The sequence below is a fragment of the Paenibacillus sp. FSL H7-0716 genome, from assembly GCF_038002705.1.
Taxonomy (GTDB): Bacteria; Bacillota; Bacilli; order Paenibacillales; family Paenibacillaceae; genus Paenibacillus_AQ; species Paenibacillus_AQ odorifer.
On sequence record NZ_JBBODA010000009.1, the window covers coordinates 1 to 57,671 of the forward strand.

The following is a 57,671-nucleotide window of genomic DNA, read 5'->3' on the forward strand; positions in this document are numbered from 1 at the left end:
CCTCTATGAGGGAGCTTCGCAGACTCATGGAGGCTTGGTCAGCTTGGCGGCAGCGCATCGAACGCTATGCCGCCGAGCGTGATGCCTGCCGCACGGAGCTGGAGACGCTGGCAGGCCAAGAGAAGCTGCTCGCTGAAGAAATGTACCGGGCGGAGGCGGCATTCACGGAAACTGCAGAGCAATATGAAGAATGGCTTCGCCAACGCAGGCTGCCAGAAGGATTATCTCCTGAAGGGCTGCCGGATATTTTTGCTATGGTTGAACAAGGGAATGAGCTGCTGCGCCAAGAGAATAAACTTTCCTTACGATTGAAGGAGCTGGAAGCAGAATGTAACGTGTTTGAGGAGGAGCTGCTTGCTCTTATTTATGAGTCCGGTGCTGATCTTAGCGACGAGTCTGGTGTAGCAGCAGCTGGCTTTGAAATAGATCCGCAAGAGGGGAAACGAGTATCTGCATTAACCCTACTAAGCTGGCTGGAACTGCGAAAAAGAGCATGGGATGATCTGAAAAAGGACTTGATTCGCCGGGAAACTATGCAGTCAAGATTGCAGGATGTGGATGAAGAACTTAAGGAGAGCCACAGGATATTAGGTGAGCTGAGAGAACAGCGTGAGCTTCTGATACAGGAAGGCGGGGCGAGTGGTGGAGAGGATTTCTTACGCAGGTCAGCAGCTGTGCAGCGGCGCAGTGATCTGAATAAATCGATTCGCCAGTGGGAGCTTGCTATGTTCGGTGGTTGGGAGGAGATGCGGGTTGCTGCTCTGCTGGAACTATTAAATCATCATGATGCAGAAGCATTGCAGCTGGAGCGGTCATTGGCTGAAGAGTTGATGGAACAGCAGGAAGAGGGTTGGAACACCCTGCTGGAGCAACGAGGCAAGCTGCTTCAGGAAAGGGAGTATCTGAAGGAGCGCTGCGTGGAGGATTCCGTTATTCAGCAACTGGAAGAGCAGAGAGCAGCCTTGCGGATCGTGGCTGATAAATATGCAGTGGCAGCGATAACTGCCGAACTAATCGGGCGAACTCGCCGTGTGTATGAGCAGGAGAAGCAGCCACAGGTATTACTGCTTGCCTCAGACTATTTCTCCAAGCTGACGGAAGGGGAATATAAAAGGGTTGTTATGACACTAGGGCATAAAGAGCTGAAAGCTGAACACAAGGACGGGGGACTACTGGACAGTGGACTGCTCAGCCGAGGGACGGCAGAACAGCTGTATCTTGCCATCCGGCTGGCACTGGCAGAGACCATGTCACGGCAAGTATCGCTGCCGCTGTTATTCGATGATCTCTTCGTTAACTTTGACGAGTCTCGTCTTCATGCTGCGCTTGGACTTCTTGGAGAACTGTCGATCTCCCGCCAGATTGTGATGATGACCTGTCACAAGCATGTGGCGGAAGCGGCAGCACGTATGATTCCTACAGCAGCGGTTATTTCCGTGTAGTTCGGGTGATTGGTTTTACAGATACGAGACTGTTCCCCTTCTCCTTTGAGTTCGATAAGGTATTATCTCCTGGTGGAGAGGACCATGGCGTTCGCAGCAGCTTGACAGCCCAGACCAGTGATAAACCTCCAAAGATTGGGTAGAACACGGAGAGCAGTGAACTAAAGCCAAACTGGCTCAGTAAATAGCAGACCAGCATCAGAAGTGGCGTGATTAGTGCAGTTGATAGGGGAAGCCGTTGCTTAAGCTGTACAGCTACTCCATAAATATCGGCGACAAAAGTGCTGAAGATCTCCAAAAAGATCAGCAGCAGATATATAGTTTGCACTACAGTACCCAACCGGACGGCGATGCTGCCCATCGGAATTTCAAACTTGAGAATCCCTGGCATCTGTGAGCTCATTGCGAAATGTGCGGCGATCAACATAAAACCAATCCCGGTACCCCCAATAATACCGCCCCATACAAGGGACTTTTCTTCCTCTGTGTGACGAGCCATAGGGACTAAAACAGCTTGTGCCATCCCTAAATTAAAGGCGGTGTAGAGCAGCGGTGACATCCATGCACCAAAGAGAGAGCGATCGTTATCAAGGAACAGGAACCGTCCAGCTCCCGGAATTTGAAAAGTATTAAAAATAATGATGAGTGACAGAGTAAGCATTAAAGGAACTACAATACTGTTCATTTGCAGAATACCGGAAATCCCTCGTTTTAGCAGAAAGTATGAACCAAGCAATGTGATAAGTAGTCCAGTCTGATAATGAAGTCCGAGATGCTCCTGAAAAATAGCGCCGGCTCCTGCAAGCATAATACTGTTTACACCGATCAGGACGACCATCGTGAACAAACTGATGGTGCTTCCAACCTGTTCCCCAAAGAGGTGACGGTTAAAGTCTTCATAGGATTCCGCTTCTATTCGCCGAGCAATGACCATCATTTTTGTACCCAGCCATATGAACAATATAGTTGAGAGCAGGATGGTCAGGACTGCCCAGTGCCCGTAACGTGTGAAAAATTTTAATATTTCCTGTCCGGTGGCGAATCCGGCTCCTACAATGGTGCCAATATAAGTGAAAGCGATCTGTAATGTTCGGACATGTGATTTCATGGCTCCCCTCCTAATAGTTTTACGAAGCTAAAGAAAATTCATAACGAGTGCTATGCAGGATAACCTTGTGTACTCTGTATAGTACAGGTTATGATGAGGATCAGTAGGACATGACTTCCGTCGTAATTGCTTTATGATCAGTGATTAATTTGTACGGAATGTCTGCGATTATAAAGGGTATTGGAGGTTCAAAGTCATGGAAGTGTTGAAACAGCGGATTTTGGAAGAAGGTGTCGTCGTTTCGGATGAGGTGCTGAAGCTGGATGCACTGCTAAATCATCAGGTTGATCCACAGCTTACGATGGAAATGGGACGGGAGTTTGCCGGGAGGTTTGCGGATTCAGGAATTACTCGTATTGTGACCGTTGAATCCTCGGGCATTGCCGTGGCATTTGCCACCGCGTATGAATTAAAGGTGCCGCTAGTTTTTGCACGCCGCAAAAAAACTCTGTTAGCTGATCCGGATGCGCTTTGCGAAAGAGTTCCATCCTTTACAAAAGGAATCGTTACCGATATTATGTTGTCTCGCCAGTTCATCTCTCCAGAGGATAAAATCCTCTTTATTGATGATATTATTGCCAATGGTGATGCGGCGCGTGGATTGATTAAGATCATTCAACGTTCTGGCGCTGAGCTAGTTGGTCTTGGTGTTGTAGTAGAAAAAAGCTTTCAGGCAGGGGCTCGGACGATCAGAGAGCAAGGCATCCGTCTGGAGTCACTCGTAAGAATTACCTCTCTAAATGGAGGCACCATCGAATTTGGGGAATAACCTAATTGGCAATAAGAACAGGCCTATTTTTTAAACAACTGCTTTTCACCCTATGGATTTTCCTTTATAATAAATATTAGACATAGGGAGGAGGCGTCACAATGGGGAAAGAACCGGTGACTGAACAATTTTTTATTGATAAATTAACCGAGGCCAAGGATCATTTCGAGCGTGCGCTGGATTGCAAACACACGGAATTCGACGATCTGTATCCCTATATGATTGAACATCCTCAGTTTTTTTGGTACAAACGCTATGTAGCCTGGTCAGAGCTTCTGACAATCAAAGGTTTGTGCGAAGAGTTATCCTTCCCGTGGAGGGAGAAATTCACAACTAACCAAGTGGAGTATCTGGAGCAACGTGTGATGTCCGCTAAAGTTCTTGACTTCTGGTTTGAGAAGAATGAAGCGCTGATATAAGAATGCTTTAGTAGACATGCAAGTCGTTAATTGCCTACATGAGACCCAGATGATTTATCATTTGGGTCTTTTTTCTGAGACTAAATAGGACAAGCTATGACAGGAGGGATTAATGATGATTAGCGATGAGGAATTGGATGCCTACCGGATTTCCGGTGAGAAAATTCGTGTAGTGCGCGATGGCTTGGAAAGTAACGATGTTAAAGGGATAGTTCTTGCTTGGGATGATTCTCAGGTGATGATACGTCGTCAGAATAGACGAGTAGTGAAGCTGGATCGCAATTATATATTCCAGCCATTTAGTGAACCAAGACAAGATCCGGATAATATATAATCTTCACAGTAATAATTTCCGCAGTAATAATCTTCATAATACAAAACAGCTCCTCGCCCTACTGGGCGGGAGCTGTTTCTGTAATGTCATTTGGGGATTATATAGTTAGAGCTAGTTCAGACGCATTCTCTTCTCTGGAGAGTATGGAGAGTTCTGTGGACAGTCCGAGATACGCGCGCATGCGCAACATCATTTCTCGACGGAAGCCTGGCCATAATATATTCATCTCTCCTTGAAATCCTCTGCAGGAATATAATGCTTCGACTCCTCGCTGATCTTGGCGAACGGTAGTAATCTTCAAATCATGGGAGCTCAGCTCGCGCGTAACCTCTTGAAGCATTAGTGACGTCTTCTTTGTGGCACCAGATACGAGCTCCATATATAGCTGAGGGGTCTTAAACAGGCCGCTTCTACTGATTACACGGCAGTCACGTTCGAAAACTTTATGAATAAACGTTAGCAGCAAATAGCTTCTGACCAGGGACAGTTCTTCTTTAGTTACTTCTTCATCAATAATGGATGTGTTTAGCTTTGTAGTCGCCATTATAAATCACCTCATTTATATTATGCGAACTTTTGTTCTCATTATACCTTATATTGGCCAACAAAAGCAATAATTATCCATAAATTAATGGATGATAAGAAAACGGCGAAAATATATTGACGTTGGATTCTCAGCGTGGTATGATCTATCTTGTGACCGCAATAAGCGAGTCATTATAATACGCGGTCATGGCGGAATTGGCAGACGCGCTGGCTTCAGGTGCCAGTGGTAGCAATATCGTGGAGGTTCGAGTCCTCTTGACCGCATAGCTAAGAAGGATTATAGAACTGCTCTAGCAGCAGTTTTATAATCCTTTTTTCATGTTTTTCAGCAGACGGTAGTGCTTAAGCGAAAGAAATCTTTAAGAAACATCTCCTGAGGCTTACGGACTCAGATGAAGCTATTTGCTCATTTATCGCTTTTTGAGCATAGTTTCGGACTCCAGTGCAGCTATTGCGTGGAAAAAGGAACGAATTCGGCATTTTTTATACCAATAGCGACTGTGGGGTCCGATGAAAATCCGAATTTGCTCTAATGCTACGAATAAGGTCAGTGGTGTCCGATAGAATCCAAATGTGCTCTAAAACCATGAATAAGGTCAGCTGGCTCGATAAAATCTAAATGTACTCTAAAGCCACGAATAAGGTCAGCTGGCCCGGTAGAAATCTAAATGTGCTCTAATGCTACGAATAAGGTCAGTTGGCCCGATAGAAATCTAAATGTGCTTGAATGCTACGAATAAGGTCAGCGGAGTCCGATAGCGTCTTTCCACGCGCAGATTGGGGAAATACTAATTAGTGTTTTACCTCTACGTTACTCGCCCTGTGTAGTCATCATCATCACCTGAGGCTAACGGACTCAGATGAAGCTATTTGCTCATTTATCGCTTTTTGAGCATAGTATCGGACCCCAGTGCAGCTATTGCGTGGAAAAAGGAACGAATTCGGCGTTTTTTATACCAATAGCGACTGTGGGGTCCGATAGGAACCCAAATGTGCTCTAAAGCCACGAATAAGGTCAGCTGGGTCCGATAGAAATCTAAATGTGCTCTAAGCTGCGAATAAAGTCAGTTGGCCCGATAGAAATCTAAATGTGCTCGAATGCTACAAATAAGGTCAGCGGAGTCCGGTAGCGTCTCTCCACGCGCAGATTGGATAAAAACTAATTTGTATTTTGCTTCTATGCTACTCGTACCACCGAGTCATCATCACCTGAGGCCAACGGACTCAGATGAAGCTATTTGCTCATTTATCGCTTTTTGAGCATAGTTTCGGACCCCAGTGCAGCTATTGCATGGAAAAAGGAACGAATTCGGCGTTTTTTATACCAATAGCGACTGTGGGGTCCGATAGGAACCCAAATGTGCTCTAAAGACACGAATAAGGTCAGCTGGGTCCGATAGAATCCAAATGTGCTCTAAAACCACGGATAAGGTCAGCTGGCCCGATAGAAATCTAAATGTGCTCTACTGCTACGAATAAAGTCAGCTGGCTCGATAAAATCCAAATGTGCTTTAAGCCACGAAAAAGGTCAGTTGAGTCCGATAGTGTCTTCGCACGCGAAGTTTAGCGAAATACTAATCTATGTTTTGGACCTTCGCTATCTGCAATAGCGACACTGTGTTTGCTTCTAAGCTACTCGCCCCGCAGAATCCGATAGCACCATCGCACACGCAACTATGCTCGAATCCAATAAAGTTTGTTGTCTAGATCAAAGTCTAAGCAACGAAAGAAAACAGGTGCACCCAGCAACCATTGTATGGCTATTGGGACACACCTGTTTTTTATAGGATAATGAATTACACTGTTGCTCTACGCAGCATCAAAAACGATAAAAGAGCGTACACGACTGTCAAAGGCATGGACCACAAGGCAAGTTCAAATGCGGTATATCCAGAAAACCAGTTGAAGAGGTCTACCCACCACTGATTATAGGTCATTAACAATACACCGAGACTGCACAGGATAAACGTAACCCCTGAGAAAATGAACAAACCGCTTCGGCCAAATCTCCGGAAGATGCTGGATATCATTAGCCCCAGAAAAAACATATTAAGAAAGAGCACAAAATACATCCACAGCTGTTCCATGGCATTACCATCATTTAAAAAGGGCAAATGAAAATAATGTAGTTCCAAACCCCAGCCACCCGTAAGCTTGCTTTCAATGATTGCGAGCAGGTAGAGGAGAATTGAGTAGGTGGTGCTAGTTATAATAGCCATTAAGGAAGTGCCTATGAAATAATCCGTTCTTCGTTGGCTTAAGCCCAGAGCAAAAGGGAAGGTCTGCACCAAAATGAGTATACCGGTGATTAACATATAAATGAAGATAGAGACGAGACCGCCGGTATAGATTGGTTCTTGGATGAAAGAAGCGACGATGACATTTACCAAGAAGCTGGATAACAAGATCACCCAAGGCATATACAACCATAACCACTTATCTCTAAAATGCATTTTTATCATGCCTGCCGTAGGATTCATTACACGGTCACTTCCTTTCCTAGAGATTTTTTATTTGTGAGATGAATGATTAATTGCTGTAAAGATACAGGTGAGATTTCTAAGCCTAACTTTTCAGCATGTGCTTGATCATTCGCGTTGAAACCGAAAATGGTGGCCGTAAGCAAACCGCCAAAAGACTCGCGGGAGATGACTTGTTTGCCGTCGATAAAATCTTCGATCTTCGCTGTCGCACCGATTACCGTAACAGCTTGCCCGCGAAGGGTTTCAGCATCTTCGTTAATTATTAGCTTGCCGTTGTCGATGACGATAACATGCTCTAAAAGCTGACTTACCTCATCGATCAAATGGGTGGACAAAACAACTGTGCGTGGATTTTCAGCATAATCTTCAATTAGGCGATCGTAAAACAGGCTTCTAGCTACAGCATCAAGTCCTAAATAGGGTTCGTCAAAAATGGTAAGCGGAGCACGGCTGGCTAGACCTACTACAATTCCTACAGCCGAGAGCATACCTCGGGATAGCTTTTTTATTCTTCTTTTTAAGGGCAGATTGAAATCCTTGATTAAAGAGTGAGCATATTCCCGATCAAAGTTTGGAAAAAATAATTCGGATACCTCCAGTACATCGATGATTCGGTACGTGTCCGGATACCTTTGGCTTTCCTTAATGAAGCAAATCTGCCTGAGAACCCGGTTATTCTCGTATGGATGTTCACCAAATACGTTCAGGACACCACTTGTGGGGAAAAGCTGAGCTGTGATCATATGCATTATTGTGGTTTTTCCTGCACCGTTTCTGCCGAGAAGCCCGTATATCTTGTTTTTCTCCAAAGAAAAACTGAGTTCATGGATGGCAGTGACATTTCCGTATGACTTAGTTAATCCTTTGATTTCAACAACTTCATTCATGACTTGTTGTCTCCCCTCTGAATCATAATCGTTAATTGATCCAACGTAATTCCTAATTTTTCAGCTTCACGGATCATGGTTACTACATACTGTTCATAAAATTGTTCTTTTCTCTTCTCCATCAATACTGTACGCGCTCCAGAAGCTACAAACATACCGATTCCTCGTTTTTTGTACAATATCCCTTGATCCACAAGCAAATTCACACCTTTCGCAGCTGTAGCCGGATTGATCTGGTAGAAAACAGCAAACTGATTTGTCGAAGGAACTTGTGATTCCTCCAGCAGTGCTTCTTCGATGATGTCATTTTCTATTTGTTCGGCGATCTGCATAAATATCGGTCGTGTATCATCCATTAAGTTTCCCATGTATTCACCGCCAACTTCATTGGTTAGTTAGTTATGTAATTAACCATATATGCAACGAAGTTAATTGTCAATATTTTTAGTTATTTTGGGCTATATCCACATAAATAAAAGGCTGTCCGGAATGCTCTGGATAGCCTTTTATTTGCATAACATATCTGCTATGATTTTGTCCTTGGTAAAAAAGAAGGGGGAGTTCAGCTATGAATGATTATGGACCGGATCTGTTCAAAGATACTGCAAGCTATTACACCAGATATCGCCCGCTATATCCGTCCTCACTGATTCGATATCTAGTGGACAAATTCTCACTTCACGGAGAAGGCCGGTTGCTAGACTTAGGGTGTGGTACTGGGCAGTTAGCGCTAAGGTTCGCGGATTGGTTCGAAGAAATCATTGGCGTAGATACTGAACTAGAGATGCTAGATGAAGCAAAGCTGTTATCACAGTACAACAGGGTTGAGAATGTTAGCTGGCAACAGGGTAGAGGGGAAGAACTATCCAATAACTGGGGTTCCTTTCGTCTAATTATGATGGCTAAGGCGTTTCACTGGATGGACCGAGAATCCATTCTTGAAATTCTCTATCATAGTTTAGATGATAACGGCGGTATTGCTGTAATTGATACTTTTAATGAACAACAAGAACCGTTACCTTGGCAACAAAAGGTAGAGGAAGTAGTGAAACGCTGGTTGGGTGACGAAAGAATAGCCGGAAAAGGTACATATAAACATCCCCAAGAAAGACATGAGGATGTTGTAAAGCGATCCAGTTTTAAAGACGTTGAAAGACGGGTATTACCGAGTTATTCCATCACATGGACTGTTGATTCAATACTAGGAAATTTGTATTCTACGTCTTATGCTTCTAAGCGATTATTTAGAGGTAACTTAGAATGTTTTGAAGATGATTTGAAATCAGCTTTATTAGAAATAGAGCCTACAGGTATATTTACAGAGGAATTGTCGGTTTCCGTCATTACTGCCTTTAAAAAAGAAGCGGATTTACGATAGAAACCGCGCATTGATCTCACCGCATCCTGCTGTGTTAGGACTTAGTTTAAGGCGAAACGTGTTCTTTTTTAGTATGGATTTTACTTGCTTAGGCGTAAGAGAAGGGTTCTTCTGGAGTAATTGCGCGACCACTCCTGAGACGATAGGTGTTGAGACACTGGTACCGGACAGCACAAAGTAATCTTTAGCTATCCGCAAATAAGGAAGCTCGCGATCCAGCTTGGATCGTGGAGCACGAAGGGAGATGATCGTCTCGCCTGGAGCAACGAGATCTGGTTTCTTCCTTCCTCCCGGTGCGGGTCCACGACTGGAGAACCAAGTGATTCGGTCGTCCGCTTGCGTGAGCGTGCGACGGTCATCCACTGCACCGACAGTAATTGCTGAAGGACTAATTCCTGGTGATTCGATCGTACTGCGTCCCGGTCCGCTGTTTCCAGCTGCTATTACAACGTTCAGTCCGGCTTTAATTGCTTTTTCTACAGCTTGGCAGAGTGGATCATCTGAACAAGGAAGATTCACCTTACCCCCAAATGACATCGAAAGAATACGAAGATTAAGTCTTCTCCGATTCGTAATACACCATTCAATTCCTTTAATGATTGTAGAGTCATATCCATCGCCATTTTTATCTAATACTTTGACACCTACTATCCCTGCCTCTGGAGCAGGGCTTTTGTATTTTCCTTTACTCATCCATCCGTTGCCTGCTGCATCCCCTGCGATATGAGTTCCATGGCCGTTATCGTCATAGGGCTGTTTTCTATGATTGATAAAATCTTTAAAAGCAACTATACGGTTAACAGGGCGAAACAGGTCAGGGTGCCGATACACCCCTGTATCAAGAATCGCAATGTTTATTCCTTTTCCGGTAAGCCCCTTTTTCTTTTGAGCGGTTGTAGAACCAATGGATGGTGTGGCTATATTAAGGGATGTTTTTTTGACTTGATCCAAATAAATTTTCTCGATTCCATCCCAGCGGCACATCCGGTTCAAGCAGCTTTTTGAAACTTTGGATGATATCGAATTAAGCAGGTGAAGATGATGTCTGATCGGAAGGTCGTGGGATTTTAAATGGTTTTGTAAAGACTGTAGCTGGGCTGTAGTTATTTTTTGTTTGAATTTAATGATAACGGGAATGGTATTCGCTTTATGTCCTGGAAGATAGGAACGTTGAACTCTTTTTCTCAAGGAATGGTGCATTTTCGAATGATATTTCTCTAGCCATTTTTGACCGTTCATTAGTAATGAATCACCTCTTGAAGGTATTATATGCACTGCAGAGCTAGTGGACACGAAACTATGAAACTAGGATTTAACATATTTTCAGATTTGTAGGTGAAAGAGAGGTCAAACCTTACGATTCTTGCATTTACTAACGTATCCTAAAAAGAAAGTGGTGAAGTAAATGGCAATGATTAAGAAACCAGTTAACAAGAAAGCAGTTATGGCTAGCAAAGTTCTCGCGGCTAAAAAAGCGAAAGCAGCTCCTACGAGAAAGAAACGGAGAATTAGACAGACCCTGGATAGATTTATTGTTGTTGCTATTGGTACAAATGCAACGGGTACACCTAAAGATACTACGGGGTGGACAGCTTCATTAAGAGCTGGGACTACAACAGTAACTGCTGATTTTGACGAATTTGGTGTAGTTAGATTCCCAACAATTAGTACCTTAACATCGGTACCTTATCTTCTCACTTTGAGAGATGAGAGTGGAGCTACTATAAGAAGTTTTAACGTTCCCGCAGACCGCGAATTTTTTGTGGCTAGATTCTAGTTTGGACAAGTCCTGATAGTAAACAGCATGTGTCGATTTTATATCGATGCGTGCTGTTTTTTTTATTTTTCTAACTTTGATTCAAGTGAGTAATTTGTTACAGACAAACAGATTGAGGGGATGCCATACTTTCAGCATCATAATTTTGGGAATATAGTACAAAAATGGACAATATATAAGGCGGGTGAGAGGTTTCATGAAACAAAAAGGGAATATATCAGGTATTCAATATTTTTTATTAGGACTGCTTGTGTTTTTAATGTTAGGAATGGATATGTTCATCATGGGATTAGATCAATGGTTATGGGGGGATTTGTTTAATATAGATGACTTTTTTGTCAGCCCTTGGTACGTACTAGTTGTTCATTGGAGCATAGTCACCCTATTGTGGACAGTTGGAGCTATGATGTTTCTACTTTGGTTCAGGAAGAGGAAGTTGATTGAACAGGTTATATCTTTGCGTTGGAGCTCTAAGGTCATTCCTTTGTTAATTGTAGCTTTTATATCAAGTTTTTTGTTCGCAGTGCTGGAATTTTGGATTAATGGGGAGAGCATTCCACAGATTTATAGAGAATATGAAAACTTTAAGTTAGAACATGGTTTTATGGGCATATGGGTTGCCTTGGTTCAAAACATATATTACATTGTGGAAGCTGTCCTAGTTGTACTATTGGTTGCGCTAATGCAGCGTGCAGGAGAAGTATGGTTTAAGAATCCTTCTCTTCCTTATGGCGGAATAGGTTTAATGCTGACTTGGGGATTAGGTCATTTGACACATGGTCTGCAAAGCGGCTTGTATATTACTGCTTTTTCATTGGTGTTTGGCTGGCTGTTTGTGAAAGCGGGTAAGCAGTGGTGGCCAAGTTTTCTGTTTATCTGGCTTGTATTTGTTTTATAATATTTAGTTTAATGGGGGGATACCATTGTACAATCCAGAGAAGAGAACAATTACTACTGAAAGATTGATTTTAAGACCTTTTGCATTGTCTGATGCACAGCGTGTCAGTGAGCTCTGCAATAATTATAATGTTTACAAAAGTACATTAACTTTACCTTATCCATACCCCGTTGAATGTGCGTTATCATGGATTGAAACACATGAAGATGAGTTCAATAATGATAATTCATATGAATTCGCTATTACTGATAAAAATACAAACGAGCTGTATGGTGCTATAGGACTGAGAAATAACCGGACACACAGAAACGGCGAGCTTGGATATTGGATAGGTGAGGAACACTGGGGTAATGGATATGCTACAGAAGCAACAAAAGCGGTCATTAATTTTGCTTTTACAGAAAAACATTATCACAAAGTGTATGCCAGATTCTTTGCTACAAATCCTGGTTCGGGACGGGTTATGCAAAAATCTGGCATGCTGAAAGAAGGCGTTTTGTTACAGCATATTTATTAAGAAAATGAGTTTGTAGACCTTATTCATTATGGGGTTTTAAATACGGGAGCTACTGACTAACGCTTGGATCTCATACACCACTATTTGAAGTCACGCCCATAGGGCGTGGCTTTTTTATTAGAAATGCTAGTTGGCTTCAACGGACAATAAGGAAAATCCTTCTTATTTAAAATTAAAATAAAATTCTTGACACTTCTTATTGATAACGATTATCATAGGAATCGATGAGTGAAAATGAAAATCATTATCACTACATGAAACGTATAAATATACATATTTGGAGGGATGGATTTTGAAAAAATTATTAGTACTCCTGGTTATTGCAGTGCTTACGGCAATGACTGCATGTTCGTCTACAAATACAGCGGACAATCCAAAAAATGAAGCAGTAACGAATACAACTGCTAATGAATCTAAAGAAGCAAATGCGGCAAATACAACAGAAGTAGCGAATACATCGGAAGCAGCCGGCAAGGTGTACAGTCTGGAGAATGATGGTGTGGATGAAACGTTGTTCAACGAAGCCTTAAGCCAATTCCCTGCCACAGCACCGGAGCGTATTGTAACAACTTCTGTACCGTTAACAGAAATGCTTTATTTGCTCGGCATAACTCCGGTAGGTGTACCAACTTCAACGAATCCAATCCCTGCTGATTTCGAAACAATTGATCGTATTGGATCACCTATGGCGCCGGATCTGGAAGTAGTAACCAAACTCGAACCGGACTTGCTGCTGGGAGCGGAATCACTTCGCAGCACGTTAGACAAATCGCTAGAAGGAATCGACCTACAAAAAGCATATTTGAGAACAGAATCATTCGAGGATCTAAAGCTTAGCCTCAAAGTATTAGGCACTTATTTTAATAAAAAAGATGAAATGAATGCTGCTTTAACTAAGATTTTGGACAAAGAAAATGAGCTGAGTCAATTAGCAGAAGGCAAAGAACTGCCAAGCGTGCTGCTCGTAATCGGAACCGCAGATTCCTTTATGGTCATGAGTGAGAAATCTTATTTAGGTAGCTTGGTTAAAAAGCTTGGTGCTGATAACATCGCAACTTCTGTATTGCAAGTTACTGACACTTACTCACCTATCAATATGGAGAACATTGTAGCCGCTGATCCAGACATCATTCTCGTACTCGCTTCAGGCGACCACGGAGCGACAGAGGATAAGTTCAAAAAAGAAATAGAGAAAAATGAAACTTGGACAAAGCTCTCGGCTTATGCAAATAACAAAATCAACATTCTAGATTACAGCGTTTTCGGTGTCACTTCGATTATTAACGCGGAAACAGCCTTAACGGAAATTGCAAAATACTTCTATGAATAATTAAAGGAGACAGCAAGTGATAAATACATCTCGTAGCAGAATTATTGTTATTGTAACGTTAGCACTTGCGTTCGTTGCCGCTATAATTGCGATTGGACTAGGCTCAGTATACATTTCTATACCAGACATCCTAAGCACGATCTTTGGTTCAGCGGCAAAAGCGGTGAATGCGACCATCATATGGGATATTCGTTTGCCGCGTGTATTACTGGCGATGATCATTGGGGCAAATATCGCGGTTTCGGGTGCTCTTCTGCAAGCCGTGATGGGCAACCCACTTGCTGATCCAGGGTTGACCGGTGTAACGAGTGGAGCAGCTGCATGTGTGCTTGTCATTATGCTTGCAGCCCCACAATATACGGAGTTCATTCCAATTGCGGCTTTTGTGGGTGGACTAATCGCTGCAGGGATTGTATATGCATTAGCGTGGAGAAGAACCGGCATTTCGCCCATCACTATTATTTTATCAGGAGTTGCTGTGAATGCTCTTTGCGGGGGATTAATAGGACTCCTGACCATCATGTACAGTGACAGACTTCCGGCAGCGGTCCAATGGTTAAACGGCAGTCTGGCTGCTAAAGGGAACAATGCCTTGATGATGGTTTTCCCGTATGCCATAGCAGGCTGGATCTTATCCTTTTTCGCGATCCGCAAGGCGAATATTATACGTTTAGGGGATCAGGTAGCTTCGAATTTAGGTGAAAATGTGGACCGAATTCGTATTCTACTTTCCTTGCTGGCAGTATTTCTAGCGGCTATCTCTGTAGCAGCTATTGGGATGATTGGCTTTGTAGGGCTTGTTGTGCCACATATGGCTCGATTGTTGGTGGGTTCAGACTATAAATTTCTTTTGCCGATGAGTATGGGACTTGGTGCATTGGTATTGTTGATAGCAGATACAGGTGGACGTACCTTATTTGCACCTTTAGATATTCCTGCGGGTATCCTTATGGCGGTGATCGGTGGACCTTATTTTCTATACCTGATGAGAAAGAAGGCGTTCTAACATGTTTACTGTCGACTCTATTTCGATTCGGTATGAGCAGAAAAACATTATTAACAACTTCTCTTTTTCCGTAAAAAAGGGTGAAATCGTCTCGATTATAGGACCGAACGGCTCAGGTAAATCTACATTACTTAAGGCGGTATCACGACTAATTCCATATCATACGGGTGCGGTCACACTCGATGGTACGGATCTAAAATCCATGACTGCCAAACAAGTCGCTCGAAAAATGTGTATGCTGAGCCAGAAGAACCAAGCACCAAATGATATGACCGTGATTGATCTCGTCTCCTATGGAAGGTATCCACATAAAAAATGGTTCGAAAAATTAAATCATGAGGATATGGACATTGTCCACTGGGCACTGGAGAAGACACATTTAAAGGATTATAAGGATCGAGCAGTTTCCTCGTTATCCGGTGGTGAATCACAGCGTGCTTGGATTGCTATGGCCTTGGCGCAGCGTCCTTTGGTTATGTTGCTTGACGAACCCACCACTTACTTGGATATTTCGCATCAGCATGAAGTTCTTGAGCTAGTACGTGAGCTAAATCAAGACATGGGAATGACTGTCGTGATGGTATTACATGACCTCAATCAAGCCTCTACCTATAGTGATAGTATTGTTGTAGTGCAGGCGGGTGAAAAGGCGATGTATGGTACACCAAATGAAGTTATGACAACCGATATGATCCGGGATATATACCGAATGGATGCTGAAGTTCAATATGTTCCTACAGAGACGAAACCTCGTATTCATTTGCTAAGTACCGTTCGCTAGATTCGTGGCTAGATTACATAACCTATTAATGGAGGGATTTTATAATGAAGAAGCCTGTAGATGTTGAGAAAAATAAAGAAAACTATTTGCAATTTATTGCGAATCGTAAAAATCTGATTTTGAGCTTGATTGATGACGAAGGAAAACCTTTTATCAGCTATGCTCCTTTTGTTAAGCATGAAGGCAAGCTGTATATCTACATTAGTAAGATCGCCGAGCATTACAGATATATGGAAAACAACGAGTTTGTAGATGCGCTTCTAATTGCAGATGAGTCTGCGACGAATAATAAATTTGCAACGGAACGTGTGCGGTGGAATTGCACTTCAAGCAATATCGGGAATGACGGGCATGAGGAGATCTTTGAATTGTTTAATGCTGATCATGGGGTGGCAATGGTGAATTTGCTGCGTGGATTGGATTTTTCATTGTTTGAATTGACACCTGTCCAAGGGCGTTATGTTGTTGGTTTTGGCTTGGCCTTTGACATCGACGTAGATGCGAACCTGTTCAACCATGTGGTGATCGACAAGAAAAAAGATGAAGAAGCCACTGTACAAGGGAGCAAATAATCTATGACTTTCACTTCAGTGTTGCCAATCTGGCAAGCGGTGCAAGAGCGATTTCATAAAATGGTGAAGGCATTGCCGGAAGAAGATCTTAACCTTAAGCTAGGGAACTCTACGATTGGGGGATTAATTCAGCATAATGCGGAGGTTGAGTTTATGTTCGCAGAGTGGTTTTTTGGAAAACCTAATCCTCAAGGCGACAAGGCGGCATATTCTACATTGAGTGAACTTGTTGATCTGCTGGCTGTTTCCAATGAGAATCTAACTGCTGCGATGCAGGAGCTTCCGGAAGAAGCATGGCATGTGAGTGTGGAGTCGGCTTTTGGCACATCTACACCGCTTGAAGCGATAGGCAGACTTATGTATCATACAGGCATTCATGCCGGACAGATTTCGCTTATACAGAAAAATGCAGTTCGAAGTGAAGTGTAGTGAATTGGGAAATGATTAATGAGAAAACGGCAGAAATGTCGTTTTTTTTGTGCGTGAATAAGGAGTTTTTAAAAGGGAGCTTAGTTACTTGTTGACGTTCTTTTGCTGTCCCTTGATGCTTCTTTGATGTCCTCTGCTGCCTCTGGATTTGGTATAATGTAGGGGATTATAAGGGGGCGCTGATTATGCCAGAGTACTTGCGAGGCCAAATTGCTAAAATGGCGAATGTGAATATGGAGACGTTAAGGTATTATGAAGAGCTCGGATTAATTAGCACTCCCTTACGTTCAAAAGCTGGTTATCGTCTTTATTCGGATGAGGTGCTTAGCCGACTTGTTTTTATACATAATGCTAAATTGTGTGGTTTCACTTTAAAGGAAATTAAGAAGGCACTCACTAAATCTGAAAGCAGCGGCATTAGCATAGATGATTTTGTAACTGTTGTGGATAAGAAAATGGATCGAGTTCGTGGTGAAATTGCAAAACAGGAAATAAAACTAACAGCCCTCGCAGATTTGAGAAAAAATTTGTTAGCCACAGATAAACACCCGGGCGTAAAGTCCACGCTCGAAATTTTAAAAATGGATTCTTAACTTGACCTTGTAGTCTCCTACAGACTTTACAATCTGAGTTGAAAAGAATTGTAGGAGGGATTAACGATATGGAAAAGACAAGTATAGAGCAGCTTGCAGCGATCAAAGATTATTTGCGACAAAGCAACCGATTGGATAGCAAGTCTATCGGGCAAATACGGCAGGAGATGGCCGCGACCGCTGCAAACATGCCCAGTCTTACTGATGTTATCGTCGAGCGGGTCATAATTGGAACCTTTAGCGGAGAGTGGATTATTCCTGTGAAATCTGCTTCACCCGCTGATGAAGTGATCCTTTATTTCCACGGTGGGGGTTTTATTTCGGGGACTTGTGAATTTTATCGGGATCTGGTTACACGAATTGCAAAAGCTAGTGGCACAAAGATCCTAATCATTGAATATCGCTTGGCACCAGAGTTTACTTATCCGGCTGCTAATGAAGATTGTATAGACGCTTATCTGTGGCTGCTCGCGAATGGATATTCTGCCGGGAATGTCGTTCTTGGAGGGGATTCTGTTGGAGCCAGCCTTGCGCTGATGACGTTGATTACTTTACGGGATGCGGGTGTGGAATTGCCGGCGGGTGCTTTTTTAATCTCGCCGCATACAGATCTTGTCCATTTGGATGGTGAATCGTATCTGAGTCGAGCGGAGTTTGATCCAACAGGCAGCTTAGAAGGAAATAGACGAATAATTGATGTTTATCTAGGTGCTCGGACAGAACTAGCTCCTATACTATCTCCCTTAAGGATGAATTTGCAGGGATTACCTGATTTACTTGTTCAAGTAGGCGACCACGAGGTATTGTTAAGCGATGCAACGAGGTTGGCTGAACGAGCACAAGCCGCGAATGTTCATGTAGGACTGGAAATATGGGAGAACATGTGGAGTGTCTTTCAATTTTTAGCTTATATGCTGCCAGAGGCGCAGCAAGCGATCGCGAATGTCGGTAAGTTTGTTAGAACGAGGCTAGACCGGATTGAGCAAAAAAGCAGATGATATTCCCAACCTCCTTGAGAGATTAAGGAGGTTTTTTGGCGAAATCGTTAGGTTGGCAGAAGGTGCATTGCTAGATACTGGGCTTCTTCATCGTAACGGACCGTATTGCAGCTATTTGCTCAATTTAGTGTGTTTGGCTAACTTTTCGGACTGCATAGCTCTTATTTGCACATTAGAACGCCAAAAAGGAGGGGATTTGGGAGAATAGCTGCATTGGAGTCCGATAGCATGATGAATTACGGTGATTTTTGAAAATAAGGGCTCCTCAGTCCGAATTCATGGAGAACAGGGGCTACGGAGAATTAGAAACCAAACTGGGGCCTTAGTTTAATAATTGGGCGCGAGTATATACTGATAATGATTTAACGAATGACAAACTGGTAATATTGTCAGTTCGTTTTTGAACATGATATGCTATGATAATTACCACCAGAGATAGAGCGAGGGGAATACATATGTCGAATGATCTTCCATTATCAAAAGAGAACATTTTGGATGCGGCTGAACAAGTGCTCCGGCGTTTTGGCCCGGACAAGACTTCTGTTGTTGATGTAGCGAAGGTGCTTAAAGTAAGTCATGGTACGCTTTATAGACATTTTTCCAGTAAATCTGCTTTGCGAGAAGCAGTAACCGAAAGATGGTTGCAGCATAATATTTCAGAGCCTTTAAAGAATATTTCAGAGCATTTTGATGGGCATGCCAAAGAGCAGCTCCGATTATGGATGGATACGCTGATTCGTAGTAAACGCACCTATGCTGTGGATGATGCCGAAATGTTTGCTATGTACGCAGCTGTAACTTTAGAAGCGGTGGATATGATTACCCTACATGTAGATCAATTAATTGGGCAAATCGCAGGCATTATTGAAAAAGGCATACAATCCAAAGAGTATAGAGTGGTGGAACCAATGGTAACGGCTAGAGCAATTTTTAATGCTACTTCGCGGTATCATCATCCAGCACATGCTATAGAGTGGCAGTCGGCTACGATTGATCAGGATTTCGCCTCCGTTTGGGATTTGATTCTTTCCGGGATTTCTTTGTAACAGCTACTTAAAACCTTCTGATATTCAGGAGGTTTTTTTGTGTCTTATAGGGGTATAAATCCCGTAGATTAGGCTGAATTGTGCGAGTTGCAGCAAATGAGCGGTATAAATCCCGTAGATTAGGCTGAATTGTGCGAGTTGCAGCAAATGAACGGTATAAATCCCATTGATTGATCAGAATCGAGCGATTTGCAGCAAATGAACGGTATAAATCCCGTAGATTAGTTTGAATCGAGTGTCTAGCAGCAGATGAACGGTATAAATCCCGTAGATTAGGCTGAATCGAGCGATTTGCAGCAAATGAACGGTATAAATCCCGTTGATCTGTTTGAATTGAGCGACTAGCAGTAGATGAACGGTATAAATCCCGTAGATTGGTCAGAATTGAGCGACTTGTAGCGAAAGAGCGGTATAAATCCCGTGTGCAAAACGAATTCAAATGACAAATATTAAAAAATGTCACTTGTAATTTGTAATCGATCGATTTATAATCAGACCAACAAGAAGGACAAAGTAATAGGAGGAGTAATGATGAACCAGAATTTAGCTGGAAAAGTAGCATTAGTAACAGGTGCATCGAGAGGCATGGGCCGGGAAATTGCGGAGAACTTGGCACAACAGGGTGCGAAGGTGGTCGTTAACTATTCGAGTAACCCCGACAAAGCCGAGAAAGTCGTAACCGGTATTAAGCAAAAGGGTGGAGAGGCCGTCGCTATTCGGGCAGACATCAGCCAAGTGGCAGAACTCGAACAATTATTCCAAACCACACTAGAAGCCTATGGACAACTCGATATTCTTGTCAACAACGCCGGGATTATGATTACGAAGCCGATCTTAAATATGACGGAAGAGGATTTCGACAAGCAGTTTGCGATCAATGTGAAAGGTACCTTTTTTGCATGCCAGCAAGCAGCTAAATATATGAAGGACAACGGACGGATTATCAATTTTTCAACTTCCGTTACGGGTCAAATGTTCCCGACCTACAGCGTCTATGCAGGAACTAAGGGAGCAGTGGAACAAATCACTCGTCAGCTGGCCAAAGAATTTGGACGAAAAGGAATCACTATCAATGCTGTTTCACCTGGACCTGTGAATACGGAGTTATTTACCGTAGGGAAATCAGCGGAAGAGATTGCGACCGTGGGGAATATGAATTCCTTTGGACGTTTAGGCGAGCCTGAGGATATCTCAAGCATTGTGTTGTTCTTAGCCAGTAAAGAATCACAGTGGGTTACAGGGCAAACGATCCGTGTGAATGGTGGATTCATTTAAGCTGGTGGTTAAAGGGATCTTTTTAATAGCTGAATGTGGTCAATCCTTCTAATATGAATGTAAATAAAAGGAGGAGTGAACCATGACGCAGATCATCTGCTCACCGACTAAATATATACAAGGACATGGTGAAATTCGTAAGCTGGGAGATTATTGTTTGCAGCTTGGAGCGACAAGAGCTTATGCCATTATTGATCCTTATATTTTCTCTGTGTACAAAAAAGAGATCACATACAGTTTTGAAATGAACGAAATGCCGCTAGTAATGTGTGAATTTAAGGGCGAGTGTAGCCGTAATCAGGTTAATGAGATGGTTGCAGCACTTGGCTTGAAGGATGCCGAAGTCATTATAGGGATTGGCGGCGGCAAGACCTTAGATACGGCAAAAGCAGTAAGCCACATGAGTAACCTCCCGGTAGTTATTGTACCCACAGTGGCTTCAACGGATGCACCTTGCAGTGCTTTATCTGTGTTGTATACGGATGAGGGAGACTTTGACTGTTATCTTCCATTAAAAAGAAATCCCGATCTGGTTATCGTAGATGTCGATATCATTGCTAAAGCTCCTGCAAGATTGCTTGTTGCTGGAATGGGAGACGCTTTGTCCACTTTTTATGAAGCAAGAGCTTGTCGAGAATCTGGGGCTATTACACACGCAGGTGGGACTAGCACTATTGCAGCCCTTTCATTAGCTCGTGCCTGTCTGGATACCCTTCTTGCAGAGGGTGAAACGGCATTAAAAGATGTTAAGCAAGGCATCACCTCTCCTGCGGTGGAACATATTATTGAAGCCAATATTTACTTGAGTGGCATTGGGTTTGAAAGTGGAGGACTTGCTGCGGCGCATGCGATTCATAATGGATTGACGCTGCATGAGGAATGCAGGAATACTCTTCATGGTGAAAAGGTTGCTTTTGCTACGATCGTTCAGCTTGTACTGGAGAAAGCACCATATGAAGAGGTTGATCAGGTGATTGGCTTCTGCAAAAAAATCGGCCTTCCCGTTACTCTCAACGATCTTGGAATTACCAGTAAGGATTTTGATCAATTAATGATGGTGGCTGAAGCAAGCTGTACTGAGGATAGCCCCATCTGGAATATGCCCTTTGAAGTTCAAGCTGTGGATGTGCTGGAAGCAATTCTTGCCGCAGACGCACGGGGACAGTAGAAAAAGCCCGATTGTAAATTATTGCGAACCCACCTCGTACATATTTAACCTTCGTGAACCAAACAATGAGAACAATTGTTTAAGACGAAGGAGGCGTTCCTCTTGATGAAGGACAATCTAAAGTTTAATCGTTATTTACTAATTTGGATTGCTGTTGCTGCTCTAATGGTTACTTTAATCGCTCCCGTGACACCGTCTGTTTCAGCTGCCGAGTCCAAAGACAACCCTACAAACCCATCAAGTGAAGAGAAGGTATCTCAACGTAATAAGGTCGTAATTATTATTGACGATTTCGGCAATGGCATGAAGGGTACAGATGAAATGTTTTCGCTGCCAATAAAGCTTACTGTGGCGGTTATGCCCTTTTTGCCTACATCTGTGAAGGATGCCACACGCGCGCATGAACGCGGAGATGATGTTCTGGTCCATTTGCCGATGGAGCCCCGCCAGGGTAATCCTAAATGGCTTGGACCCGGAGCTATATTGGCTAAGATGTCTGATGAAGAAGTGCGTCAAAAGGTGGAGGCCGCGCTCGATAATGTGCCTTATGCTATCGGTATAAACAACCATATGGGTTCTAAGATTACCGGGGACGAACGGATTATGGGTGTGATTTTAGCCGTCTGCAAAGAGCGGGGATTGTTTTTTGTGGACAGTAAGACTAACTACCGCTCTGTTGCTGGCAATATGGCTTATCGAATGGGACTGCCGCGCGTAGAGAACCATATTTTTTTGGATGATACACACACAGCTAATCATGTGCTGAAACAAATGGGTCTTGTAAATAATCTGGCGAAGGATCAACGATTCTGCGTAACCATTGGTCATGTTGGTGTATATGGAAAAGAAACCGCCGCAGGCATCCGCAGCGGTGTTGAGCAAATAAAAGATGATGTTGAATTTATAGGCATTTCTGATCTCGTTAAAAACGAAATGAAATGGAACTCGAATCCTACACTTCCATAAGATAAGCTACTATGCCGCCAGCAATTGCTTCAGCAATTTCTTGTTGCCCTTTAGGGGTGCACAGCTTTTCGCGATCTGTCGGACTGCTTACAAAACCCGCCTCAACAATTACGGTTGTGGCGGTTATTTTGTTGAGTAAATAAAAAGGTTTACCCGGTCTTGTCTCTGCCTGGATATTATAGAGACTGTTTAATTGTTGCTGAATGGTCTGGGCGAGGATAAAGCTGCGCCCTTCTTGGCGATATAATACTAGCGGACCATGCTTGGATGGTGAAGGTGCCCAGTTAACATGGATGCTGACGACTACAGTAGCTGGTAATGTCTCAGCCAGCTCTTTACGCTGGGCAAGGTCGCGCAGATGCCGGGATTTACTGCGCAGCCAGCGGTTCTCATCGCTTGGTGCATAATCTCCATTACGATTTAAGGCAACGTCAAATCCATCGCTGCGCAGCAGCAGAAATAATCGGCGTGAGATATCTAATGTAATATCCTTTTCAAGAATGTTCCCGTAGGAAGTTCCTCCGTCGATCCCCCCATGTCCTGCGTCAATTAAGATCATACGGTGACCGTGGCTTAAGAGATGCTGACGTTCATCATTCACTACGGGTTTGGATGGAGTTGCAGAAGCATATGCACTCCCCATAAACAGCATTAGAAGTCCAACTGTGGTTAAAGTAATACGCAAGCTACATATTGCAGCTGCTGTCTTGGAATAAGCTTTATTTCTCCCATTGTTCAAATGAACTCCTCCTTGCATGTGAATAACCTCGTGCCCTAGATTCTTTGTTAGATTGTGCTTTAATAGGTAAACCTATTCGAACAATTCGAGACAAGAGTTTAGATATATGCTTGGTGGTGCACACTAAGAGCATGGAACGACGCTGGCTATCTTAATTCACTTACAATGTAGGAGGTGTTACAAATGGCTTCCGGCGGCGATGAGCTTGTAAAGTATATCACTGAGAAGGTAGTTGTTTATATCGAGGATCCGCGTGCCATTCATGCTCGTAGAGCGGCTACAAAGCAGCCGTGGTCACAAAAATGGTTCGGTATGCTTCCGCTTGGTTGGTCGATCTGGCGAAGCAAATGGAGCCACAGTGACAAGGATTGAATTTCACAAATAACAAATAACCTTCCAGTGCCTTGTTGAGGGTGGCAGCGGAAGGTTATTTGTTATGTTTAGTTATAGATATTTTTGTCGGGCAGCTTGTGCAGTGTTCCGATAGCCTGCAAGGCAGTGAGTGGTAAATATCTTCTACCTTCTGGACCTGATGCTGCATAAACGGTGTTCATGTTGTTTATTGCTTTTGTTTTATTCGAAGCAGGCAACCAGTTTTGATAACCTGTAATCATAAAAGGGGCCCCTACAATATCATTTCGGCCAGCAGCTTGATAAGCAATACTTTCCTTGGGACGAATTAGTGCGGCGATATTGTCTCCACCTACAGCAAGCAGTTTTGGGGAGGTCAACCACATGATATCTTTATAAGGATCATCTGTTCCCCCGCTTTGATAGGCAGAAAGCGGCGACAGGTCAGTAGTTAAGTTAGTGATTACATCCGTTTCTGTCTGCTGCCCTTTAAGCACTTCTTCCGCTTTACTTAGCGTCCACGGCAAAACTTGCGGCACGGAAGCATTGATAAATATCGTCTTATCGTCAATGGCGATTTTCCATACGGGTAGAAGTGGTGCATATAAGGCTGTGAGTTTTAATTTTCCTGTAAAAGATGAAGGTATAAGTCCTTCCTGCACCAAAAATTGGCGCAGTTCTAACAAACTATAGGGGAGTCCGTAAGTGCCAGCTCCGTATTCACTAAGCATATAACCACCTTGATCCGTAGCGGAAATGATCATGTAACCGATCCGTTGTTCACCTTTCATAACGTTGACAAGCCAGCTATGCGTACCTGGACCCAGAGGATAATATTCTATTCCTGCGTCCTTCCAGGCTGTAAATGGAGCTTCTGCTGCGAGCTTGTTCAGTGTACTCTTGGCAAATTCCTGGACTGTACCGGGTGAAGGTAAGATATCCATCTGCAGTAAAGGTATTAAATCCTGTGTGACTGAATCAACTACACTTACTCTGGAAGCGGCAAGCGCAGAAGAGGAACCGGAGCTCGTTGCGATGAGTCCGATGCATAGAAGCAGGAGGAAGCAGCTTTGACCTGCAAGGAGCAGCCTCCGCCGTACACTTATTTTCATGGCGTCGTACACCTTTCTTTGTTATGAAATTTCAGAAAGTATAAGCTTCCTTTTTATTGTAGAGGACAAGCTATAAAAAGGCTGTTGCTTGCTGTCGCGCCGGAAGGCGGAAGTTCTCTTGTTTTTTTGCCTGCTTTTAGCGAGTAGGGTCGCATTCTATAGGCTCCGCAGATGAAACAGTCCATAGGTTACCGCAGAAACTGCGATTTGCGGCTCATATTGCCAAATGGTCTCTTGTCGGCGCCGATTATACTGCTCTTGAGTCGCTAGGCGTTTTTCTTCGTCAGGCTCCTTCAACAGCTCTCCATAGTAGACATCAATGATATCCAGCTCAACCCTTAGCCGCTCACGTGCCTGTTCTGCCCAAGTGTAGTCCAGTTCGGCTAACTGAGCGGTAAGATTAGTTTCCAATAGTTCGGTAGCGGCTGCTACTGTCATTTCATAAGGCTGGATATGCACATTTTCCGGCAAGCGTGGCATCATCTCTTTTGTGGAAACTTTTGCATTAAAGTCATCAATGATGGTTCCCTTTGTTAGGGAGATGCCAAGATAATGGAGTTCTTCACGTTTCAAATCGCAGCTCATCTCCACTTTATAGCAGACACTAAGCCATGGTTCGTAAGCGGCAGAGAACAGCGTGTTTCGCTGCCTGCTGCCCGGGTCCTCAAATAAATAAAGGCATTTCCCTTCGTCCCTAGCGGCGTTCCAAATCTGTTGCAATCGCTTGCTTCCGTAAATAATATCCTCTCTGCGGATCATTCCTGGCCCAATTCGTGGGAGTGCCGGCACAATGCCGAAGTAGCGGGCTAGGATACTTTCCTCCGGGTCAGTAGATGGAGCATTCACTGCTTCTGAGCCCGGGGAGGCGGATTCGAGTAAGTCAGCGCTGGCCTCTGCATCGTTTGTTACACCTGTAGTTAGGCTTCCGGTGACAACCTGATTCAAAATGCCAGCACTACGATTTGCAATGGGGGGAATCTCTACAGCAGCTTGACTGTCGTATTTTTCCGGATCAAAAACAAAGGTGAAAGAAAGGGTCTCAGGATCTACACCTGTGCGCTCCACGAATCCCCAATAATACGGCCGGTCGGTGAGCATTTTGTCAGCTCTAGGTGATAATTTCACAGTTACGTGAAGGGGCGAAGCCTCAATGATGGAGCATTCAGTGGCTTCAAGATAGTCCATCACATGCTTGCGTACTTCCTGTGCGGTGAGGGTCATGTCGCAGTCCCACTTTCTTTTTTAATACCCTGTGTCAATTCACTGAGGGATTCACCAATATGGTCCAGCTCATGCCGCAATTCTTCGTCGGAGCGGGATTCGAGCATGATTTTGTATAAACTTTTCTCCAGCGATTCCTTCTTTTCAAAACGTTCCAGGATTACATCCAGCCCGCCAATCACCATTTCAAACATATTGATTTTCTCATGCAGCAGATGCAGGATATGTTCTTCAATCGTGCCTTGCGTAGACAAGTTGTAGATCACTACGTCATTTTCTTGCCCTAACCGGTGGACACGGCCGATACGCTGCTCCACGCGCATGGGATTCCAAGGCAGATCAAAGTTGATCATATGGTGGCAAAATTGCAGGTTTATCCCTTCACCACCGGCTTCCGTAGCAATCATAACTTGAGCCCGGCCGCGGAAAAGATCCATCATCCAATCTTTTTTGCCACGGTTCATGCCGCCGGAATAAGAGACACACATCAGCCCATGTTCACGGAAATACTGTAGTAAATACTCTTGAGTTGCGCGATATTCCGTGAAGACGATGACCTTTTCATTCATTTCTTGAATGAGGGCTAAGGTTGTTTCAGCTTTAGTGTTTGTTTTAACGGTACGGAGGGTCTGTAGCAGCTCCATCATCCGGTCTCTTTTTGGTGAATCCGCAGGCAGCTTTTTGATCAAATTAACTAAAGTGATAAAGACGGCATCCCGGCTGCTGCACACCTCACGTTGAAGGGTTACCAGAGAAAGCATGCTGCTAAGATTGCCGCCGGATTCCTGATACTGGTCTTTGACAAAGGAAGTAACACTGTTATACAAATCTTTTTCTTCTTGGGAGAGAACTAAGGGAATATTACGGACTTTTCGTTTCGTGAAATTAACTGGACCTTCACCACGGCGATTGCGGATCATGACCTTCGAAAGCTCGTCCCGCAGTTGACCTTCATTCTTGGGCTGGCGTTTATCAACCACGAAATTTGAGGCAAAATCGCCCTGATTTCCAAGTTGCCCCGGCTTCAGTATAGTGATCAGATTAAAGAGTTCGCCCAGATCATTCTGAACGGGAGTCGCGGTGAGCAGCAGGCAATATTTTTTGCGTAATTGCTGTACAAATAGATAATTGGTCGATTTTTTATTCTTCAGCTTGTGAGCTTCATCAATGATCAACATATCGTATTCATTTTCCAGCAAGATTTCCTTATGCGGATCGCGTTTGGCGGTATCCATCGATGCGACGACTATGGCGTTGCCCCAAGAATAGGCCTTTTTCTGAGCGACAGCAGTGATGCCGAATTTCGCATTCAGCTCACGAACCCATTGCAATACTAGAGAAGCAGGTACGAGAATAAGCACTTTAGAGACAAGACCGCGAACGAGATATTCTTTCAGCACCAGTCCTGCTTCAATGGTTTTGCCAAGTCCAACCTCATCTGCAAGAATCGCGCGGCCTGACATTTCGAACAGAACCTTATGCGCTGTATCCAGCTGATGGGGAAGAGGGGACAAGCCGGATAAATGCTTCATACATTGCAGCTCATCGAAGCTCGTTACTAGACCTGTTTCCTCTCCTTGTACGGCAAGCTTTGATAAACGGTAGTCTCCCCATGGGCCGCCCTTTTCCAATTTGAGCTCCAGATCTTGCAACCAATTCCGGTCAAAAGAAAGAGGAACAGGCAGTATCGGCGCGGGTGTTCCCCCTTGCTGGGGTAGAGAATTACGGAATAATTGCGTCATAATGCAGCCTCCTCAAGCTCGGATTTATATCACCATTCGTAAGAGTAGTATGCTCGTAAACGAGAGAATTCATAACCTCCTATTTTTCACGATAGCCTTTAAAAAAGAGAGCAAGAGCGAGAAAAAGCAGCAACGTTTGCGATAATTCGGCAACTTGACTCTATTTTCGAATAAGACCTTCGATACAATATGTGGTATAGTTTAAAAGCTGACGCACACAATATATTGTGACAAAAGCTTGAAAATGTATTTTTTATAGAGTGCTTAGCTGGTATTTGTTATTGACAAGATGAGCTTCCTACATACACCTGTTAAGCAGCGGAGGATGGTAAGGGAGTTTTTGTTGTGGGCCCATACCTTGGACCGGAAACTAATATCTACTACACATGCGGGAGGTTTTTTTATTGAGTAAAATGGAACGTAAGCAACGCCTTGAAGGGCTAAGTGAAAAAATATTTTTGGATCGTTATGCTTGGAAGGATGCAGACAGCAACAATGCTAAAGTAGGCGATGTTGTATTGGTGCTGACCAAAGATGATCCGAAGTTTCCAACTAAGGAAGTCGGAGAAATTGTGGAGCGCAGTGGTCGAATTGTAACTGTAAAGACGCGCAGTGGCGAGCTTGTGAAATCGGATGTTGAAAAGTTGACCCTTAATATAGAAAAAACTCCTGAGGAAATGTGGGACCGTCTATCCACAGCGATGGCTTCTGTAGAGAAGACACCTGAGCTTCAAGCGGAATGGGCAGGCAAATTCCGTTCAATCCTGGATGATTGGAAGCTTGTGCCGGGTGGACGTATTGCGGCTGGTGCAGGTGCTAGTGAAGAATTAACATTGTTCAACTGTTATGTAATCCCTTCTCCAAAAGACAGCCGTGGCGGCATCATGCAGACTTTGTCTGAAATGACGGAGATTATGGCTCGTGGTGGCGGTGTGGGCATTAACCTGTCTTCATTGCGTCCTCGTCGTGCGATTGTTAGAGGGGTTAATGGTTCATCCAGTGGTTCTGTATCTTGGGGCGGTTTGTTTAGTTATACTACGGGGCTTATTGAGCAAGGCGGCAGCCGTCGTGGTGCGCTCATGCTGATGATTAATGACTGGCATCCCGATGTTGAGGACTTCATTACCGTGAAGCAAACGATGGGCCAAGTCACTAATGCTAACCTTTCGGTATGTGTGAGCAATGGTTTTATGAAGGCTGTAAAAGAAGATCTGAACTGGGATTTAGTATTCCCGGATACAACCGATCCTGAATATAACGAAATGTGGGATGGCGATCTCGACAAGTGGAAAGCTGCCGGCAAAAACGTTATCCATTATCGCACTGTAAAAGCGCGTGACGTGTGGCGTACGATCATTGAATCGGCATGGAAATCCGCTGAGCCGGGCGTTGTGTTCATGGAATACTATAACCAGATGTCTAACAGCTGGTATTTCAACCCGATTATTTGTACGAATCCGTGTGGAGAGCAAGGCCTGCCAGGCTGGGGAGTCTGCAATCTGTCTGCGGTGAACCTGTCCAAGTTCTACGATGAGAAAAATCATGATGTAGATTGGGAAGATCTTGCGACTACAACACGTTATTCGGTCCGTTTTCTGGATAATGTAATTGATAAAACACCTTATCATTTCCCGGAAAATGAAGCGAATCAGAAAAAGGAACGCCGCGTGGGTCTCGGAACCATGGGATTGGCGGAGCTGATGATTAAATTGAACATCCGTTACGGCAGCCCGGAATCGTTGGAGTTTCTGGACAAGCTATACGGCTTTATGGCTCGTGAAGCCTACCTTGCATCGGCAGAAATTGCTGGAGAGAAGGGTTCCTTCCTAGCTTTTGATACTGAGAAATATCTAATGAGCGGCTTTATGAAAAATATAGTCGAAGCGTATCCAGAGGTTGGCGAAGCGATTCGTGAACATGGTATGCGTAACGTTACAGTGATTACACAAGCACCTACAGGTAGTACAGGTACAATGGTAGGTACTTCTACGGGAATTGAGCCTTATTTTGCCTTCAAATATTTCCGTCAAAGTCGTCTTGGCTATGATGAACAGTTTGTTCCAATCGCTCAAGAGTGGCTGGAAGCTCATCCGGGTGAAGAGCTGCCGGACTACTTTGTAACTTCGATGGATCTGTCAGCTAAAGATCATATTCGCGCGCAAGCAGCGATCCAACGCTGGGTAGATAGCTCTATTTCCAAAACAGCGAACTGCCCGTCTGACTTTACGGTTGAGGAGACGGCTGAGCTATATGAAATGGCCTTTGATCTAGGATGTAAGGGGGTTACGATCTACCGCGATGGAAGCCGTGACGTTCAAGTGCTGGAAACCACGAAGAAGGAAGACAAAAAAGAAGCCGCTCCGGTTGCGGCAGAGGAAGCTGCAACTACTGTAGAAGCTAGTACAAGTGTGGTAGCAGCAAGTCCAGCGCCTCAAGTGACTACAAAAGAGGCGGATAAACAATACAAAAAACGTCCGCAGGTTCTGCGCGGCGCTACCTATAAAATCAATACACCATTTGGGATGGCATATATTACGATCAATGATCTTGATGGAATACCGGCTGAAATCTTCCTGAATGTAGGTAAAGCAGGTTCTGACGTCTTTGCTATGGCAGAAGCATTAGGCCGTGTCTGCTCCTTGTTCCTCCGTTACGGAGATCATGGTGAGAAAGTGGAGCTGTTGATCAAACATCTGAAAGGCATTGGCGGATCAGGAGCTATCGGCTTCGGCGCGAATCGTGTTGAATCCATTGCTGACGCCGTAGCTAAGGCACTGGAATCACATGTGCTGAACAATGCTCATGATGATCATGTACCTGCTCCTATTGCGGCAACTTTGGAGCTGGAGGATTTCAATGAAGCGTTAAATGCGGAGTTAAAATCGAGCGTTCCGTCAGCTACGGAAGATGGACATGGTGGTCATCATGCGCATAACCATGCTACGGCTTCCCGTGACCTTTGCCCATCCTGCGGCAGCGCCTCGCTGATTAATATTGAGGGCTGTAAGACTTGTGGCAATTGCGGGTATAGTCGTTGTGGGTAAACGGTAGAGCCGATAAGTGTTTTATGGGAAAATGTGTCTGTTGTAATTAGTTTTGTCATTACTTGGAGATTAATTTGTCACCATATATGAATATGATTTGTCATCGCCTGAACCTTTATTGGTTCAGGCTTTTTTTATTTATTCAAACATCTCACTGTACTAGTTTAACCATATTCTCCTTTGGAAATAATTGAGGTTATGAGCCAACGAAAGATGGAGTTAGAAATGTCATTTTTTATGATGGGGAGGGTTAGCCTTTGGACTGGCTGAGCAAAAAAACATGGAGGAAAGAGGATGAACTTTATTCACCAAAGCGAAAAGTCAATAATAAAGGGAGCCGAAATTTTCCTCATATTATTGGGTCAATACCTAGCCGGAAAATGGAACGGCATATTCCCTACGAGTCTTTGTGGGGGGAATGCTTGTTTTATTATTTGTTGGAGTTGGATCCTTTAACAGTTAGATACTATCCACAACCTGTTTGGGTCCCATACCAAGTGATGAATTCTCGATTTGAATTGGAAAAAAAAGGGCATGTGCTTGATACATTAGTTTTCAGGCAAGGAAATCCTCCTCATTTGTACCAAATAAAAGGTGGCGATATCTTTGTAGAACAACAACCACATCTTTATAGTGCATGTATGAACTATTGTATTAAGGAAGGATGGGGCTATTCTGTTGTGAGACCAAAGTTACTTCCCGAGACAGTGAAAAGAAACATACAGCTAATTATGCATTACAAGCAACAGAGAGAGTACTACAACATATATATCCATGAAATTATGAAGAAAGTAGCTTATTTTAAAGACCCCACTATTGAATATCTTGCTAAGAGCTTTATTGCAAAGGTAAATGTTAGGGACATAATTCCATTAATTTACCATCTGATCTTTTTAGGTGAATTAAAAGTGGATTTGCTACAGCCACTAGATTTATTCAGTAAAGTTTCTAATGGTAATTTATCTCAATATTTATTGCCTTACTTTAATATGGAGGGTGACATCCTTTGAAAACTATGAGGTTATGTATAGATGATACGTTTGAGTGGTGTGGTTCTAAATTTTATGTTTATGATTTTGAATATCCTTCAGTACTTTTTTTTAAGGATGATGGGGATAAAAAAATTATAAGAATGAATCACCTGTCTCTCATTTCTGACCCAACATTTAAGGTTAAAAAAAATGATAGGAAGTCATCTTTAACATCCATAGAAACTGAGAATAATATGAGAGATCTGTTAGATACTTTACCAGAAAAGCGAAAAGCTCTAGCAATTAAAAAAAAATCAATTATTGAACCAATCTTAATCTATGATGATGTGATGTCAGGTAATTTGTATGCCGCGCAGACATTTTATGAAAAATTTCAGTGTTATCTCAACAAAGGAGAAAAGCTGGATAGACTGGGTAAAAAGGAACTTGTTGAGCGAGTTGCAGCTAAACACGATTATTCTGCTAGACAAATTTTCCGTTTACTTGCAGCTTTTAATAAATCAGAAACAGAACGAGAACATCATGGAATAGAAGGACTCGTCTCCAAAGCCCATCTAAACACACATAATCGTGTAGGTGAGATAGCCATTCCACTCGCGCATCCTAAAAAATCCGAACTCATTCTGGATACGATTTTTATAAGGTTACCTACTGAGTATGTACCAATTCTAAAACGGGAATTGGAAAAATTCATAGTTAAGAAGCGGCGTAAAGTTAACTTACTCCATGAAAATATTGAGATTGCATGTACAGCGGTTGGACTAAAGCCTCTTGAGTACGACACGGTGTATAAAATTGTTGACCGGATAGATAAATACGTAATGGAACGTATCAATAAAGGAGATATTGCAGACCCAAAGTTAATAAAAGAAAAAGCATCTAATCAATTTGCTATGGCTCCTCTGCATGTAATTGAGTTAGATCATGCTAGGTTACCAATTACCTTAATTGATCCTGAAACAGGTGCGGAATTAGGCGAACCATGGTTAACTCTAGGTATATGTGTGTTTACTCGGATGGTTTGGGGCTTCAATTTATCTTTCAACGAGCCATCAGGTCAAAAAGTAATGCGTACTTTGTTAAATGGTATTTGTTTTAAAAATGCAAAGGAAAAGTATGGGACAATTAACGATTGGGAAATGCATGGGTTTCCAACAGTGATTTTTATGGATAACGGCTCTGATTTTACGAGTACTTATGTGAAAAGTATGATTGAAGATGTGTTGGGGGCTGAACCAAGATATCGTCCAATTGCTACTCCACGTTTTGGCGGAGTAATCGAAAGGTATTTTGGGACGGTTAACACATCCTTTTTGAACCAATTGTTAGGCACTCGAGAAAAGAATGACACAGATAAAGATACCAAAGAAGAAGCTAGGTTGGAATCTATTTTAACTTTAGATAATTTAAGGGAATTGTTAGTTCATTACATCACAGATGTATACCACCACAAACCCCATGAAGGTCTTCCAATCGAGTGTGATACCCCAGTAGCAAGACTGTATACAGCCATGGATACAATGGGAAGTTTACCATTTATTTCAGAGGAAGATGAACCGTATTATAAACTGCAACTTCTACCAACCGATATGAGATCATATCGTCAAGATGGCATTAGATTAGATAATGTAAAGTATGGTTCACCAGAGACAACTAGGTTTATTAGCAAGAAGCAAAAAAAGAACTGTAAAATAAAATTTGATGATGACGATATATCTAAAATCTTCTTGTTAGATCCCAAATCTATGCTTTACATTGAGGTTCCTGCAATTAGTCCACCAGCTGAAGCTATTCAGGGGATGAGTAGAAGATTATATGCAAAAGTACGTAAAAATCTCATCGCTGAAGGAGAAATAACTAAACAACAGATTCCTGGTTCAGCTCTTGTTAGCAAGGGAAAGTTGAAGATACGTGAGAAATATAATCAAATGGTTTCTACCAATACATCGGCAAGGCGACGGGCTTTAAAGCAGGGATTTGATCTCCAAGTCGGAAACAAAACTGGGGATTTTGCTAAATCTCAAGAACCTATATCTAAAGTTCAACAGCTAGTTTTGAAGTTAAATACTGAGAAGGAGCGGAAATAAAAAATAACCCTAATGAAGGGTTATTAGCTTTAATATTTTAATACAAGGTTCCTAAGGTTGGTTTTTAATCGCTTTACTTATTCAAGTAAAGTATCTATATAAAAACTAGAATACTAAAGAAACCTTATATGAGAAGCATTGGTGTTCTGTTTATAGACAATTTCTTGAGGAAATAATTCTACTTAAAAAGAAGGAGGATAATTTTGTGGCGAATTTACCTACTATCTATGAAGACTTTCAAAACAAAGTGACAAATCTTTATGTTGAACATCCTGAAGTTAAAAGGATCTGGAGTAGGCTAGATCGAAACAGGAAGATTAAGCGCGCGGGAAATAATAGCGACGATTCTCCTATAAACTTGTTCATTGAGGGGTATTCTGGCGCAGGGAAAACACAATGTGCAAAAAAATATCTTCGTCGTAATCCTATTATCACCAAGTTTGACAAAGATGGTGGTCAATATGATACGCGACCGGTATTGTATATGACACTACCAGTACCCTTTACTTATAAAGGCTTTTACAACAGTATTCTGAAGAGTATCGATAAAGACTTCCCGTTATCAAATCTAGATGTCGATCGGATAAAAAATCAAGCATTTTCTCTTATGAAGAGTTTAGAAGTCGAAATGCTGGTTATAGATGAAATGGATTATCTCTTAGCATCAACATATGTTCAACAAAAAGCAGTAATGGAGAATATTAAAGATATCGCTAATTCCGCTGATGTTTGTCTTGTCTGCATTGGAACACACGCTATTGAAATTTTAAGAACACTTAATACACAGCATCAGCGTCGATATCCGAAAACTGTACTTGATCATTTCACAGCATGTAATAAAGACTTCTTTGATTTTTTAATGTCGGTAGAGGAACAACTCGCATTACCACCAGATTTAGGCAGGTCACTGGAATGGTCTAATCCAAATAGCTCTTTCGGCCCATTAATTTTTGAGATAACAGGTGGGCTTGTAGGATGGATAAAACCAATTCTTCGAGAGTCAATGGATTTAGTTGGCGTATTTAATGATGATTTTCATGATTTCTCAATTCTTAAAAATATAAACGGAGATATTCTGATACAGGCACAGGCTAATATAATTGGTAGTTACGCTGTGGATGATATGGAAAAAATATTGAATATTAACTGTGAAAGGTGATTATTTATGAGGGACCATAGACAACTATGTATCAGACCTAAGTTGTTTGATGATGAAAGCCTATCCTCTTTTTTAATGAGAATTGCCAAGGCCTACTACACAAGCGTTAGTGTAGTGTGGAAGTGTTATGGACATCAAAGGAGAGCTGCATATCGTGTGGATTTATACTCTTCAAATGCACTCGATATAAAAAAGATATGTGGGCATATGAACAACAGCGCGGAGCATATACGTTCCGCAACTTTTTATAATTTGATAATTTCTTTTGTCGAAGAAAACGATGTAAGGCCTCAAGATTTTTTTGGGAATTTAGTCGAAAAAAAAAGGCGCCGTTTTTGTCCCTGTTGTCTTGCTGAACAAACATACTACCCTTTGTTATGGCAGGTTAATGAGTTAAAGCTATGCTTGAAACACAGTTGTTATTTAGAAGATTCTTGTCCGGTTTGTAAATCACCTATTCCATATGTTGCAGATGGACTTGCAGAAGGAAAGTGTCCAAGTTGCCAAAGCTCACTGGCCCAGAAAATACACTATAGTACTGATGCAATAGAGATGCAGGAACAAACTACCTTATATTCGGAATGGAATTTTATGTTGAGCAATAAGTTTACAATTCATCACAAGACGAAGTCATTGACTAAAGGCCGTTACGTGTGTGCCAAACTGCTGTTTATAGCTCAGGGCCTCGAACCGATGTATAACCGCCTACATATTACTCTTAAGAGTAAGCGCAGAAGCGAGTTATTAAGGTATGTGAATGGACAAAAAGAACAGCATGCAATTACACTACCATTTCTTCGCCATGCTCTTCGGACTCTAGGAGTGAGAACTGAGTTTTTTTATGAGACTATGGTACCTGATAGCTATTTAAAGAGTATTTTTAATAGTGAAAAAGTAGGGCCTTGTCTTTCTCCATGGTGTAAATCATACAGAACTGCCGCTGGTATGATCTCGCTATTCCATAAGGGAAGGTCTTTTCATTCCAACTATGAACTATTGAGAAGTGCTCACATGTGCAGGCACTGTTCCTTAAAATATGGATATAATGATTCAGGCGTTTGGGTAGAGAAAGGAGAAGTTATTAGCGTAGCATTTTATAAATGTGTACCATTATTAAATGCTGGTTTTAAAATTAGCCAAATAGCAAAAGCGCTTGGAATAGATCAATATAGAGTTTCTCTTTATGCAGCATACTTAGTACAGTATCAGTTAGTGAATGAGCATGTTATAAGTTATTATAAGAGAGATATGCAAGATCTAGAACCTTTACCATATTTCCAAAAAATAGCTGAGATGAAAGGATGTAAGAGTCATCTAACAAAAAAATTATTTAATTGGAACAAACGTGAATATCTTTATCATCAGTGGCATCCGGAGGTGCAAGCGTTCTTTGTTCGACCATATGTAAATAAGAAACATCTAGAGTTGAGAGTTAAGGAAGAGAAGCAAGAACGATCTAAAGTCAAATCTCTGGAATCTGAAGTGACATTGATTTGGGAAAAAGCGAAATTGATTGTTATTCAGTTAGAACTGGACCAAATAACAATTAGTGACAAAGACTGGTATACGAAGCTTGGAAGAGGAAAAAGATGGATTGGTGATAATATGCCTGATCTTAGGGAGTGGTATTCGGGTAAGAAACTTCAATTAAAAGAAACTTATAAAAAGGAACAAACACGAGCAAAGTTAAATATGGCAATAAAGGTTATGTGTAAGTTATTCAGAAGTGGTTTGCCATTGACAGAATGTGGAATTAAGTTAGAGACTGGTTTTTGCAGTCGATATGGGGGTTTTTTAGCCATCCAGAATAATATAGCAAATACTTTGCAGCAAGCTCAATTAACCGTTGAGGAAATCGAAGAAATTATGATTCAGAAACCTTATCCAGAAGAATGGATAAATATAATTAATCGATAACTCAATCTTCATCTTTTTAACTGAGCACGGTAGAGCAATAAAAGTAATGCCGATTATTATTATGAATGAGTCGTGGTTTTTAATATCAATGAATTAGTTAAGATATTTAGCCTAATATTATATTTTTTAAAAACTAACGCGCAAAAGGCGTTATCATTACATGCTATCTATTAATTTAGTTTTATTTGTTTATTCTATTTGGTATATATGGTATTTTTTAACTTTTTGAGTTGATTGAAAAAATAAAAGCAAAAATTAAGGACAATAAATCGGAATCCTGTGTCAATTATGGTCCGAATAACTCGTTTAGAATATTCTTAGCTTTCCTAATCTCCTTTGTATTAAGGGTCAATAATAGTTTAATAATTTCATCAATATCCTGGGATTTACCAATAGATTTTCGTTTCGTTTTAGTGTATTCAAATAATTCATAAACTCCAACATTTAATGCTACAGCAATCTTCTGAAGATTCAATGTTGTAATGTTATTTTCAGCGCGTTCAACTGCACCAATATACGTATAATTAAATCCTGCTAATTCTGCCAGCTGCTCCTGCGTCAATCCTCGTTCTTTTCGTAGATCTCTGATGCGTCGCCCCAGTAATTTCAATACCTCATCTGCCACTTATCCCACCTCTACTAAAGTGTAGACAAGGCGAAACACTCCATACATGGGTGTATAAATAGTTTTTTAATATAATACTATTTATACTATGTATATTAACTAGATTACTAGGCAATGATACTAGTAATAATCAGAAGAGAGGTGTACAAATTGAATTTATTGAGTGATCTCCTTTTACGAGATACTGCAGAGGTTACTGAAAATGGAATCTTTTATAAGGATAAATTCTATACATGTAGTGTAGCCCTTCGAGAACAGTGGTTTTCTAAAGCAGCAAAGGTGGAAGTATGGTCTATTCCTATCTATTTTGATCCGACAGATGCAGACTATATACTGCTCCAACTTCAAAATGGATTTTTATGCATAGGGAACTTATTAGTGAATGAATCATATATGTATGACACAAAAGACTACTTTAATTTAATAGAGCAAGTTAAAAAAAAGATGAAAAATCGAAGAGGTAGATTGAAATGATTTTACCTATACGTCCTATTCATTTTGCAGACGAAAGTATTTCTGGATACTTCTTCAGATTGTTAAGATTAAATGGTTTTCATTCCCCCATTCCTTTACTATCATTGTTGAAGATTACAAATTCCCAAGCGAAAAATAATTTTTTTACGGTAGATTCAAAAGTACTCTTAGCCAAATTAATAAATAAAGATGAGCAATTTTTTTATACAGGTAAAAATCAACTCTCGACTCTACTAGATAAGAAAAAATATTATACTAGTTTGTTTTTACTTAATAGAATCAAATATTGTCCCCTATGCATAAAAGAATCTTATTATCATAGAGAGCTATGGATATCGTTACTAATTAGTGTTTGTCCTCATCATGCAGTTGTATTGCAGGATGATTGTCCGAATTGTAAATCAAAAATCTCAATGAAATCATTTTTTAATGGTTTTTGTGATAAATGTTTTTTTGCTTATATTAATACTTCGCCACAAAATCAAGAGAGTAAACTATTCAATAAATACCAAATGCAACTATCCAATATATTACAAGACAAAGGAGAGCTTAATGCTTCGAATTGTAATCTTGTAGATTATATTGAACTGATGCTGAGAAGTTATCATATTATTTCAGGCGGGCTAGATCATCTCGGAACGTCTGTAAGTTCCATAAATAGTTTTTATAATCGTTCAAATACAAAAAAAGATAGTAGGTTAATTGCACTAACTTTTGCCAATGCCATGTGGATGTATGATGAATTTCCAAAAAACTATTATGAAATATTGGATGAATTCATAGTACGTAACTCAAAAAAAGAACTTTATGAAAAATTAAAAAGATATGAAGTGATCTTCAACAACGAATCATACAATCTGATAAAAGAAACGTATCAGGAATTTTTTCTGAATAAACTAAACAATGGTGTAGTTCGTAAAGATTTTTCAGTTTTTAAAAAAAATCCGGAACTGCTTTTAAATCGAAAATTTCTGAGGAGAGAAGAAGTGAAAAACCTTACTAGAATGACATATGGGAAAATCTCGAACTTAAGTAATAACAATGAAATACATCTTAATCAGACTTCCAACGGAGAAAGAAAAGGTTACTTTGTAGAATCCAATTCTCTTCATGTTTTTCTTGTCAAAGAATCACTAATGATTACAAAAAAAGAAGCCGCCCTTTTAGTCGGATTACATTCTTCAACAATTAACAAGCTAATTGAAGCAAAATTGCTTGATGTTCATTCGAATTATAGTCAATCAAAAATCATCGATCGAACCCAATTAAACGAACTCGTAAATAACTGTTTAGGTCAGAGGGTACCTTCTAAACCGGACAATGTGGTATCTTTTCATGAGGTTTTAATCAAGCAATCTGTGAATTTTCTGAAAGTTGTTGATCTTATCCAATTCACCTTAGACGGAATATTACATCCAATTCGCATATCTGATGATCGAAAGTTAACAAACAATTTTTACATTGAAGAAGAAATTGATATCTGTTTAAAAAACATAAAAGAGAAGTTGTCCACCGAAAGAGGTATTACTTTTCAGGATCTTATGAGAGTACTTCATATAGGTGAGAAAAGACTTTGGAAAGTTCTGAAAAGTAATGGCATTGAAGCTGATTTTACGCTCATCATGAAGGATGGACGTAAAAGATACTATTTTAAAAAGCAAACAACCGAAATAATTTTCAAACTCCTTCGACGGAATGCATAGTTCGAATTTATTCATACCTATTAAATCTAGATATAATGTATTAAATTTTTTTAAGATAGATAATCTATTATCTGAAAATTAAAGAGAGGTATCCACTATGAGTAAGAGTCGAAGAAGCAGTAGGAATTATGTTCAAGGAGTCATAAGAGAATTATATGTGCTAGGGTACTCTGACAAAGAAGCAAGAGATGCTTTTTTGCGTCACTACCGAGGATTGAGGCGCAGCTATGGTTTTTATCTGAATGCACGTGATTTTGCTAAATACATTGATGACATAGAACGTATAATGAAAAGTGATACTATTTCTGAAGATTCTGGTCGTATTTACGTCGGACACCTTCGAAAGCAACTGTACAAGCCAATGCGCCAAGCGGAAACAACCGTGCTAGTATTTAATATCACTAAAGAAATGGAAAAGGAAATAAATAAATGGGATACGTGTATTGCAAAAGATGTAGATCATTCAAAATTTGCTTATGTTTTTGTCCCAACAAGTATTGGCATAGCTGTGAAAGTGCAGTGTGATGTATGTAAGCGCGAATTAGATTTAACTGATTGGTGATGACGAAATATTTTGAGTTAAAGGATGCTTAAACAATTAATTGCTCATAACCTCAAAAAATTCGATAATACCGGAGAAGACATGGAGGATTTAATCTCCATCGGCACCATTGGCCTGATCAAAGCCATTGAGAGCTATCGCCCGAACAAAGGGACAAAACTGGCCACTTTTGCTGCCCGTTGTATTGAAAACGAAATTCTGATGCACCTAAGATCCTTGAAGAAGACTCGTAAAGATGTATCTCTGCACGATCCAATTGGGACAGACAAGCAAGGTAATGAAATTACACTTATCGATATCCTTGGCTCCGAAGCCGACGATGTCATTAAAGAAGTCGATCTTAAGATTGAGAAGAGCAAAATTTACCGCAACCTTGATATTCTGGATGACCGGGAAAAAGAGGTTGTGGTTGGGCGGTTTGGCTTAGATACGGGTGGAGAAGAGCGGACGCAGAGGGAGATTGCCAAGGAGCTTGTTATAAGTCGCAGCTATGTGTCACGGATTGAGAAGCGAGCGCTCATGAAGCTGTATCATGAGTTTTATAAGGCAAAGCGCTAGGATCTTAGATAATAACTAAAGATTCACTATAGAGTGTTTTAAAAGCGAATTGCCAACAAGGGAGTTGCTTTTTTGTTAATTCAAGTAGTTGGGCTAAATGAACATAAAAAAAGCATGTTCAGAAAATTATCTTTTTAACTCCTGAGGGGTATTATTATGACATACAAAGAAATTTATGATCTCCATATTCAATTGTTACATGTATATGAAAATAATGAAAAGTACCAAGGTCCATATCAGACACAAATCGACCTGCTGAAGGTATTATGCAATGTCCGAACCGGATGTCAAGGCTCTTTTCTAAAAATACACGGGCTAGGTATTATGATCCGAGTATGGGGCGGTTTTTAAATGAGGATACGTATGAAGGGGAGATTGATAATCCGCTGAGTCAGAACCTTTATATTTATGTGCATAATAACCCGTTGATATATACTGACCCGACGGGGAATTATTGTGAATCAGCCGATGGGAAATTTTTCACATTCTAAAGGATGTACTAATCTTGATAGTATTTATGTACCAGATAGAATCAAAGATAAATATCCTAATAAATCAACTGCTCAACTTGTAAATATTTATAACAAAGAAAAAGAAACAAAAGTAGCTTTGGCTGGAGTAGTCATATTAAGAAATGAAGTTGCTACCTTTTCCAGGAAGTTCTTCTGGATCGATAATTAAGGGGTTAACCCAAATAGCGGGGACCATTGTGGCAACAAGTTTAGTGGTTGACTCAGCCAATGAAAATCGAGTTAAAGAAGGAACAATTATTTACAGATCTTCTGTATCAGTTAACTCCAAGGCCAGTAACTGATGAAAACGTGCTCTCCTTTTTTACTTATATTATGGCCAACAATAATAAAGCGGCTATGACAACGGTAGAGGCAGTGAAGAAAGAGGAAGTGTTTTTAGTAGAAAAAGATGCCAATAAATCCTAAACACTACCTTATTTCCGCAAAAGATCCATATGAACACCAACTTTGGATGAACTCAAAAACAAATGCTAATAATGATCCATACTATTTAACAGAAATACTAATGAAAATATCAGTTCCAGTCCAAGTTCAATAAATAGTTTTAGATTTGATTGAAAAAATGAATTTTTTACCAAAAAGGGAGGGAAATCAATTATGGGGAATTTACCTCTAAGTAAAATGGATTATGAGAGTATTAAAAAATTAAAGCAATTAAATAAAAATGATCTTTTAGATCTGATTGAAGGGTTATCGATATATTTAAAGGATAGGAATTTTCCTATATTTGAAGATGTTGTGGAGTTATTACTTAATTTTAATAAGGAACTTATTCCTTTCATCAATAGGATATTCGAAGGGGAGGAAAGTGATTGGAAATTAAATGTTTTAGAATATTTATTGCCTCAGTTTCCTATTGGAGTTCTTATTGAACTAGAAGTCAGTTTAATCAAAATTGTTGAAACCCCAACTACATTAGATAGGGAATTAGAAGTTGATATAGCTGCTAAGGAAGTGTTAAAAAAAATTCAGGCTTAAGGATGGAACCGCGGCTAGTTATTTCAATAGACTTTTCTTCATATTCGCTGTAGGAGGATAAAGATGGAGATCAAAAGATTAATCCCGAAAGATAAAATGGATATCGAGTCAGTAAATAAATTAAAAGCATTAGATACAAATTTAATTAAACCGATTATTCCTGATTTATTAGAGTGGACTGCAGATGCAAATTGGCCTACTACAAAAGAAATTGGGAAGTTGCTGCTTCCGTTAGGCAGGGAATTAGTTCCTCATCTCAGGAAAATTTTCGCTTCTGATGATGACTGTTGGAAATATTCAATACTTGTAAAGTTGGTTATAAATCTACCGAAATCTGTATTATCGGAGATGGAAGCTGATCTTAAAAGATTAGCCTTTAACCCAACTGAACGTGAAAAACAAGAATTAGTCGACGAAGAGGCAGCCGATATTTTGTCACTTCTATATCAAACATGAAGTATACTGAGGAGTGATTTCCTATATTTCAATATGCTGGCACGTTTATTGTTTTATCAATAGATGATACTCTTGCATCTTGAAAATATTCTAGATAATATGCACGCTAGTTATGAAAAAAAACAACAAAGAAATTAGTTTCACCTATACGTTATTAGAACGTAAGAATTAGGTCATGGCTATTTTATTCAAGCTTTAGATTCATTAATAAACATAAAAAAAGGAAGAGGCGGTACAGTTAAACTCGCTTCTTGTAAAGTCATAGAACAAATTCAAAAAAAATACTTGCAACCACCTTGCGACTAACAATCGTAGGGTGGTGAGTTTTTTGATCATTTCTTACCCATAACATCTTCACATCCAATCATAGTCAAGCATTTGATTATCTGATTTGAAGAGTAATAGTCCACAGACAAATTGAAAATATTACAATTGCAGGAAACTTTTTTGATTTATATCATACGATATTAAGTGTTTTTTGTTTCTTTTTTGCCCTCTTATAGATATATTGTTCTGTTTTTTCTACACGTGTTGAAAAATTGAGATATCATCTCTTAGTCTTTCCTGTGGAGATTCATTAATCAAAAATATGTCTGTAATTTCTAACAATGAAAATGGAGCTACCAGAGGTTAATCCTGAACTCAGTAACTAAAGATCCTTGTGGCATATGCTGTGGATGTAGTGAACTATACGGAATTGGGGAAACATGGGATTTATGATCTTACAACCTTTCAGAAGGTCCAAGCCGGACAAATGACTCCGCTACTGCCGCCAAAAACCAAACAAGCCTGATGCGAAACCGCATCAGGCTTGTTTCTATCTAAGATCTATCCTCTTATTTGGAGATTCCTCACTCCATTGTGCACAATATCCAGGTTGAAGTAGACTGCTAGGCAGTCCCCCGGGAGTACATCCACATTTTCCCGGATGGCGGAAATGTGTTTGTATCAAATCACTCTATATAGGTACTCTGTTAATGACATCATATCATGTCCATAACCTCAAAAAATTCGATAATACCGGGGAAGACATGGAGGATCTGATCTCCATCGGAACTATTGGCCTGATCAAAGCTATTGAGAGTTACCGTCCAAACAAAGGCACAAAGCTGGCCACTTTTGCAGCACGTTGTATTGAAAACGAAATTCTCATGCACTTAAGATCATTGAAAAAGACCCGCAAGGATGTTTCAGGACTGATAAAGAAGGAAACGAAATTACACTCATCGATATCCTTGGCTCCGAGGCTGATGATGTCATTAAAGAAGTGGATCTTAAGATTGAGAAGAGTAAGATTTATCGTAACCTTGATATTCTGGATGACCGGGAAAAAGAAGTTGTAGTGGGTCGGTTTGGATTAGACACGGGTGGTGAGGAACGTACGCAGCGGGAGATTGCCAAGGAGCTTGGTATCAGTCGCAGCTATGTGTCACGGATTGAAAAGCGAGTGCTCATGAAGCTGTATCATGAGTTTTATAAGGCGAAGCGCTAGGATCTTAGATAATAACTAAAGATTCACTGTAGAGCGTTTTAAAAGCGACTTGCCAACAAGGGAGTTGCTTTTTTGTTAATTCAAGTAGTTAGGCTAAATGAATATAAAAAAAGCATATTCAGAAAATCAACTATTTTACTGCTGAGGGGTGTTATTATGACATACAAAGAAATATATGATCTCCATATTCAATTGTTACATGTATATGAAAATAATGAAAAGTTCCAAGGTCCATATCAGAAGCAAATAAATTACTTTAAGAGACAGTTTTTTATAGCTGAAGATATAGTTCAACGAATTTTTGTTCTAAATCAGTTAATAAAAATTCATGAAAAAAGTAGAGAAATAAAGATAAAGTGGTGAGAAGAATACTTTAAATGATGCCTAGATTTAATATAGTTTTGAGTGTAGGAATAAGCTTCTAGATAGGTAACCTTAAAATGATCGTTAGCAAAAAAGAAGTAGTGATAATTCTCTCGCTAGACTTATATCTACAAGAGTTGAAACGTTGTAAAAATTAAACGAAAATAATGAAAACATATTTTTGAGTCACTAGCTAATATATGGGATCTTGGAGGTGAATGTATGAACAATTCAACAAGTAAACATATGATGGATAAACCCTACATTTAAGACGTGATTAGTGAACTTAAACTTCTGGGATATGAGGAAGATGAGGCTACGAAAATTCTAATCAAATACTATAGACCATTAAAGAGGAGCTGGAGTTTTGGGCCCAATGCTTACAATTTTGCTAAAGAAATCGATTTAATTCATAAAGCTGTTAACAAGAAATTCGATCTTTCTGAACCTGGTCAGATCTTTATAGGTCATTTGAAAAAACGAATAAAATCAAATCTGAAAGATAAGCCTTGAATTGAGGGATAGAATGCAGATAACAATTCCCTTTAGGGCCCCAAGATGATACATAGATTTTGTGGAAGGTATCGTGTTAAGTATTCGAATACTCTGGTGTGGGGATATTAATGATTGTATGTTTTACACATTTGCGATCGTAAGAAAGGTATCATATCTATTGTTTGTGGAAATGATAGTATTATTAAAAGAGATTGGGGTGATCTTTGATGGAGATTTCAATAAGGTATCCTATAGACCATAGGGTTTTATTCAAGGCTCTACCTTGTATTAAAATAGAAAACAAAACACTTTATATGGCTATGCTCTTCAGTTATTTTCTTGGTCTTCGTGCTACGGAAGTAGTTAGCCTTTCTTGGAATGATTTAAACATAGAAAGAAAGACAGTTACTTATTCTAATAAGAAGAATGGTAGAATAGTAAAGTTAATTCCCAAAAAATTGATAAAGGAACTCATTAGTTTTAAAAGAGAGAAAGAACCTAAGGATACTGATCCGATCTTTTTAAGAAGTAATAATTTACGAATAAGTGTCAGAATGATGGCGAAAGAATTACATGATATTCTTGAAAAGCATACTTTAGATCATTTTCACTTTAGTGATCTATATAGACTTCATAAAAAGTTGCTAAATGAGGATCTATTTTACGTTAAGCCTATAGGGCTACCATCTATTCACTCGGTAGATTCGAAGCGTATAGTTTATTATTTATTTAATAACTATATAAAGAGAGATGAAATTAGATGATCATCTCTTCAGAATATGAAATCTGATAACATAGTTTAAAAAAAGCCTTAAGGGAAGCCCCTTAAGGCTTTTTATGAATTATTAGTAGGGGCTGGATTGGGTGCTCATCATGTTTTCAAATAAACGTATCCGTTTTTTACAATTCTAAAAAATTCGATAATACGGGTGAAGATATGGAAGATTTAATATCCATAGAAAACATCGGATTGATTAAAGCCATTGAGAGTTCCCGCCCGAACAAAGGTACGAAGCTTGCTACTTTTGCCGCACGTTGTATTGAAAATGAGATATTAATGCAACTTCGCTCTCTGAAGAAAACCCGTAAAGACGTATCCCTCCACGACCCGATTGGGACAGACAAGGAAGGCAATGAAATCACCCTTATCGATATCCTCGGTTCCGAAGCAGATGAAATTGTTAAGGAAGTGGATTTGAAGATCGAGAAGAGTAAGATATATCGTAACCTCGATATTCTGGATGATCGGGAAAAGGAAGTTGTGGTTGGACGGGTTTGGATTAGATACAGGCAGGGAAGAGCGGACGCAGAGGGAGATCGCGAAGGAGCTCGGGATCTCGCGGATTGAGAAAAGGGCGCTGATGAAGCTTTATCATGAGTTTTAGAAGGCGAAGCGGTAACAATAAAAGAGACCGAGACTTTTTTAGAGTCTCAGTCTCTTTTATTTAGAGTACTTATGGATAAATATAAATGCTAGGGTTTGGTTGAGATTGACGAAAAACATTGCGACAGCGTTACTTTTTATTGCCTCACGAACTGACCGCTGCCCTTGTATTTGCTGGCCTTAGCGTCCTCCGTGAGATCCCCAGCTCCTCCGAAATCTCACACGATTCGGATGAATATCGAATAAATCATCGTTCCAGTGTTTCAAAGAAACAAGCATATATCTGGAGACATTACTAATAGTTACTCCAAGGAAAACAGATTTTCTTGTCAAATAGAATACATCGGGAGTTCATCTTTTCTTCTCGGTGTGCAGTGTAGTAACTACTACTTCGAGATTTGGGGAGGTACTTCTTTTTTTGACCTAATAAACCCAGTCACCGCAAGTCTTTGGAATATGAAACTTGCTAATCTCCGGTGGAATATGCCGAGAAAGCCTCGTCAATTTAAATGTAGACCAGTTAGAACCGAATGATCCTGATGAGCCCCGCGCTGGACGTCTAGTTAAGCTGAACCCGTATAAAAGTTAAGGGAAGATTGGAATTGATAAAGGTGATTATAGACAGACATACCCGGGAGATGTTGACTAGCAAAAAAGACCTTTTTTCAATCCTCGCATCACTTGTGGCTCCCCTATTTGTAAATTTCGTCTGGCGAATGATTTCGCCACAAATATGGTGTAATTTCTGGAATTTTGATCTTTTGGGCAGAGGCCAAAAGGAGCAAAGCCCGGCGCACCTGCACAGTATATGTTCCTTTGTGGACAATTCACAAGAGATGAATGCCTTCTACGTAGTCAAATCACGAACATATACAATCCTGATCCTTACCTCGAATTGGTTGGTTTTACGGTCTATTACCTATTTTCCAACTACGACCCCAAAGGGGGCACTAGAAGAGTTTGTACTTTACGATTGGGCTAAGTCAGCCTTGTCTATTTGGTGATGGCTTAGTGCTGTTCGTAAGCAAGTTCAAGTGAATCAGCCAGTTTGGTACGGTTGCTATTACTATACCATTCGATTTCATTTCATATTGTACGTGAACGATTAAAATAGGTGCTAATGCCTATATAGAATTAAAAATATCGGTTATTCTCAATTGTAGTTTAATGGAAATGATTTTTAATTAATGCTTCTTCTCTATACTCTCTTGGAGATTTTGAATAAAATCTTTTAAAAATCGAACTAAATTGTGACAAACTGTTATAACCAACCATTGTCGATATGTCATTTATGGTCAAGTCAGGCTGAACCAGTAAATCCATAGCATCTTGCATTCTCAATTGATTAACAAAATAAATCGGCGGTATTTTAAACACCTTCGAATAAGTATTACTTAAATATGTAGGATGTACGCCAACATAATCGGCTAACTCCTGGAGGGTTATTGCTGATTTATAGTTTTTTCTGATGTATCTGTTTAAGTGAATTAATCTTGGGTCTATATGGTCTCTGCTCTCCTGAAATGGCTGGGGCTTTTGTATATTTTCTAAGACCTTTATAATGTCTGAGTAATTTACTTCAGTAGGTTGCCTATTGGTTAGTACAGATACAAATGGCGTTTGATCAAAGTCGATTGCGAAAAAATCCTTTTGCATTCTAATCTCACAAGTGAATTTAATTATTTGTAAATTGACAGGGCGTTTACCGATATTTTGAATAGTAAATGGACCGTAGCGGCATTGATATAATCCTGACATATCTTCAGTCAACTTAGTACTTATTCTATTATAGCGCACATTTATATCGCCATCAGATTTGATATAAATGTAATCGTTCTTATTGGTAAACCATTTTTCTGATTCTCCGGGGAATATCACGACGCCAGATATAATTGTGTTTATTCTCACTTAAATCCTCCATTTAAAAAAAATAATATTTTACATGTGTTTGTATTCTACATAATGTATTGTAAGTCTATATTATCGAGGTTATATTTGTAAATGAAGTTTGATATATGCTTTTTTAGAGTTATTTTCATACTTCCTGCCCATCTAATTTTATATCGATAATCCTTCAAACTGACAGGAGAATAGCAGTTCTACTTATTAAGAAGAAGCACTGAAGCGTTGGTTACAGAAAGGGGAAACATTTATGAATGTATCATTTGACATACCAGAGAAACTCCTTGATAAGGTTGAGAGTTTGCTAGAGAGAATTCCTTACTTATCAGAAACAATAACGGGTATGTCTTATAACAAAGATGATAAAGTCATTAACCTAACTCTGAATGATCGTGATTTAAATTTAATACAAATGACTGAATTGAGAGAATCATATCAAGATTTGTGCAGCACTCTTGGAAATACACGTGTAATAAAAAAACGGGAAAAAACAAACAACTTGAGTTCAGATCACTACATACGATTGCAACCAAAAGAAAGCACTGCAATTCAGTCACCATATATGGATGAGTCTGATATTTTACTGCTCGAACGTCTGGATAAAGAATTTACTCGAATTGCAATAAAGTATGATGCGGAGTTGAGGGATTATCCAACTGTGCTGAATAAAAAGAATATGATTCGTAATCAATATCACATTCACTTCCCACAGAACATATATGGTGTTACATCCGTGCCGCATAACTACAAAGCCATAAAAAACTTCCGAATTAAGGCGGAACAAAATTCTTATGAAGAATCATTAGTTTCCCAGGGTGAGGTTTTACAGCCTTGCATTTGCTATCACTGCTATGAAGAGCTTCAAGGAAAAAGGTTATCAGATGGAATAGTGCTCACTGGAAAAGGAAAATGTTTTCGTCATGAAATCGAATGGAGAAAGGATAACTACAGAAAAAATGAGTTTACGATGCGGGAAATTGTATTTGTCGGAAGGGAAGACTGGGTAGTTCAAATGCGTAATCAGATTATGGATGACGTATGGAATTTATTTGAGTCCAAAGGTCTTAATGGAAGGATTGAGACTGCTACTGACCCGTTCTTTTTTAGCCAGGATTTGAAGACAAAAGGAACTTATCAGATGATGAGTAATGCGAAGTATGAACTAATCGTTACAACATTGAGTGGCAAAGAAGTCTCTATTGCATCCTTTAATTACTGTCTGGATATGCTCTGTTCCAAGTACGAAATAAAAGATTATGATGGGTTGGCATTATACTCTGGCTGCGTGGCATTCGGAATTGATCGGTGGAAAGAAGCGTTAGTAGATATTAATGGCCGTGATTTGAAAAATTGGCCCGAAGTGAACATGTAGAGGGAGAAGTTACTTTGACAATTCCACAGAGTGCGCTATTGGAGCAATTGATAACAAAAAAATTGTGTGAGGTATTTAACAGAACGGTTGAGGTCGGTAGTGAAACAGATTTGAGAGATGAGGGCTTAGATTCCCTCAAAATGATTGCGTTGATTGTGAGTATAGAAGTTGAGTTTGATATTCAGATTGATGACGATGATTTATTGATTGATAACTTTTCATCTATAAAAAAGATTGCTATCTTACTCTCAGGAAAGTATGGAGAACAATGAGCCGAAAGTTGAGTATTGGATACTTTAGAAACGAAGTTTGACGTCACGTTTGCCGATTAAGTCTTCATGACTAACAAATTCATGAGTATTCAAGCGAGTAAAAGCAAATTCAAAAAATATTAATTGAAAACGATCGGAAGAAATCGGAAAATTTATTTGAAATATACAAATGGCCTAAACGAAACCCCGGACTTAAAGGGGGGATTTGTTCACTATAGAGTCACCGAAGAAATGAAATAAGCAAGGTGCTATAGTTGCCCATAATTAATTAATTCAACTAACATCAACTGTAATAAATTGGGGTTTTCAGAAATGTGAGATTATTAGAGCACATAATATGAGTGAAGCGAAAGATTGATTTTTGTGTGTGACTCAAATAACAACTCATCTAGTGAAATAGGCTAAATTATTATTTTATTATTTTTTTGTTTATAAGTGGATAATGGAATTGAATTAATCTGTGAGACATCTATTTTTATAATGAGGGGGATTTTATATAATGAAAAATTCTATTCGGGTTGCAATCGCTGGAGTTGGTTCAAACGCATCGATTCTTGTTCAACATATTGAAGATTCAAAAAGAAATAAGGAGTTAAACCAACCGTCGCTAAGCGGTGTAATGTGTCCGGAAATCGGAGGTTTTGAGGTATCGGATGTGGAGATGGTTTGTGCTTTTGAGATCGACCAGAATAAAGTTGGCCTAGATTTATCAGAAGCTATTTTTGTAAAACCGAATGCTCCGAAGAAATATGTCGATGTTCCCTTAACTAATGTAAAAGTATTGGCCGGTCCATTATTGGATGGACTTGATGGTTATTTGAATCAGGTTATTACAGCGCATGTTGATTGCTACAACAAATCAATTGATGATGTTGCCGAAGAATTGATTAGATCGAGAAGTGAAATTTTGGTTTGCTTTTTACCGACGGGTGCATCGGAAGCCTGCAAGTTTTACGCCAGGGCTGCCGCGAAAGCGAAAGTTGCCTTCATTAATTCGACACCTGAGCTAATAGCAAGGGATGAAGAAATCGCCAATCTATTCAAAGAGATAGGTATTCCGTTGCTGGGGGATGACTTAAGGAGTCACCTTGGGGCCACAACACTACATACTGCTTTGATAGAATTATTTAAATCTCGCGGTATTGATATTAACAATACTTATCAATTAAATTTCGGCGGAAATATGGACTTTTACAACTTGACTGCTCCTGGAAGATCAGAAAGTAAACAAATTTCAAAGAAGAATGCACTTTCTGCAGCGGGAATTAATGCAGAAGATGTGTCTGCAGGTCCTAATGGTTTTGTGAAATATCTTGAAGACACAAAGATTTGCTATTTAAGAATTGAAGGTAAATCTATATTGGATTCGGATATTTCAATTGAGCTTAAGTTACAGGTTGAGGACAGTCCGAATGCCATAGGAGTTATTATCAATGCCATTCGTGTGGCAAAGATCGCATTATTACAAGGTTATGCGGGTGTAGTAAACGAAGTTGGCGCTTTCATGTTTAAGAGTCCTACTATTGGAGCAACTGAGTCTGAAGCTTTGCAATCCTTCAGAAAGTTCATTGACAGTTACGTGCCTCAGCATCAATAAGAGGATATTACATTAATTTAATTTCGGAGATAGAGGGGATTTTAAATGATCCATATTATTAAGGATAAGAAAACGAATATAGAAAAACTGTCGTTTGAATTAGTTGAAAGAAAGGGTGTAGGTCACCCTGATACAATATGCGATGCCATAGCTGAACGTGCTTCAAGGTATTACTCACAGTATTTCATGGATACATATGGGAGAGTGGCACATCACTGGTTTGATAAGGTCATGCTGATCGGAGGCCTTTCGCAGATAGAATTTGGGAGAGGCGAACTGATTAAACCTTATAAGGTGATTTTTGCAGGAAAGGGAGCGAAAACATACAGTAACGACAACATCCCTTTATACAATATCTTATTTAAAGCTGCCAAGGACGTGCTTGGCGAGGTCCTCACAGGATTTGATGCAACGAAACATCTTGTAGTCGTTGATGAAATTGTGAACTACCATGGTGCAGGTCGTAGCAATTCTCGTTATCAGCCGATGATATTGGAAGATTTAGCTTCCCTTGATCGTACTGATTTGGTTTCTAATGATTGTAATTTATTATCAAGTTATACGCCTTTAAGCACGCTTGAAATGTTGGTTCTTTATACAGAGCAATATATTAATGGGAAATTGTTCAAGGAGCGATTTCCTGAAACGGGTTGGGATGTGAAACTGGTCGGAAGTAGAGAATACGAGGAGTACAAGTTGTTGATCAATCTGCCTTTCATTGCGGGAAAAGTAGATTCGGTGGATACCTATTTCCAACTCAAAAATCAAATTTATAAAGATATAATGACTTTCATATATGATAATTTTGCAAGAGAAGTTCAATTAACGATTAATCCACAGGATAAGAATGGAAAATACTATTTAACGGCTTTAGGAAGTGTTGCGGATACAGGTGATGTTGGGGTAGTAGGACGTGGAAATAGAATTAATGGACTTATTTGCCCTATGAGATCGATGAGCATTGAAGCGCCATCCGGTAAAAACCCATTAGACCATACAGGGAAAATATATGGATATTTAGGGGAAAAGTTGTCAAAACAAATATACCAAGAAATTGGAAAACCAAACGAAGTGCATATTTTCACATCCAAAGAAGCACCCTTGGAACAACCTGACCATGTTTCCGTACATATCCAGGACTGGGATGATAATGAACTGGAAAGAGAAAATATCAGACGTATCGTCGAAGAATCATTGAGAGAGGTTCATGGAATCTCAGGAGAATTTATTTATGGAGACATCACAATGTGGTAAGTGGAGAATAATCATATGAATGTGAGTGTGTTGAACTTTGAGACTAATGAATAAGACAGCTATTATCACTGGTGGAGCGCAGGGGATTGGGAAAGCAGTTTGTTTAGAGTTTGCTAATCAAGGGGCTAACGTAATTATTGCAGACATTGATGAAGAGAAGAGCAAGGTATTGGAAAATGAAATCAATAAGAACGGAAAACGCTGTGCTTACATTATTACAGATATATCAAATGAGGTCTCTATCAAACAATTAGTGGAACAATCAATCGGTCATTTCGGAAAAATTGATATTCTGGTAAATTGTGCGGCTAAGTTCATCATCAAAGGACTGGAGGCAAGTGTTGAAGAGTGGCAAGAGATGTTTATGACGAATGTGATTGGCTACGCACTTTGTGCGAAGTACAGTGCAGAACAAATGAAAAAAAGTGGTCAAGGCTCAATTGTTAATATTGCCTCGACCTCAGGTTTTATCGCGCAACCTGAGTATTTAACCTACAATACAACCAAAGGAGCTTTGGTCAACATGGTTAGATGTTTGGCTTTAGATTTAGCTCCCTACAACATTAGGGTTAATAACGTTTGTCCAGGAACTGTATGGACGGAAAATAATGCCTTCCACACTGGAAGACAGTATAATGTTGATCGGCACGGTGCGGATAAGCATCCCGAAATTGGTGGTAAACATGTATTGAATAGAGTCGCTGACCCAGGCGAAATTGCAAAAGCGGTGTTATTTCTTGCTTCCGACGAAGCAAGTTTTATTACCGGTGAAAATCTTATGGTTGATGGTGGATACACAATCGTATAATTCGTCAGATGAAAGAAAGGAGGGCCTTCTATGACGATGGAATTAAAATCGGACTATTTTATTTTTAACTCGGGAAATATAAAAATTGATTATATCAGAGAATCTATATTAAATTCTTATGCTCAGTTACCAAAGATATTTTGGAACTATACTCCCTTTAATAATTATTCTATAAACAATAATCTAATTAGCATCGAAATCGACGAATGGCTCTCCTTTTATTCGAAATTACACGAGATGTTTAAGCGCGACCTAAGATTAATGGATTGTTTTACAAGGAATATGAGGGAAACATTGTTTACTTATCAAAAGATTACAGAACAAAACTTAAAGACATATATTGAATATCAACACATAGACAAAAAATTATTGAACGAGAATTTCTACCTCTATCAAACTGCTCAAAGCTACGCTTTTTTCAATATTGCATTACCTGTAAATTATTTTAATAGTGAAATAAAGGAATATTATGATAGCAAGTATAGTTTGGACGATTTTTTAATTTCGAGCGTAGAGCCTCATAGAAACCAATATAGAATGAAGGAGCTTTCCATTTGCCGCGATATCCTAAAGGGACAAATATGCGATGATAGGATAGAAGAATACCGCCAAAATGAGCTGTTGTATACACGTTTTGTAGATTGGAATTTTTATCAACCTTATTTTGATAGTAGACAGAGTGTCGATCTTCGGTTGAAAAAAATTCTAGCAACATTATCTTTTGAAGATATTACCTCGGAGCTGCAATTCTTGCGAAAAAATCGGAACAATCAGCTTAAGAAAATATATCGTATTCTTAGGGAAGAGACCGATAAGTGGTCAAATGAGGTTAATGCAAAGATGAAAAGCATGATCATTTTTATGGTGAATATTGCTACGGAAGAAGAATACAGGCACAAAACTGATGCGAAATTTATGTATTTGGTGGGAAGAGTTGCTTACGAGCGCGGTATCGATATAGCAAGAACTCCGAAAGAGGAGCTTATTAACTTTATGTCTCTTATACTAAGGAAGGATCCGATGCACAATGAAAAAAAATACTCAGATATCTTATAAAATCCTTGAGAGTGTGGGAGGCGCGTTTTACCACAATGCCTATGATGCAATAAATGAATTGATACAGGTTGATTCGGTAGATTGGTCCGTTGTGATTGAACAATCCATTAAACATAAGTTGCTGCCATTGATGTGGTGCACGTTTAAAAATTGTCCCGACTTTGATAAGATTCCGTTCTATATAAGGGATTTTATGTCTAATCATTACTATTCGAATGCGAACAGGACCAAACTTACTTATCAACATATTCAAAAAATAACTTCAATATTTGAAGAACACAATGTTAAATATGCTGTCGTAAAAGGATTAGTACTAGAGAATCAGATTTATAGAAATCAATGTATCAAGCAAATTTTTGATGTTGATTTCGTGATTGACCAAAAGGAATACGAAAGGGTTTGTGTATTACTGGCTAGTCATCACATTCTATCAGGCAGGATGGATTATTTAACAAATACGTATAAACCACATTCTAGGAAAGAGTATTTGTTATTTCAGTTAACCAAAGATCATTTGCCGGAGCATTTGGTATTAACTGGGGATTCTGTATACCCCGTGATAAAAATTGATATTACTACAAACTCGGACTGGATCAATAAAGGAGAGGAATCTTCTAATAATTTTTTGGCTCCCGACCAGTTAATGAATTGCGAAGTAACGAAGGGAATCAACATCCCTACTCTCCGGTATGAGTATCATTTTTTATATATCATTTTACATTTATATAGGCACGCATGGTCGTACCGATTGATCAATAGAAATATAAGCATCAGGCTTCATATGTTTAATGACATTTTGTTGTTTTGGCTGAACTATAAGGACTTTATCTTGCAGCCACTTTCATTTCTGCTTGAGGAAGACGATGAACTTCGCAACCGAGTTTCTTGGGTTTTACAGCATACGGACCGATTATTCGGAACAACAATAGCGAATGAATTAGGCTGTAACATGGTTAGGGATGATCTTAACTGCGCATTTGGAAAAAACAATCAAATTGTATGCTGGAACGGATCTATCCAGGATCGATTATGGAGTGAAAAAGAGGATTTGCTATTTTTTGAAATGGAGCGATAATAATGATTTCTACAATTAGAAAAGTTATTAATGAATATATTGCAGAAGACTTGGCAGTTGATGTTGCGGACATTGACAATGGGGATGACCTGACTTTTATCGGTATGGATTCTCTCAACCTGACTCATTTAATAGTCGGTTTGGAAAAGGAATTCAATATAGAATTTGATGATGAGTATCTAGAAATGAATAATTTCAAAACAATTAAGTCCATTTATAATATAATCACCCGAATTAGAGGGTGACATAATGCAGGCTAAGTTTATAAAGCATATTTGTAAATGTACTGCTGATGATTATCGTTATATGGGCAATAAAGCAATAAATTTACATAAGCTATTCAAACAGGGATTTGATATACCAGAGACATGGATCCTGAGTCCTTCGATACTCATTTCATTACTTGAGAGAGAGGGTTTATACCAGAATGGCTTGAAAGTAGAAGATTTTCCTATGATTGAGGAAGAGATCGAATTCAGATTAAACGATGAATTAACAGTTGATCTGTGGAACGAATTTCAATATGATACGGAGGCGTTTTGGAAGAAAGCAGTAGTCATTCGCAGCTCAAGTCCGCTTGAGGATTCAGAGACTCTTTCGTTTGCCGGAATGTTTCATACCGATATCAATGTAAAGAAAACTATGAATATCATACATTCCATATTAAAGATATGGAAAAAAAATTTCTCCTTCGACATTCAAGAGTTATGCAGAAGTTACAACATCCAAATTATTGAACCATGCTCCATCATTATACAGGAATTAATTAACACAAAGGTTGGTGGCGTTTCCGTCAGAGATGACAGTCATATCTATATAAATTCCTGTTACGGATTAACCAAGTCAATCGTGGATGGTACGACGAATCCTGATCAATGGGTATTTGCGAGAGGCAGCTATTCTTTGTCAAATCATAATAAAGGTTCGAAAGATAAGGCTATATTTCCGATTCACACAAAAACGAACCCGGACTTAAATCAACAATATCCTATAAGAATACACAATCAGGATTATGAAACTTTGATTTCTAATATTTCAGGTGGCTTTAGGGGGACGTTGGTAGAAGTTTCTTTGCCTAATGATATAAGAGAGAGCGTTTCTTTGGAACAAAGTGAACTCGATTATGTGCTCGAACGCTGCGAACAAGCGGGCAATCAATTATCATTTTACAATTATGATATTGAATGGGCAATTGACCAAAGTGGTAAGCTTTGGTTTTTGCAAATACGGTATGCGACAAGCAATATTGGTAATTTATGCGCCGGATTCAGTGATGCCTTACCTTTAGTCCAAGGAATTGCGGTTGGAAAAGTACAGTTTGTTAGAAATGAAAGAGAATCTAAAGATTTTACAAATGGTAATATATTAGTAGCAAAGAGAATAAGTGGAACTATTATACATGCTTCGACGAAAGCGATTGGATGTATTGTTGAATCGGAGTCAGTTCTGTCGCACAGCGCGATTATTGCGCGAGAGTTAAATCTCCCTTGCATTGGTGTAAAAAGCATTGACGATATTGACAACGGTGGTTACTACGAAATAAATGGGAAAAATGGGGAATACAAGAAGATACTCTCTGGTGTAACCGCTGTGGCTTCGCAAACAGACAACGATGTTATGGACATT

The 57,671-nt window shown here is 40.0% G+C and carries 57 protein-coding genes, 1 tRNA gene and 3 pseudogenes (1 of these 61 running past the window's edge); 49 read left to right on the forward strand and 12 right to left on the reverse strand.

Features of this window, described 5'->3' with window-relative positions; translation table 11 throughout:
- Window positions 1-1,442 (forward strand): ATP-binding protein (locus MHH60_RS13790; protein ID WP_445667984.1); only part of this gene is annotated, 1,442 nt, incomplete at its 5' end.
- On the opposite strand, the gene MHH60_RS13795 is transcribed toward MHH60_RS13790, so the two are convergent.
- Window positions 1,429-2,550 carry a YkvI family membrane protein gene (locus MHH60_RS13795; RefSeq protein WP_076133593.1) on the reverse strand — a complete coding sequence of 374 codons (1,122 nt, stop codon included), beginning with the start codon at window positions 2,548-2,550 and terminating at the stop codon, window positions 1,429-1,431. The two genes, MHH60_RS13790 and MHH60_RS13795, sit on opposite strands and share 14 nt — an antisense overlap.
- A gap of 196 nt (window positions 2,551-2,746) precedes the next feature.
- Here MHH60_RS13795 and MHH60_RS13800 point away from each other — a divergent pair, with 196 nt between their 5' ends.
- The 3 genes from MHH60_RS13800 (at window position 2,747) to MHH60_RS13810 (ending at window position 4,072) form a co-directional block, all read left to right on the forward strand.
- Window positions 2,747-3,319 (forward strand): xanthine phosphoribosyltransferase, encoded by a 573-nt coding sequence (locus MHH60_RS13800; protein ID WP_038569895.1) that lies wholly within the window; start codon window positions 2,747-2,749, stop codon window positions 3,317-3,319.
- 101 nt (window positions 3,320-3,420) lie between these two features.
- Window positions 3,421-3,738, forward strand: coding sequence for a hypothetical protein (locus MHH60_RS13805; protein ID WP_036689410.1), 318 nt, complete (start codon window positions 3,421-3,423; stop codon window positions 3,736-3,738).
- 115 nt (window positions 3,739-3,853) lie between these two features.
- On the forward strand, window positions 3,854-4,072 hold the full coding sequence (locus MHH60_RS13810) for a hypothetical protein (RefSeq protein WP_076133592.1): 219 nt from the start codon (window positions 3,854-3,856) through the stop codon (window positions 4,070-4,072).
- A gap of 97 nt (window positions 4,073-4,169) precedes the next feature.
- Here the strand turns inward: MHH60_RS13810 and MHH60_RS13815 are convergent, their stop codons facing one another.
- A complete protein-coding gene (locus tag MHH60_RS13815; protein WP_051491615.1) occupies window positions 4,170-4,616 on the reverse strand; it encodes a hypothetical protein in 447 nt (148 codons plus the stop codon).
- A 182-nt stretch (window positions 4,617-4,798) separates the two neighbouring features.
- Here MHH60_RS13815 and MHH60_RS13820 point away from each other — a divergent pair.
- A tRNA-Leu gene (locus MHH60_RS13820) sits at window positions 4,799-4,882 on the forward strand.
- A gap of 1,532 nt (window positions 4,883-6,414) precedes the next feature.
- On the opposite strand, the gene MHH60_RS13825 is transcribed toward MHH60_RS13820, so the two are convergent.
- The 3 genes from MHH60_RS13825 to MHH60_RS13835 are packed head-to-tail and all read right to left on the reverse strand — an operon-like array spanning window position 6,415 to window position 8,356.
- The gene (locus MHH60_RS13825; protein WP_076133591.1) at window positions 6,415-7,098 is read right to left on the reverse strand and encodes a hypothetical protein; all 684 of its coding nucleotides are present in this window, start codon (window positions 7,096-7,098) and stop codon (window positions 6,415-6,417) included.
- Window positions 7,098-7,988, reverse strand: coding sequence for an ABC transporter ATP-binding protein (locus tag MHH60_RS13830; protein WP_076133590.1), 891 nt, complete (start codon window positions 7,986-7,988; stop codon window positions 7,098-7,100). The genes MHH60_RS13825 and MHH60_RS13830 overlap by 1 nt, the downstream gene beginning before the upstream one ends.
- A complete protein-coding gene (locus tag MHH60_RS13835; protein ID WP_076133589.1) occupies window positions 7,985-8,356 on the reverse strand; it encodes a GntR family transcriptional regulator in 372 nt (123 codons plus the stop codon). Before MHH60_RS13835 ends, MHH60_RS13830 begins: the two co-directional genes overlap by 4 nt.
- 200 nt (window positions 8,357-8,556) lie before the next feature.
- Between MHH60_RS13835 and MHH60_RS13840 the strand changes: the two genes are divergently transcribed.
- Complete coding sequence (locus tag MHH60_RS13840) at window positions 8,557-9,366, forward strand: class I SAM-dependent methyltransferase (RefSeq protein WP_076133588.1); 810 nt, start codon at window positions 8,557-8,559, stop codon at window positions 9,364-9,366.
- On the opposite strand, the gene MHH60_RS13845 is transcribed toward MHH60_RS13840, so the two are convergent.
- Complete coding sequence (locus MHH60_RS13845; RefSeq protein ID WP_076133587.1) at window positions 9,358-10,605, reverse strand: S8 family peptidase; 1,248 nt, start codon at window positions 10,603-10,605, stop codon at window positions 9,358-9,360. The two genes, MHH60_RS13840 and MHH60_RS13845, sit on opposite strands and share 9 nt — an antisense overlap.
- A 166-nt stretch (window positions 10,606-10,771) precedes the next feature.
- Here MHH60_RS13845 and MHH60_RS13850 point away from each other — a divergent pair, with 166 nt between their 5' ends.
- The 14 genes from MHH60_RS13850 (at window position 10,772) to MHH60_RS13915 (ending at window position 22,722) form a co-directional block, all read left to right on the forward strand.
- Complete coding sequence (locus MHH60_RS13850; protein WP_076133586.1) at window positions 10,772-11,143, forward strand: hypothetical protein; 372 nt, start codon at window positions 10,772-10,774, stop codon at window positions 11,141-11,143.
- Between the two features lie 196 nt (window positions 11,144-11,339).
- Window positions 11,340-12,041: a hypothetical protein gene (locus tag MHH60_RS13855; protein ID WP_076133585.1), complete on the forward strand. Its 702-nt coding sequence runs from the start codon at window positions 11,340-11,342 to the stop codon at window positions 12,039-12,041.
- 25 nt (window positions 12,042-12,066) lie between these two features.
- Entirely contained in the window at window positions 12,067-12,558 is a 492-nt protein-coding gene (locus MHH60_RS13860) for a GNAT family N-acetyltransferase (protein WP_076133584.1), read from the forward strand.
- Window positions 12,559-12,850: 292 nt separating this feature from the next.
- Window positions 12,851-13,888 (forward strand): ABC transporter substrate-binding protein, encoded by a 1,038-nt coding sequence (locus MHH60_RS13865; protein WP_076133583.1) that lies wholly within the window; start codon window positions 12,851-12,853, stop codon window positions 13,886-13,888.
- 16 nt (window positions 13,889-13,904) lie between these two features.
- The gene (locus tag MHH60_RS13870) at window positions 13,905-14,894 is read left to right on the forward strand and encodes a FecCD family ABC transporter permease (RefSeq protein ID WP_076133582.1); all 990 of its coding nucleotides are present in this window, start codon (window positions 13,905-13,907) and stop codon (window positions 14,892-14,894) included.
- 1 nt (window position 14,895) lies between these two features.
- Window positions 14,896-15,675, forward strand: coding sequence for an ABC transporter ATP-binding protein (locus MHH60_RS13875; RefSeq protein WP_076133581.1), 780 nt, complete (start codon window positions 14,896-14,898; stop codon window positions 15,673-15,675).
- Between the two features lie 44 nt (window positions 15,676-15,719).
- Window positions 15,720-16,247 (forward strand): HugZ family pyridoxamine 5'-phosphate oxidase, encoded by a 528-nt coding sequence (locus MHH60_RS13880; protein ID WP_076133580.1) that lies wholly within the window; start codon window positions 15,720-15,722, stop codon window positions 16,245-16,247.
- Window positions 16,248-16,250: 3 nt separating this feature from the next.
- Complete coding sequence (locus MHH60_RS13885; RefSeq protein WP_076133579.1) at window positions 16,251-16,676, forward strand: DinB family protein; 426 nt, start codon at window positions 16,251-16,253, stop codon at window positions 16,674-16,676.
- A 185-nt stretch (window positions 16,677-16,861) separates the two neighbouring features.
- Entirely contained in the window at window positions 16,862-17,269 is a 408-nt protein-coding gene (locus MHH60_RS13890) for a MerR family transcriptional regulator (protein ID WP_076133578.1), read from the forward strand.
- Between the two features lie 68 nt (window positions 17,270-17,337).
- The gene (locus MHH60_RS13895; protein WP_076133577.1) at window positions 17,338-18,267 is read left to right on the forward strand and encodes an alpha/beta hydrolase; all 930 of its coding nucleotides are present in this window, start codon (window positions 17,338-17,340) and stop codon (window positions 18,265-18,267) included.
- 455 nt (window positions 18,268-18,722) lie between these two features.
- Window positions 18,723-19,313 (forward strand): TetR family transcriptional regulator, encoded by a 591-nt coding sequence (locus tag MHH60_RS13900; protein ID WP_076133576.1) that lies wholly within the window; start codon window positions 18,723-18,725, stop codon window positions 19,311-19,313.
- Window positions 19,314-19,844: 531 nt separating this feature from the next.
- Window positions 19,845-20,588 (forward strand): SDR family oxidoreductase, encoded by a 744-nt coding sequence (locus MHH60_RS13905; protein WP_076133575.1) that lies wholly within the window; start codon window positions 19,845-19,847, stop codon window positions 20,586-20,588.
- An 82-nt stretch (window positions 20,589-20,670) separates the two neighbouring features.
- Window positions 20,671-21,756 carry a glycerol dehydrogenase gene (locus MHH60_RS13910; RefSeq protein ID WP_076133574.1) on the forward strand — a complete coding sequence of 362 codons (1,086 nt, stop codon included), beginning with the start codon at window positions 20,671-20,673 and terminating at the stop codon, window positions 21,754-21,756.
- A gap of 105 nt (window positions 21,757-21,861) precedes the next feature.
- Window positions 21,862-22,722 (forward strand): divergent polysaccharide deacetylase family protein, encoded by an 861-nt coding sequence (locus MHH60_RS13915; protein WP_076133573.1) that lies wholly within the window; start codon window positions 21,862-21,864, stop codon window positions 22,720-22,722.
- Here the strand turns inward: MHH60_RS13915 and MHH60_RS13920 are convergent.
- A complete protein-coding gene (locus tag MHH60_RS13920) occupies window positions 22,709-23,461 on the reverse strand; it encodes an N-acetylmuramoyl-L-alanine amidase (protein ID WP_248549233.1) in 753 nt (250 codons plus the stop codon). The genes MHH60_RS13915 and MHH60_RS13920 overlap by 14 nt on opposite strands.
- A 183-nt stretch (window positions 23,462-23,644) precedes the next feature.
- Between MHH60_RS13920 and MHH60_RS13925 the strand changes: the two genes are divergently transcribed.
- Window positions 23,645-23,833: a YqzE family protein gene (locus tag MHH60_RS13925; protein WP_036689445.1), complete on the forward strand. Its 189-nt coding sequence runs from the start codon at window positions 23,645-23,647 to the stop codon at window positions 23,831-23,833.
- Between the two features lie 68 nt (window positions 23,834-23,901).
- Here the strand turns inward: MHH60_RS13925 and MHH60_RS13930 are convergent, their stop codons facing one another.
- The 3 genes from MHH60_RS13930 to MHH60_RS13940 all read right to left on the reverse strand — a co-directional run bounded on the left by MHH60_RS13930 (window position 23,902) and on the right by MHH60_RS13940 (window position 27,887).
- Window positions 23,902-24,924 (reverse strand): hypothetical protein, encoded by a 1,023-nt coding sequence (locus tag MHH60_RS13930; protein WP_076133572.1) that lies wholly within the window; start codon window positions 24,922-24,924, stop codon window positions 23,902-23,904.
- Window positions 24,925-25,080: 156 nt separating this feature from the next.
- On the reverse strand, window positions 25,081-26,145 hold the full coding sequence (locus tag MHH60_RS13935) for a YqhG family protein (protein WP_076133571.1): 1,065 nt from the start codon (window positions 26,143-26,145) through the stop codon (window positions 25,081-25,083).
- Entirely contained in the window at window positions 26,142-27,887 is a 1,746-nt protein-coding gene (locus tag MHH60_RS13940; RefSeq protein WP_076129985.1) for a DEAD/DEAH box helicase, read from the reverse strand. The genes MHH60_RS13935 and MHH60_RS13940 overlap by 4 nt, the downstream gene beginning before the upstream one ends.
- Window positions 27,888-28,300: 413 nt before the next feature.
- On the opposite strand from MHH60_RS13940, the gene MHH60_RS13945 reads away from it, so the two are divergent.
- The 5 genes from MHH60_RS13945 to MHH60_RS13965 all read left to right on the forward strand — a co-directional run bounded on the left by MHH60_RS13945 (window position 28,301) and on the right by MHH60_RS13965 (window position 37,086).
- The gene (locus tag MHH60_RS13945) at window positions 28,301-30,931 is read left to right on the forward strand and encodes an adenosylcobalamin-dependent ribonucleoside-diphosphate reductase (protein ID WP_232061517.1); all 2,631 of its coding nucleotides are present in this window, start codon (window positions 28,301-28,303) and stop codon (window positions 30,929-30,931) included.
- A gap of 257 nt (window positions 30,932-31,188) precedes the next feature.
- Entirely contained in the window at window positions 31,189-31,941 is a 753-nt protein-coding gene (locus MHH60_RS13950) for a hypothetical protein (RefSeq protein ID WP_076133569.1), read from the forward strand.
- A gap of 5 nt (window positions 31,942-31,946) precedes the next feature.
- The gene (locus MHH60_RS13955) at window positions 31,947-34,010 is read left to right on the forward strand and encodes a Mu transposase C-terminal domain-containing protein (RefSeq protein ID WP_256715062.1); all 2,064 of its coding nucleotides are present in this window, start codon (window positions 31,947-31,949) and stop codon (window positions 34,008-34,010) included.
- Window positions 34,011-34,215: 205 nt separating this feature from the next.
- Window positions 34,216-35,169 carry a TniB family NTP-binding protein gene (locus MHH60_RS13960; RefSeq protein ID WP_076133567.1) on the forward strand — a complete coding sequence of 318 codons (954 nt, stop codon included), beginning with the start codon at window positions 34,216-34,218 and terminating at the stop codon, window positions 35,167-35,169.
- Window positions 35,170-35,211: 42 nt separating this feature from the next.
- Entirely contained in the window at window positions 35,212-37,086 is a 1,875-nt protein-coding gene (locus tag MHH60_RS13965; RefSeq protein ID WP_179088858.1) for a TniQ family protein, read from the forward strand.
- Window positions 37,087-37,372: 286 nt separating this feature from the next.
- On the opposite strand, the gene MHH60_RS13970 is transcribed toward MHH60_RS13965, so the two are convergent.
- The gene (locus MHH60_RS13970; RefSeq protein WP_076133565.1) at window positions 37,373-37,711 is read right to left on the reverse strand and encodes a helix-turn-helix domain-containing protein; all 339 of its coding nucleotides are present in this window, start codon (window positions 37,709-37,711) and stop codon (window positions 37,373-37,375) included.
- A gap of 150 nt (window positions 37,712-37,861) precedes the next feature.
- On the opposite strand from MHH60_RS13970, the gene MHH60_RS13975 reads away from it, so the two are divergent.
- From MHH60_RS13975 to MHH60_RS14035, 14 genes and pseudogenes are all read left to right on the forward strand, one after another.
- Window positions 37,862-38,185 carry a hypothetical protein gene (locus MHH60_RS13975; RefSeq protein ID WP_076133564.1) on the forward strand — a complete coding sequence of 108 codons (324 nt, stop codon included), beginning with the start codon at window positions 37,862-37,864 and terminating at the stop codon, window positions 38,183-38,185.
- On the forward strand, window positions 38,182-39,888 hold the full coding sequence (locus MHH60_RS13980; protein WP_076133563.1) for a TniQ family protein: 1,707 nt from the start codon (window positions 38,182-38,184) through the stop codon (window positions 39,886-39,888). The genes MHH60_RS13975 and MHH60_RS13980 overlap by 4 nt, the downstream gene beginning before the upstream one ends.
- A gap of 97 nt (window positions 39,889-39,985) precedes the next feature.
- Complete coding sequence (locus MHH60_RS13985) at window positions 39,986-40,450, forward strand: hypothetical protein (protein ID WP_076133562.1); 465 nt, start codon at window positions 39,986-39,988, stop codon at window positions 40,448-40,450.
- A 33-nt stretch (window positions 40,451-40,483) separates the two neighbouring features.
- A pseudogene (gene sigK, locus MHH60_RS13990) lies at window positions 40,484-41,008 on the forward strand (RNA polymerase sporulation sigma factor SigK); the annotation flags it as partial.
- 156 nt (window positions 41,009-41,164) lie between these two features.
- A complete protein-coding gene (locus MHH60_RS13995) occupies window positions 41,165-41,359 on the forward strand; it encodes a hypothetical protein (RefSeq protein WP_076133560.1) in 195 nt (64 codons plus the stop codon).
- Complete coding sequence (locus MHH60_RS33270) at window positions 41,344-41,499, forward strand: hypothetical protein (protein ID WP_179088857.1); 156 nt, start codon at window positions 41,344-41,346, stop codon at window positions 41,497-41,499. The genes MHH60_RS13995 and MHH60_RS33270 overlap by 16 nt, the downstream gene beginning before the upstream one ends.
- On the forward strand, window positions 41,465-41,689 hold the full coding sequence (locus tag MHH60_RS14000) for a hypothetical protein (protein WP_143766630.1): 225 nt from the start codon (window positions 41,465-41,467) through the stop codon (window positions 41,687-41,689). Before MHH60_RS33270 ends, MHH60_RS14000 begins: the two co-directional genes overlap by 35 nt.
- Before the next feature lie 59 nt (window positions 41,690-41,748).
- Window positions 41,749-41,946 carry a hypothetical protein gene (locus MHH60_RS14005; protein WP_076133559.1) on the forward strand — a complete coding sequence of 66 codons (198 nt, stop codon included), beginning with the start codon at window positions 41,749-41,751 and terminating at the stop codon, window positions 41,944-41,946.
- Window positions 41,947-42,138: 192 nt separating this feature from the next.
- Window positions 42,139-42,519, forward strand: a complete 381-nt coding sequence (locus MHH60_RS14010) for a DUF5071 domain-containing protein (protein ID WP_076133558.1) — start codon at window positions 42,139-42,141, stop codon at window positions 42,517-42,519.
- Between the two features lie 63 nt (window positions 42,520-42,582).
- The gene (locus MHH60_RS14015; RefSeq protein ID WP_076133557.1) at window positions 42,583-42,975 is read left to right on the forward strand and encodes a DUF5071 domain-containing protein; all 393 of its coding nucleotides are present in this window, start codon (window positions 42,583-42,585) and stop codon (window positions 42,973-42,975) included.
- A 661-nt stretch (window positions 42,976-43,636) separates the two neighbouring features.
- On the forward strand, window positions 43,637-43,768 hold the full coding sequence (locus MHH60_RS14020) for a hypothetical protein (RefSeq protein WP_256715057.1): 132 nt from the start codon (window positions 43,637-43,639) through the stop codon (window positions 43,766-43,768).
- A gap of 202 nt (window positions 43,769-43,970) precedes the next feature.
- Window positions 43,971-44,467, forward strand: a pseudogene (sigK, locus tag MHH60_RS14025) (RNA polymerase sporulation sigma factor SigK); the annotation flags it as partial.
- 1,085 nt (window positions 44,468-45,552) lie between these two features.
- The gene (locus MHH60_RS14030; RefSeq protein WP_076133554.1) at window positions 45,553-46,089 is read left to right on the forward strand and encodes a tyrosine-type recombinase/integrase; all 537 of its coding nucleotides are present in this window, start codon (window positions 45,553-45,555) and stop codon (window positions 46,087-46,089) included.
- A 146-nt stretch (window positions 46,090-46,235) separates the two neighbouring features.
- Window positions 46,236-46,710 (forward strand): annotated as a pseudogene (locus tag MHH60_RS14035) (sigma-70 family RNA polymerase sigma factor); the annotation flags it as partial.
- 1,163 nt (window positions 46,711-47,873) lie between these two features.
- On the opposite strand, the gene MHH60_RS14040 reads toward MHH60_RS14035, so the two are convergent.
- Window positions 47,874-48,617, reverse strand: coding sequence for a helix-turn-helix domain-containing protein (locus MHH60_RS14040; RefSeq protein WP_076133552.1), 744 nt, complete (start codon window positions 48,615-48,617; stop codon window positions 47,874-47,876).
- 244 nt (window positions 48,618-48,861) lie between these two features.
- On the opposite strand from MHH60_RS14040, the gene MHH60_RS14045 reads away from it, so the two are divergent.
- The 9 genes from MHH60_RS14045 to MHH60_RS14085 all read left to right on the forward strand — a co-directional run.
- Window positions 48,862-49,983, forward strand: a complete 1,122-nt coding sequence (locus MHH60_RS14045) for a hypothetical protein (protein ID WP_076133551.1) — start codon at window positions 48,862-48,864, stop codon at window positions 49,981-49,983.
- A gap of 14 nt (window positions 49,984-49,997) precedes the next feature.
- Entirely contained in the window at window positions 49,998-50,255 is a 258-nt protein-coding gene (locus MHH60_RS14050) for an acyl carrier protein (RefSeq protein WP_179088856.1), read from the forward strand.
- A gap of 499 nt (window positions 50,256-50,754) precedes the next feature.
- A complete protein-coding gene (locus tag MHH60_RS14055) occupies window positions 50,755-51,852 on the forward strand; it encodes an inositol-3-phosphate synthase (RefSeq protein WP_076133549.1) in 1,098 nt (365 codons plus the stop codon).
- Window positions 51,853-51,897: 45 nt separating this feature from the next.
- Window positions 51,898-53,106 (forward strand): methionine adenosyltransferase, encoded by a 1,209-nt coding sequence (locus MHH60_RS14060; RefSeq protein ID WP_076133548.1) that lies wholly within the window; start codon window positions 51,898-51,900, stop codon window positions 53,104-53,106.
- 46 nt (window positions 53,107-53,152) lie between these two features.
- Window positions 53,153-53,914 (forward strand): SDR family NAD(P)-dependent oxidoreductase, encoded by a 762-nt coding sequence (locus MHH60_RS14065; RefSeq protein WP_256715056.1) that lies wholly within the window; start codon window positions 53,153-53,155, stop codon window positions 53,912-53,914.
- 30 nt (window positions 53,915-53,944) lie between these two features.
- Window positions 53,945-54,970, forward strand: coding sequence for a hypothetical protein (locus tag MHH60_RS14070; protein ID WP_076133546.1), 1,026 nt, complete (start codon window positions 53,945-53,947; stop codon window positions 54,968-54,970).
- The gene (locus MHH60_RS14075; RefSeq protein ID WP_076133545.1) at window positions 54,942-56,045 is read left to right on the forward strand and encodes a nucleotidyltransferase family protein; all 1,104 of its coding nucleotides are present in this window, start codon (window positions 54,942-54,944) and stop codon (window positions 56,043-56,045) included. The genes MHH60_RS14070 and MHH60_RS14075 overlap by 29 nt, the downstream gene beginning before the upstream one ends.
- 2 nt (window positions 56,046-56,047) lie before the next feature.
- A complete protein-coding gene (locus MHH60_RS14080; protein ID WP_076133544.1) occupies window positions 56,048-56,290 on the forward strand; it encodes a phosphopantetheine-binding protein in 243 nt (80 codons plus the stop codon).
- 4 nt (window positions 56,291-56,294) lie between these two features.
- Window positions 56,295-57,671, forward strand: the 5' portion of a protein-coding gene (locus MHH60_RS14085; RefSeq protein ID WP_076133543.1) for a PEP/pyruvate-binding domain-containing protein. The gene runs 90 nt beyond the window's last position; only the first 1,377 of its 1,467 coding nucleotides appear in the window; it begins with the start codon at window positions 56,295-56,297; its stop codon lies beyond the right edge, outside the window.

What these genes read in the sequence shown, in the direction of transcription:
- MHH60_RS13850 (WP_076133586.1), top strand. Translation starts at nt 10,772, where the DNA reads ATGGCAATGATTAAGAAACCAGTTAACAAGAAAGCAGTTATGGCTAGC.
- MHH60_RS14070 (WP_076133546.1), top strand. Translation starts at nt 53,945, where the DNA reads ATGACGATGGAATTAAAATCGGACTATTTTATTTTTAACTCGGGAAAT.
- MHH60_RS13895 (WP_076133577.1), top strand. Translation starts at nt 17,338, where the DNA reads ATGGAAAAGACAAGTATAGAGCAGCTTGCAGCGATCAAAGATTATTTG.
- MHH60_RS14010 (WP_076133558.1), top strand. Translation starts at nt 42,139, where the DNA reads ATGGGGAATTTACCTCTAAGTAAAATGGATTATGAGAGTATTAAAAAA.
- MHH60_RS13980 (WP_076133563.1), top strand. Translation starts at nt 38,182, where the DNA reads ATGATTTTACCTATACGTCCTATTCATTTTGCAGACGAAAGTATTTCT.
- MHH60_RS13915 (WP_076133573.1), top strand. Translation starts at nt 21,862, where the DNA reads ATGAAGGACAATCTAAAGTTTAATCGTTATTTACTAATTTGGATTGCT.
- MHH60_RS13955 (WP_256715062.1), top strand. Translation starts at nt 31,947, where the DNA reads ATGAGGTTATGTATAGATGATACGTTTGAGTGGTGTGGTTCTAAATTT.
- MHH60_RS13905 (WP_076133575.1), top strand. Translation starts at nt 19,845, where the DNA reads ATGAACCAGAATTTAGCTGGAAAAGTAGCATTAGTAACAGGTGCATCG.
- MHH60_RS13925 (WP_036689445.1), top strand. Translation starts at nt 23,645, where the DNA reads ATGGCTTCCGGCGGCGATGAGCTTGTAAAGTATATCACTGAGAAGGTA.
- MHH60_RS14045 (WP_076133551.1), top strand. Translation starts at nt 48,862, where the DNA reads ATGAATGTATCATTTGACATACCAGAGAAACTCCTTGATAAGGTTGAG.
- MHH60_RS13940 (WP_076129985.1), bottom strand. Translation starts at nt 27,887, where the DNA reads ATGACGCAATTATTCCGTAATTCTCTACCCCAGCAAGGGGGAACACCC.
- MHH60_RS13810 (WP_076133592.1), top strand. Translation starts at nt 3,854, where the DNA reads ATGATTAGCGATGAGGAATTGGATGCCTACCGGATTTCCGGTGAGAAA.
- MHH60_RS14005 (WP_076133559.1), top strand. Translation starts at nt 41,749, where the DNA reads ATGAAAATCGAGTTAAAGAAGGAACAATTATTTACAGATCTTCTGTAT.
- MHH60_RS13900 (WP_076133576.1), top strand. Translation starts at nt 18,723, where the DNA reads ATGTCGAATGATCTTCCATTATCAAAAGAGAACATTTTGGATGCGGCT.
- MHH60_RS13945 (WP_232061517.1), top strand. Translation starts at nt 28,301, where the DNA reads ATGGAACGTAAGCAACGCCTTGAAGGGCTAAGTGAAAAAATATTTTTG.
- MHH60_RS14060 (WP_076133548.1), top strand. Translation starts at nt 51,898, where the DNA reads ATGATCCATATTATTAAGGATAAGAAAACGAATATAGAAAAACTGTCG.
- MHH60_RS14075 (WP_076133545.1), top strand. Translation starts at nt 54,942, where the DNA reads ATGAAAAAAAATACTCAGATATCTTATAAAATCCTTGAGAGTGTGGGA.
- MHH60_RS13880 (WP_076133580.1), top strand. Translation starts at nt 15,720, where the DNA reads ATGAAGAAGCCTGTAGATGTTGAGAAAAATAAAGAAAACTATTTGCAA.
- MHH60_RS13830 (WP_076133590.1), bottom strand. Translation starts at nt 7,988, where the DNA reads ATGAATGAAGTTGTTGAAATCAAAGGATTAACTAAGTCATACGGAAAT.
- MHH60_RS13995 (WP_076133560.1), top strand. Translation starts at nt 41,165, where the DNA reads ATGACATACAAAGAAATTTATGATCTCCATATTCAATTGTTACATGTA.
- MHH60_RS13985 (WP_076133562.1), top strand. Translation starts at nt 39,986, where the DNA reads ATGAGTAAGAGTCGAAGAAGCAGTAGGAATTATGTTCAAGGAGTCATA.
- MHH60_RS13930 (WP_076133572.1), bottom strand. Translation starts at nt 24,924, where the DNA reads ATGAAAATAAGTGTACGGCGGAGGCTGCTCCTTGCAGGTCAAAGCTGC.
- MHH60_RS13845 (WP_076133587.1), bottom strand. Translation starts at nt 10,605, where the DNA reads ATGAACGGTCAAAAATGGCTAGAGAAATATCATTCGAAAATGCACCAT.
- MHH60_RS13855 (WP_076133585.1), top strand. Translation starts at nt 11,340, where the DNA reads ATGAAACAAAAAGGGAATATATCAGGTATTCAATATTTTTTATTAGGA.
- MHH60_RS14030 (WP_076133554.1), top strand. Translation starts at nt 45,553, where the DNA reads ATGGAGATTTCAATAAGGTATCCTATAGACCATAGGGTTTTATTCAAG.
- MHH60_RS13890 (WP_076133578.1), top strand. Translation starts at nt 16,862, where the DNA reads ATGCCAGAGTACTTGCGAGGCCAAATTGCTAAAATGGCGAATGTGAAT.
- MHH60_RS14055 (WP_076133549.1), top strand. Translation starts at nt 50,755, where the DNA reads ATGAAAAATTCTATTCGGGTTGCAATCGCTGGAGTTGGTTCAAACGCA.
- MHH60_RS13825 (WP_076133591.1), bottom strand. Translation starts at nt 7,098, where the DNA reads ATGAATCCTACGGCAGGCATGATAAAAATGCATTTTAGAGATAAGTGG.
- MHH60_RS13800 (WP_038569895.1), top strand. Translation starts at nt 2,747, where the DNA reads ATGGAAGTGTTGAAACAGCGGATTTTGGAAGAAGGTGTCGTCGTTTCG.
- MHH60_RS14080 (WP_076133544.1), top strand. Translation starts at nt 56,048, where the DNA reads ATGATTTCTACAATTAGAAAAGTTATTAATGAATATATTGCAGAAGAC.
- MHH60_RS13805 (WP_036689410.1), top strand. Translation starts at nt 3,421, where the DNA reads ATGGGGAAAGAACCGGTGACTGAACAATTTTTTATTGATAAATTAACC.
- MHH60_RS13795 (WP_076133593.1), bottom strand. Translation starts at nt 2,550, where the DNA reads ATGAAATCACATGTCCGAACATTACAGATCGCTTTCACTTATATTGGC.
- MHH60_RS13875 (WP_076133581.1), top strand. Translation starts at nt 14,896, where the DNA reads ATGTTTACTGTCGACTCTATTTCGATTCGGTATGAGCAGAAAAACATT.
- MHH60_RS13885 (WP_076133579.1), top strand. Translation starts at nt 16,251, where the DNA reads ATGACTTTCACTTCAGTGTTGCCAATCTGGCAAGCGGTGCAAGAGCGA.
- MHH60_RS13910 (WP_076133574.1), top strand. Translation starts at nt 20,671, where the DNA reads ATGACGCAGATCATCTGCTCACCGACTAAATATATACAAGGACATGGT.
- MHH60_RS14015 (WP_076133557.1), top strand. Translation starts at nt 42,583, where the DNA reads ATGGAGATCAAAAGATTAATCCCGAAAGATAAAATGGATATCGAGTCA.
- MHH60_RS13835 (WP_076133589.1), bottom strand. Translation starts at nt 8,356, where the DNA reads ATGGGAAACTTAATGGATGATACACGACCGATATTTATGCAGATCGCC.
- MHH60_RS13935 (WP_076133571.1), bottom strand. Translation starts at nt 26,145, where the DNA reads ATGACCCTCACCGCACAGGAAGTACGCAAGCATGTGATGGACTATCTT.
- MHH60_RS14065 (WP_256715056.1), top strand. Translation starts at nt 53,153, where the DNA reads ATGAATAAGACAGCTATTATCACTGGTGGAGCGCAGGGGATTGGGAAA.
- MHH60_RS33270 (WP_179088857.1), top strand. Translation starts at nt 41,344, where the DNA reads ATGGGGCGGTTTTTAAATGAGGATACGTATGAAGGGGAGATTGATAAT.
- MHH60_RS13840 (WP_076133588.1), top strand. Translation starts at nt 8,557, where the DNA reads ATGAATGATTATGGACCGGATCTGTTCAAAGATACTGCAAGCTATTAC.
- MHH60_RS13815 (WP_051491615.1), bottom strand. Translation starts at nt 4,616, where the DNA reads ATGGCGACTACAAAGCTAAACACATCCATTATTGATGAAGAAGTAACT.